The 55,926-nt window shown below is 70.2% G+C and carries 52 protein-coding genes and 1 tRNA gene (2 of these 53 cut by a window edge); 18 read left to right on the top strand and 35 right to left on the bottom strand.

Features of this window, described 5'->3' with window-relative positions; all coding sequences use genetic code 11:
• The 6 genes from cas3 to casA all read right to left on the bottom strand — a co-directional run.
• On the bottom strand, positions 1-613 hold the 5' portion of the coding sequence (gene cas3, locus ACZ45E_RS19730; protein WP_468222230.1) for a CRISPR-associated helicase Cas3'. 2,111 nt of this gene lie to the left of the window's left edge; only the first 613 of its 2,724 coding nucleotides appear in the window; the start codon lies at positions 611-613; its stop codon lies beyond the left edge, outside the window.
• 77 nt (positions 614-690) lie between these two features.
• On the bottom strand, positions 691-1,356 hold the full coding sequence (cas6e, locus tag ACZ45E_RS19725) for a type I-E CRISPR-associated protein Cas6/Cse3/CasE (protein WP_468222229.1): 666 nt from the start codon (positions 1,354-1,356) through the stop codon (positions 691-693).
• Positions 1,353-2,099: a type I-E CRISPR-associated protein Cas5/CasD gene (gene cas5e, locus ACZ45E_RS19720; protein WP_468222227.1), complete on the bottom strand. Its 747-nt coding sequence runs from the start codon at positions 2,097-2,099 to the stop codon at positions 1,353-1,355. Before cas5e ends, cas6e begins: the two co-directional genes overlap by 4 nt.
• The gene (gene cas7e, locus ACZ45E_RS19715; RefSeq protein WP_329410956.1) at positions 2,096-3,352 is read right to left on the bottom strand and encodes a type I-E CRISPR-associated protein Cas7/Cse4/CasC; all 1,257 of its coding nucleotides are present in this window, start codon (positions 3,350-3,352) and stop codon (positions 2,096-2,098) included. Before cas7e ends, cas5e begins: the two co-directional genes overlap by 4 nt.
• Positions 3,349-3,957, bottom strand: a complete 609-nt coding sequence (gene casB / locus ACZ45E_RS19710) for a type I-E CRISPR-associated protein Cse2/CasB (protein ID WP_329410955.1) — start codon at positions 3,955-3,957, stop codon at positions 3,349-3,351. Before casB ends, cas7e begins: the two co-directional genes overlap by 4 nt.
• Entirely contained in the window at positions 3,954-5,504 is a 1,551-nt protein-coding gene (casA, locus tag ACZ45E_RS19705; protein WP_468222226.1) for a type I-E CRISPR-associated protein Cse1/CasA, read from the bottom strand. Before casA ends, casB begins: the two co-directional genes overlap by 4 nt.
• Before the next feature lie 1,110 nt (positions 5,505-6,614).
• On the opposite strand from casA, the gene ACZ45E_RS19700 reads away from it, so the two are divergent.
• On the top strand, positions 6,615-6,779 hold the full coding sequence (locus tag ACZ45E_RS19700) for a hypothetical protein (protein ID WP_193381363.1): 165 nt from the start codon (positions 6,615-6,617) through the stop codon (positions 6,777-6,779).
• Between the two features lie 491 nt (positions 6,780-7,270).
• On the opposite strand, the gene ACZ45E_RS19695 is transcribed toward ACZ45E_RS19700, so the two are convergent.
• The 7 genes from ACZ45E_RS19695 to ACZ45E_RS19665 all read right to left on the bottom strand — a co-directional run bounded on the left by ACZ45E_RS19695 (position 7,271) and on the right by ACZ45E_RS19665 (position 13,582).
• Entirely contained in the window at positions 7,271-8,314 is a 1,044-nt protein-coding gene (locus ACZ45E_RS19695; RefSeq protein ID WP_468222224.1) for a serine hydrolase domain-containing protein, read from the bottom strand.
• A 100-nt stretch (positions 8,315-8,414) separates the two neighbouring features.
• The gene (locus ACZ45E_RS19690; protein WP_468222223.1) at positions 8,415-9,530 is read right to left on the bottom strand and encodes a glycosyltransferase family 4 protein; all 1,116 of its coding nucleotides are present in this window, start codon (positions 9,528-9,530) and stop codon (positions 8,415-8,417) included.
• Complete coding sequence (locus ACZ45E_RS19685) at positions 9,527-10,063, bottom strand: dCTP deaminase (RefSeq protein ID WP_329410948.1); 537 nt, start codon at positions 10,061-10,063, stop codon at positions 9,527-9,529. The genes ACZ45E_RS19690 and ACZ45E_RS19685 overlap by 4 nt, the downstream gene beginning before the upstream one ends.
• Positions 10,060-10,599 carry a dCTP deaminase gene (dcd, locus tag ACZ45E_RS19680; protein ID WP_329410946.1) on the bottom strand — a complete coding sequence of 180 codons (540 nt, stop codon included), beginning with the start codon at positions 10,597-10,599 and terminating at the stop codon, positions 10,060-10,062. Before dcd ends, ACZ45E_RS19685 begins: the two co-directional genes overlap by 4 nt.
• A complete protein-coding gene (locus ACZ45E_RS19675) occupies positions 10,596-11,831 on the bottom strand; it encodes a bifunctional UDP-sugar hydrolase/5'-nucleotidase (RefSeq protein ID WP_329410944.1) in 1,236 nt (411 codons plus the stop codon). Before ACZ45E_RS19675 ends, dcd begins: the two co-directional genes overlap by 4 nt.
• Positions 11,828-13,111 (bottom strand): UDP-N-acetylglucosamine 1-carboxyvinyltransferase, encoded by a 1,284-nt coding sequence (locus ACZ45E_RS19670; protein ID WP_468222345.1) that lies wholly within the window; start codon positions 13,109-13,111, stop codon positions 11,828-11,830. The genes ACZ45E_RS19675 and ACZ45E_RS19670 overlap by 4 nt, the downstream gene beginning before the upstream one ends.
• 39 nt (positions 13,112-13,150) lie before the next feature.
• On the bottom strand, positions 13,151-13,582 hold the full coding sequence (locus ACZ45E_RS19665) for an ATP-binding protein (RefSeq protein WP_329410941.1): 432 nt from the start codon (positions 13,580-13,582) through the stop codon (positions 13,151-13,153).
• Positions 13,583-13,758: 176 nt separating this feature from the next.
• On the opposite strand from ACZ45E_RS19665, the gene ACZ45E_RS19660 reads away from it, so the two are divergent.
• Both ACZ45E_RS19660 and ACZ45E_RS19655 read left to right on the top strand, forming a co-directional pair.
• Complete coding sequence (locus ACZ45E_RS19660) at positions 13,759-15,048, top strand: helix-turn-helix domain-containing protein (protein WP_329417071.1); 1,290 nt, start codon at positions 13,759-13,761, stop codon at positions 15,046-15,048.
• Complete coding sequence (locus ACZ45E_RS19655; protein ID WP_329410939.1) at positions 15,045-15,590, top strand: flavoprotein; 546 nt, start codon at positions 15,045-15,047, stop codon at positions 15,588-15,590. Before ACZ45E_RS19660 ends, ACZ45E_RS19655 begins: the two co-directional genes overlap by 4 nt.
• 205 nt (positions 15,591-15,795) lie before the next feature.
• Here ACZ45E_RS19655 and ACZ45E_RS19650 read toward each other — a convergent pair whose 3' ends face one another.
• From ACZ45E_RS19650 to ACZ45E_RS19625, 6 genes are all read right to left on the bottom strand, one after another.
• Positions 15,796-16,965 carry a helix-turn-helix domain-containing protein gene (locus ACZ45E_RS19650; protein ID WP_468222221.1) on the bottom strand — a complete coding sequence of 390 codons (1,170 nt, stop codon included), beginning with the start codon at positions 16,963-16,965 and terminating at the stop codon, positions 15,796-15,798.
• Complete coding sequence (locus ACZ45E_RS19645) at positions 16,952-17,761, bottom strand: hypothetical protein (protein WP_468222219.1); 810 nt, start codon at positions 17,759-17,761, stop codon at positions 16,952-16,954. Before ACZ45E_RS19645 ends, ACZ45E_RS19650 begins: the two co-directional genes overlap by 14 nt.
• 197 nt (positions 17,762-17,958) lie before the next feature.
• Entirely contained in the window at positions 17,959-19,647 is a 1,689-nt protein-coding gene (locus tag ACZ45E_RS19640; RefSeq protein ID WP_468222218.1) for a relaxase/mobilization nuclease domain-containing protein, read from the bottom strand.
• Positions 19,647-20,291, bottom strand: coding sequence for a MobC family plasmid mobilization relaxosome protein (locus ACZ45E_RS19635; protein WP_329410935.1), 645 nt, complete (start codon positions 20,289-20,291; stop codon positions 19,647-19,649). The genes ACZ45E_RS19640 and ACZ45E_RS19635 overlap by 1 nt, the downstream gene beginning before the upstream one ends.
• 188 nt (positions 20,292-20,479) lie before the next feature.
• Complete coding sequence (locus tag ACZ45E_RS19630) at positions 20,480-21,646, bottom strand: DUF3631 domain-containing protein (protein ID WP_468222217.1); 1,167 nt, start codon at positions 21,644-21,646, stop codon at positions 20,480-20,482.
• Between the two features lie 678 nt (positions 21,647-22,324).
• Complete coding sequence (locus ACZ45E_RS19625; protein ID WP_468222215.1) at positions 22,325-22,558, bottom strand: helix-turn-helix transcriptional regulator; 234 nt, start codon at positions 22,556-22,558, stop codon at positions 22,325-22,327.
• A 465-nt stretch (positions 22,559-23,023) separates the two neighbouring features.
• On the opposite strand from ACZ45E_RS19625, the gene ACZ45E_RS19620 reads away from it, so the two are divergent.
• Positions 23,024-23,305 carry a helix-turn-helix domain-containing protein gene (locus tag ACZ45E_RS19620; protein WP_329410930.1) on the top strand — a complete coding sequence of 94 codons (282 nt, stop codon included), beginning with the start codon at positions 23,024-23,026 and terminating at the stop codon, positions 23,303-23,305.
• A gap of 54 nt (positions 23,306-23,359) precedes the next feature.
• Positions 23,360-24,544 (top strand): tyrosine-type recombinase/integrase, encoded by a 1,185-nt coding sequence (locus ACZ45E_RS19615; protein ID WP_468222214.1) that lies wholly within the window; start codon positions 23,360-23,362, stop codon positions 24,542-24,544.
• Between the two features lie 90 nt (positions 24,545-24,634).
• Here the strand turns inward: ACZ45E_RS19615 and ACZ45E_RS19610 are convergent, their stop codons facing one another.
• Both ACZ45E_RS19610 and ACZ45E_RS19605 read right to left on the bottom strand, forming a co-directional pair.
• The gene (locus ACZ45E_RS19610) at positions 24,635-24,982 is read right to left on the bottom strand and encodes a hypothetical protein (RefSeq protein WP_468222212.1); all 348 of its coding nucleotides are present in this window, start codon (positions 24,980-24,982) and stop codon (positions 24,635-24,637) included.
• Positions 24,983-25,094: 112 nt separating this feature from the next.
• Positions 25,095-25,167, bottom strand: a tRNA-Arg gene (locus ACZ45E_RS19605).
• 287 nt (positions 25,168-25,454) lie between these two features.
• Between ACZ45E_RS19605 and ACZ45E_RS19600 the strand changes: the two genes are divergently transcribed.
• On the top strand, positions 25,455-27,281 hold the full coding sequence (locus ACZ45E_RS19600; RefSeq protein ID WP_468222211.1) for a class I adenylate-forming enzyme family protein: 1,827 nt from the start codon (positions 25,455-25,457) through the stop codon (positions 27,279-27,281).
• 36 nt (positions 27,282-27,317) lie between these two features.
• Here the strand turns inward: ACZ45E_RS19600 and ACZ45E_RS19595 are convergent, their stop codons facing one another.
• Positions 27,318-28,793, bottom strand: coding sequence for a M6 family metalloprotease domain-containing protein (locus ACZ45E_RS19595; protein ID WP_468222209.1), 1,476 nt, complete (start codon positions 28,791-28,793; stop codon positions 27,318-27,320).
• Between the two features lie 316 nt (positions 28,794-29,109).
• Here ACZ45E_RS19595 and ACZ45E_RS19590 point away from each other — a divergent pair, with 316 nt between their 5' ends.
• Together ACZ45E_RS19590 and ACZ45E_RS19585 are read left to right on the top strand one after the other, a co-directional pair.
• Positions 29,110-29,772, top strand: coding sequence for a TetR/AcrR family transcriptional regulator (locus ACZ45E_RS19590; RefSeq protein WP_468222208.1), 663 nt, complete (start codon positions 29,110-29,112; stop codon positions 29,770-29,772).
• A gap of 146 nt (positions 29,773-29,918) precedes the next feature.
• Positions 29,919-31,454 (top strand): MFS transporter, encoded by a 1,536-nt coding sequence (locus ACZ45E_RS19585; protein ID WP_468222207.1) that lies wholly within the window; start codon positions 29,919-29,921, stop codon positions 31,452-31,454.
• 57 nt (positions 31,455-31,511) lie between these two features.
• On the opposite strand, the gene ACZ45E_RS19580 is transcribed toward ACZ45E_RS19585, so the two are convergent.
• The gene (locus ACZ45E_RS19580; protein ID WP_468222205.1) at positions 31,512-32,015 is read right to left on the bottom strand and encodes a MarR family winged helix-turn-helix transcriptional regulator; all 504 of its coding nucleotides are present in this window, start codon (positions 32,013-32,015) and stop codon (positions 31,512-31,514) included.
• 110 nt (positions 32,016-32,125) lie between these two features.
• On the opposite strand from ACZ45E_RS19580, the gene ACZ45E_RS19575 reads away from it, so the two are divergent.
• Positions 32,126-32,887, top strand: coding sequence for a dioxygenase family protein (locus ACZ45E_RS19575; protein ID WP_468222344.1), 762 nt, complete (start codon positions 32,126-32,128; stop codon positions 32,885-32,887).
• 39 nt (positions 32,888-32,926) lie between these two features.
• Here the strand turns inward: ACZ45E_RS19575 and ACZ45E_RS19570 are convergent, their stop codons facing one another.
• Positions 32,927-33,481: a GNAT family N-acetyltransferase gene (locus ACZ45E_RS19570; RefSeq protein ID WP_468222342.1), complete on the bottom strand. Its 555-nt coding sequence runs from the start codon at positions 33,479-33,481 to the stop codon at positions 32,927-32,929.
• A 178-nt stretch (positions 33,482-33,659) separates the two neighbouring features.
• Here ACZ45E_RS19570 and ACZ45E_RS19565 point away from each other — a divergent pair, with 178 nt between their 5' ends.
• Positions 33,660-34,667, top strand: a complete 1,008-nt coding sequence (locus ACZ45E_RS19565) for a sigma-70 family RNA polymerase sigma factor (RefSeq protein ID WP_468222203.1) — start codon at positions 33,660-33,662, stop codon at positions 34,665-34,667.
• A 184-nt stretch (positions 34,668-34,851) separates the two neighbouring features.
• Here ACZ45E_RS19565 and ACZ45E_RS19560 read toward each other — a convergent pair whose 3' ends face one another.
• Positions 34,852-35,838: a helix-turn-helix transcriptional regulator gene (locus ACZ45E_RS19560; protein WP_468222201.1), complete on the bottom strand. Its 987-nt coding sequence runs from the start codon at positions 35,836-35,838 to the stop codon at positions 34,852-34,854.
• Between the two features lie 62 nt (positions 35,839-35,900).
• Between ACZ45E_RS19560 and ACZ45E_RS19555 the strand changes: the two genes are divergently transcribed.
• From ACZ45E_RS19555 to ACZ45E_RS19530, 6 genes are all read left to right on the top strand, one after another.
• The gene (locus ACZ45E_RS19555) at positions 35,901-37,427 is read left to right on the top strand and encodes an MFS transporter (protein WP_468222200.1); all 1,527 of its coding nucleotides are present in this window, start codon (positions 35,901-35,903) and stop codon (positions 37,425-37,427) included.
• 162 nt (positions 37,428-37,589) lie between these two features.
• Positions 37,590-38,351, top strand: a complete 762-nt coding sequence (locus tag ACZ45E_RS19550; protein ID WP_468222198.1) for a DeoR/GlpR family DNA-binding transcription regulator — start codon at positions 37,590-37,592, stop codon at positions 38,349-38,351.
• Between the two features lie 86 nt (positions 38,352-38,437).
• Positions 38,438-39,385, top strand: coding sequence for a 1-phosphofructokinase (gene pfkB, locus ACZ45E_RS19545; protein ID WP_468222341.1), 948 nt, complete (start codon positions 38,438-38,440; stop codon positions 39,383-39,385).
• A complete protein-coding gene (locus ACZ45E_RS19540; RefSeq protein WP_468222197.1) occupies positions 39,385-39,663 on the top strand; it encodes a hypothetical protein in 279 nt (92 codons plus the stop codon). Before pfkB ends, ACZ45E_RS19540 begins: the two co-directional genes overlap by 1 nt.
• Positions 39,660-41,831: a PTS fructose transporter subunit IIABC gene (locus ACZ45E_RS19535; protein WP_468222196.1), complete on the top strand. Its 2,172-nt coding sequence runs from the start codon at positions 39,660-39,662 to the stop codon at positions 41,829-41,831. Before ACZ45E_RS19540 ends, ACZ45E_RS19535 begins: the two co-directional genes overlap by 4 nt.
• Before the next feature lie 85 nt (positions 41,832-41,916).
• A complete protein-coding gene (locus ACZ45E_RS19530) occupies positions 41,917-42,162 on the top strand; it encodes a hypothetical protein (protein ID WP_468222194.1) in 246 nt (81 codons plus the stop codon).
• A gap of 12 nt (positions 42,163-42,174) precedes the next feature.
• Here ACZ45E_RS19530 and ACZ45E_RS19525 read toward each other — a convergent pair whose 3' ends face one another.
• The 3 genes from ACZ45E_RS19525 to ACZ45E_RS19515 all read right to left on the bottom strand — a co-directional run bounded on the left by ACZ45E_RS19525 (position 42,175) and on the right by ACZ45E_RS19515 (position 45,798).
• Positions 42,175-42,945: a DUF6227 family protein gene (locus ACZ45E_RS19525; protein WP_468222339.1), complete on the bottom strand. Its 771-nt coding sequence runs from the start codon at positions 42,943-42,945 to the stop codon at positions 42,175-42,177.
• Between the two features lie 320 nt (positions 42,946-43,265).
• Positions 43,266-44,441: a L,D-transpeptidase gene (locus ACZ45E_RS19520; RefSeq protein WP_468222337.1), complete on the bottom strand. Its 1,176-nt coding sequence runs from the start codon at positions 44,439-44,441 to the stop codon at positions 43,266-43,268.
• 214 nt (positions 44,442-44,655) lie between these two features.
• Positions 44,656-45,798, bottom strand: a complete 1,143-nt coding sequence (locus ACZ45E_RS19515) for a P1 family peptidase (RefSeq protein ID WP_468222193.1) — start codon at positions 45,796-45,798, stop codon at positions 44,656-44,658.
• Positions 45,799-46,104: 306 nt separating this feature from the next.
• Between ACZ45E_RS19515 and ACZ45E_RS19510 the strand changes: the two genes are divergently transcribed.
• Positions 46,105-46,287, top strand: a complete 183-nt coding sequence (locus ACZ45E_RS19510; protein WP_468222191.1) for a hypothetical protein — start codon at positions 46,105-46,107, stop codon at positions 46,285-46,287.
• 31 nt (positions 46,288-46,318) lie between these two features.
• On the opposite strand, the gene mscL is transcribed toward ACZ45E_RS19510, so the two are convergent.
• From mscL to ACZ45E_RS19480, 6 genes are all read right to left on the bottom strand, one after another.
• The gene (mscL, locus tag ACZ45E_RS19505) at positions 46,319-46,777 is read right to left on the bottom strand and encodes a large conductance mechanosensitive channel protein MscL (RefSeq protein WP_468222190.1); all 459 of its coding nucleotides are present in this window, start codon (positions 46,775-46,777) and stop codon (positions 46,319-46,321) included.
• A gap of 120 nt (positions 46,778-46,897) precedes the next feature.
• Positions 46,898-47,386 (bottom strand): RcpC/CpaB family pilus assembly protein, encoded by a 489-nt coding sequence (locus ACZ45E_RS19500; RefSeq protein ID WP_468222189.1) that lies wholly within the window; start codon positions 47,384-47,386, stop codon positions 46,898-46,900.
• A gap of 371 nt (positions 47,387-47,757) precedes the next feature.
• On the bottom strand, positions 47,758-48,612 hold the full coding sequence (locus tag ACZ45E_RS19495; protein WP_468222187.1) for an S-methyl-5'-thioadenosine phosphorylase: 855 nt from the start codon (positions 48,610-48,612) through the stop codon (positions 47,758-47,760).
• Between the two features lie 89 nt (positions 48,613-48,701).
• The gene (locus ACZ45E_RS19490) at positions 48,702-49,058 is read right to left on the bottom strand and encodes an FmdB family zinc ribbon protein (protein ID WP_468222186.1); all 357 of its coding nucleotides are present in this window, start codon (positions 49,056-49,058) and stop codon (positions 48,702-48,704) included.
• 69 nt (positions 49,059-49,127) lie between these two features.
• Positions 49,128-50,441 carry an MFS transporter gene (locus tag ACZ45E_RS19485; RefSeq protein WP_468222185.1) on the bottom strand — a complete coding sequence of 438 codons (1,314 nt, stop codon included), beginning with the start codon at positions 50,439-50,441 and terminating at the stop codon, positions 49,128-49,130.
• A 302-nt stretch (positions 50,442-50,743) separates the two neighbouring features.
• Positions 50,744-52,300 (bottom strand): potassium/proton antiporter, encoded by a 1,557-nt coding sequence (locus ACZ45E_RS19480; RefSeq protein WP_468222184.1) that lies wholly within the window; start codon positions 52,298-52,300, stop codon positions 50,744-50,746.
• A 301-nt stretch (positions 52,301-52,601) separates the two neighbouring features.
• On the opposite strand from ACZ45E_RS19480, the gene ACZ45E_RS19475 reads away from it, so the two are divergent.
• Entirely contained in the window at positions 52,602-55,361 is a 2,760-nt protein-coding gene (locus tag ACZ45E_RS19475; protein WP_468222182.1) for a penicillin acylase family protein, read from the top strand.
• Positions 55,362-55,439: 78 nt separating this feature from the next.
• Here ACZ45E_RS19475 and ACZ45E_RS19470 read toward each other — a convergent pair whose 3' ends face one another.
• Positions 55,440-55,926 carry the 3' portion of a 5-formyltetrahydrofolate cyclo-ligase gene (locus ACZ45E_RS19470; RefSeq protein WP_468222181.1) on the bottom strand. The gene runs 137 nt beyond the window's last position, so only the last 487 of its 624 coding nucleotides appear in the window; its start codon lies beyond the right edge, outside the window — the gene reads right to left on this strand; it ends in the stop codon at positions 55,440-55,442.

Below are 55,926 nucleotides of genomic sequence, written 5' to 3'. Positions count from 1 at the left end.
GGCCGGTGGCCGGGGGGGTGGGCCAGGTGGGGGTGCCGAAGAGGTCGTAAATGAGGTGCATGAGGTGTTCGCGCTGCTCGTCCCACGCCTTCTCCCCCAAGCCGGGTGCGGAGGCGAGCGGGCAGGTGAGTTCGCTGCCCTGATGGGAGAGGGCGATCGGGTAGGTGCCGTGGTGGCCGCCGAGGAGCTGGCCGATCTGGTGGGCCGCACCGCGGGTGGGACGGCCGTTGAGCGGCAGACGGTGCAGGCGGTGCAGGAGTTCCGGCAGGACAAGGTGGGTAGCCCGCTGGTGGCTCGGACTGCTGACGTTGGCGGGTGTGGGTTCGTATCCGGGTTCTCCGGTGAGCGGACCGGCGCCCGGCGCGCAGCCCTGGAAGCCGGGAGTGATCTTGCCGAGGTCGTGGAGGCCGGCGAGGCAGATGACGAAGGAGCGGGCCTCGGGCTCGGTCAGTCCCCAGCCGTCGGCGATGACCGTGCGCTGGCGGGGGGTGAGGTAGCGGTCCCACAGGGCTGCCGCCATCACGGCGGCGTCGATGGCGTGGCAGCCCAGCGGATACGGGTGGGTAAGACCGCGTTCCTTGCCCCACAGCCGGGGCTCGAACAGAGCGGACACGCACCCTGATTCCTTTCGTGCGGACGGGCTACCCGGCCCCGGCGTCGGCCGGGGCCGGGTAGCAAGGACGGTGGGGGTCAGGGGCGGTAGGGGGCGATGGACAGCAGGCCCAGGCCGTAGGCGCGGCCCTGGCCGATGCCGGTGGTGATCGCGGTACGCAGGGCCTCGGGGTCGGTGACGGTAGCGACGCCCTCGAAGCGCATCGCACGCAACCGGATCCCCTTGGCATCGATGCGAGAGCCGAGCACGTCGGGCTGCGGGAGGTCGAGGACGAGTTGGTTGGCCAGTCCCGCCCGGCCGGCTTGGCGCTCCCACCAGGCCAGGGCATCCTCGCCCGAGACGGGCACGCGCCTGCCGCGCCGGGCACCGGGCACCGGCACGCTCTTGATCGGGTTGGCGTCGATCCGGAACCGCACGACGCGGCCTTCGCCAACCCAGTTGAGCAGCGGGCCCAGGTCGCGGTATTCGACCTGGCTGGCGTAGCCGGAGGGCAGGGCGTTGCGGTTGATGGGCAGCGTGGACTGGATCAGCAGCAGCGCACCGGCCTGCTCGCGCTCGATGCGGTAAAGGGTGTTCGTGGCCGTCCTGGGGGCGGGTCCGAGGGCGTCGGGGAACAGGGCCTGGACGGTGGCGTGCAGGCGGGTGGCGTCCTTGAGGTCACGGTGGACGACACGACTGCGGGCTTCAAGGTGGAGCCGGGCCAGGTGCACCGTCTGGGTGACGGCCGTGGGGGCGGTGGTCATGCGGCGGCTGCCTCTCGATAGACGGTCAGTGCGGTGAGCCAGTCCGTGCCCCGGCCCGCATCGTCGGCATCGGGCAGCGGGCGTTGCCGCTCCCACACGGGGCGGCCCGCGAAGTGGCGGTGCGGGCCGGGCTGGTCGCGGACCTCCGTGTCCGGCAGGGCTCCGGGCTCGGGGGCGGCGTCGTAGAGGAACGTCACCGGCTCTCGGGCGCCGTACCGCGCTGGGGTGCGGTGCAGTGGCAGGCGGTCGAGTTCGGCCACCGGGTCGCTCACGTCGGACCGGATGAGGATCGGGGTGTCCGGGACGCAGGAACGGCGCCCCAGGTAGGGGGCGAACCGGGGACGTTGGAGGGCCTGGGTGCACCCGAGGAGGGTGGGCGCGGGCCCGGTGACGGCGACGGTGAAGGCGGCGTCCGTCAGGTACCAGCGCTGGGTGAGGATGGTGCCCTCCCCCAGCTTGCGGAACTTGCCGTCGGCGGTGGGCGGGGTGAGATGGCGGGGGTAGCCGCCGCCGATGGTGTGGAAGTCCATCTCCCGCTGACCCGGCCGGTCCACCCGGATGGTGTAGGACAGCTCGGTGAGGTCGGTGTTGTCGCTATCGCGGGGTCGGCCCAGGCAGCAGGCAAGCAGTCCAGTGAGGCCGGAGCGGGTGGGCCAGCGGTAAGTGCTGCGCACTTCGAAGTCCGCGTCCGAGCCCCAGGACTGCAAGGGCCCGGACAGGTGGAGCAGGAGCCCGCCGCTCACGCCAGCTCCTTGGTGACGGTGTCGCTCACGCGGGTGATCAGCTCGTCCAGGCCGTCGAGGCGGTCGCCCAGCGCGTCGAAGGCATCGTCAGTCAGGCCGCTGTGGGCGTGGGTGATCAGTCCCCCAGTGCCCAGGAAGCGGTGGTGTGCCCTGGCGTGGTCGTTCAGCCGCTGCATGGAGCGGGGCAGGTAGCCCTCGGCGCTGTCGGGCACCGGGGTCTCGTACGCGCCGACCAGGCTGACCGGGCGGTCCGACCGCAGTGCGGCGTAGGTCAGGTGCGGCACGGTGAACGGGGCGGTGCCGGAGGCTTTGGCCGGCAGGACCGTGGTGATGAAGGCGCGCATGAACTCCGCGAGTACGGCCTGGGCGGTCTGGGTGTCGCCGTCGAGGTTGCGAACGAGTTCGGTGAGGTTCAAGGAGGTGTAGCGGTAGAAGGTGGCCGAGGTGTAGCGCTGGTCCCCCATGTGCCCGGCGCCGCGCTCGGTGCCCTCCTCATCGAGGATGTCGTCGACCGCCGTGAAGTAGTCCAGCTGGGTGCTGGCCGCGTGGGTGCTCAGTCCGTGCGCCATCTGCACCGCGCCGTCCACGATGGAGCCCGCCTCGTTGGCGAGCATGCGGCCGAAGGCGGCGACCGAGGCGTTCCTCGACTGAAGGATCGTGAGCACCGCCGCCTTCGGCAGGATCTTGGCCGCGTACCTGGCCAGTGGGCTGCCCTCACCGACGGCGGGCTCTTCCTCGTCGTCCGCTGCCGGTTCCAGGTCGGCGTCCGCCTTCCTGCGGGTGGTCCTCTTCGCCGCCTTCACCGCCTCGGCCTCAATGTCGTAGACCGCCTGGGTGATGTCGCCGCGATGGCCGTCGGCGAGGTCTGCCAGTTCGTCCAGTGCGCTCTCCGGCAAGAACAGCAGGGCGTTGGTGCCACCGGAGTCAGCGATGCCCAGCCCCTTCACCCCGGCCGCCAGAATCAACATCTGCCCCGCAGCCAGGGCCAGTTCCGGCTGCCAGCCGCGGGCTCCCAGCCGCTTAGCGACGGCCTGTGGCACGCCGCGGGTTCGCAACGCCCGGATACCGACCGCCTTCTCCACAGCCGTACGGGTGTGCCGCTTGCCGTTCTGCGATGAATTGCGGGCGCGCATCACGCCGCCGTAGCGCGCGGACTTCGGGGCACCCTGCCGGTCGCGGTTCAGATTGGAGTACGGGTACGACTGAATCAGGTGGAGGTCGACGTGCAGGCTTCCGGGGCCGAAGTTGATCACTTGGTCTTCTCCTCAGCGGTGCGAACGGTGGGGATGTGGTAGGCGCGGGCCCATTCGACGCGGACGTCGTCCGCCCACTTCGGCCAGCGGGTCAGATCTCGCAGCAGCACCGGCCACTTGACGGGGATCTGCTGCGAGCGCAGCAGCGAGATCGCGCCGGGAAGCTCTCGGTACAGGTCCTCGCTGCCGAGTTCGGCCAGGTGCGACAGTGCATCGGCGGCGTTCTCCCGGCGCATCGAACCCGTGCGTGCGGCGCGGCCGTAGGACCAGCCCAGGTTCTGCCACACCTCCGCCGGTTTCGCCACAGGCGGCGGGTTCGACTTCGCCGTACGGGGGTTGGGGGCGTCGTGGACCGCGTACAGGCAGGCCACGAGCAAATACGGGAGTTCGGCCCCGCGGGTGGGCGCGTAGGCCGGGATCCCTCCGGCGGGCAGCAGATGCATGTACAGCCGCCATGGGGAGGTCAGTTCCTCGGCCAGGCCGTCACGCAAGGCGGCCCGGCCGCCCGGGGTGGCGCACGCGTTACGGACGGTGCGCATGAACCGCTCGAACGACTCCAGCGGGTTCTTCTTGGCCGACGGGGCGGGCGGGGACTCGGTGGTCACGCGGCCTTCGCCCTCCTTCCAGGAGTGCGGGGATGGGTGAGCTGGGTGCGGGCCTGGGCCACCGGGTGCAATCCCTGCGGGGTGGTCGCAGCCGACCGGGTGATGGCGTCGTAGATCTCCAGGGCCAGGCCGCGAAACCGGGGCACCTCGGCGCTGTCGTGGCTGATCGCCGGCCAGAACAGCACCTCGGCGCGGTCCCAGTACGCCCCAGTCGCCTCATCCGCCCACGGGCAGGACTTCTCACCGGGCGCCAATTGCTTCCACGCCGTACGCAGCGCCCTGGCCAGATCGGCCGCCGCGCCCTCCGCCGCTCTGCGGGTGTCGGCCACGCGGGCGGCGCGTTGCGGATGCCGGGAAGGAAGAAACGCGGCGATGCTCGCCGGGGTCGTCACGGCGTACCAGTGTTCGTCCTTCTCCTGTTTCTCCTGGTGGCAGCCCAGCGCTCGCACGCGCACCGGCCCCAGCCCGTCAAGGACTTCCTCAGGAAGGTCGGCGAACGCGGACAGCCATGCCGGAAGAATCTGCCCCTTGACGCCCGCCGCGGCGGGGTTCTTCGCGTGGATGAAGGCGTCGAAATCCCTCAGTAGGGCACGGCGCCAACTCGCCCGCACCGGACCGCCCTTGGCGCGGTCGATGACGAACGGATCCCGGGCCGCGGGCAGATCCGTCCGCGTGGCCCAGGCCACCCAGCAGCCTGTCGTCTCTGCTCCCGTCTCGTCCGCAGACAGCAGGACATGGTGGGCACTCCGGCCGGTCAGCAGCGAGACGGGTCCGCACACGGGGGATGGCAGCAGGGGGTCTTCGAGTTCCTCACGCTCCCACGGCGCGAGATCCTGTGCCGGATCTTCTCCTCCAGTCGGCGGGGGGCACGACAGGACGAGTGAGGTGAACAGACTCCCGCCCAGCGGGTGGAAGGACACCAGCGCCCGCAATGGCGCGGCCTTCATGTTCTTGGAGTTCACGCCGCCGTGCCGGCGCTGGGCCCCCGTGCCCGACGGGCCGTAGCCGCGCCAGGCGAGCAGCCAGCCCAGTGCCTCGCCCGACGGTACGGGCACCTCCTGCGGCGTCCGGTCCAGCCACGGCTGGTTCGATCCCGACGGCCTCGGCATCACCAGTTTCCCGGGCGGCGCCTGGCGCGAACACTCCGCCGCAAGACGCGGATCCTGGAGGAACGGCCGGTGCGGATCATAGAGATCGAACCGGTGCCGCCACCGGTCGAAGTACGTGTTCACGGCCCCCGCATCGAACCGGCCCGCCGACAGCAGCCCGTCGAAGCGCTCCTCCCACACATCCCGGTCGGACACATCAAGGCCGCCGGCGCGGACCGCGAGCGCGGTCAGAAGGCGCCGCAGCATCGACTCCACCGCCGGGTTCGCCACCTCAAGGTCCGCCACAGCATGAGCGGCCAGAAATGCCGTGCGCAGACCGACTCCTCGGCGACCACCAGGCTCAGCCTTCGGCACCAAGGCCGCCAACTCCTCGGGATCCGCGTCCCGACGGAACACCAGCGTGACGCACGGCTGGTCAGCCGCGATGAAAGCACGCAAGATCCCCCCTCCTCCCAATCTCGGAAACGCCAACAGCGCCCGAACACCGATGAGTTCACGAATAGTCACCGACATCAAGCAGGGAGTGACGCTAAGGGGACGTATGGAACAGGCGCAACCGGAACCTCCGAACTCACCCCAACTGTCAGAGCCGCCCGATAAAGTCCCGGTGGACACGCTCTGCACACACAGAGGTAACCCAGGGACGTATGGGGCAAATCTCCGCAATATCTCCCAGCTCCGCATCAGCGGAGACTCACACCCCCGCCCACCCGATCGAGTGACTTAAATGCATGTCCCACGACTGCGATAGGTCACGATCGAAAGAACGGGCTTGTCGTAACGCATAACAAAATGGCAAAGCACCCCTAACCATGCAGGTCAGCAAGGGTTGGCCCCGCGTCCGCGGAGGTGCCCCGAACTGGGAGTTCAGGTACAGGACGCGGTGCCGGTTGGCTCCGCGTCGCGGAGGTGCCCCGCCAATGGCCCAACTCTGGTGGGCGAGCGCATGGTTGGCTCCGCGTCCGCAGAGGTTCCCCGAGGGGCCGGTGCGCGGCGTAGAGAGTGCGTCCGTTGGCTCCGCGTCCGCGGAGGTCACCCGTCCTTGGAGTCCTGGCCAGAACATGAGGTTGGTTCCGGACGCTTTCCCCACGTCCGGAACCGCCTGGTCAGGAGCACCTCCCCGCACATCGGGCTTCGGTGCCTGACGGCTTCCTGCCGGACCGTCCGCTCATGCAGAGCACCCCGCATGAACTGCACCGGAACACTCTGGACAGGCCGCACTTGCTGATCCATCCAAGATCACAAAAAGTAGGCCCAACCCTACAGACACCGGCCCGTTCGACGGTCAGCCTGGGCGCATCGACTCAGCCTCGTTTCTGTGGCGCGGATCTTCAAGATCAGCAAATGCATCAACTGTGATGCGGACACGCGCCCTCACGGCGGCGAGTCTTGTACGCGGCGCCTCAAGGAGGCTCGGCTCGTTGAGTTCAGCTGCATGTCTGCCTGATCGCGTGGGCGAAGCCGAGGGTGATCACGAAATGTACCTAGCGTGGTACAGACTTCGCGGCGCGAGGCGGAGAGGCTGGTGCCCGAGTTGAGGAGCAGCCAATGAGCGGGCTCGCGGTGGAATTCGAAGTCATTGCTGCCATTTGTGCCGCGAGGGTTCTGATTCGCCAACTCCGAGGGCTGTTGGTGGACATCGGTAACGCAATCCGCGCTTGGCGCTCCGTGCGCGACGCCTTGCAGAACGAGCAGGAGGAACACCACGGCTGACCTCTGCGCTCGCTCCGACTGGGAGGCGGGCGGTCGGCACCAAGCCAGGGCGTTCGGCAGTCGCGCCGCTGCCACCACTGGGTTGGATCTCTGCGGCTGGCCTGGTGACAAAAGGGTGCGGCGTTCCGTTCGGAACGGAGTGGTGGTAGGGGCTTTCCTGGCCTGATCGCGCTTCTGAAGCGGTATACGCCGGTCGTACAGCGGGGTCCCTCGTGGCGGCGGGCCAGTTGCTACGGGAGCGAACGGCGCACTCTGGTGCGGTGGATGCCCATTGCGCTCGTTACAGTGAGTTCGCGATCGCCCACGGTTGACTACTCCGGCCGTTTGCGCAACGAGAGCGGGCCACGCAAGGGAGGGGAATACGCGCATGATTCAACGCCTGGCCATGGCCTTCGGCACGCTCTCCGCCGTGACACTGGCGTTGACGCGTCTCCCTCTGGAACTTGGCAAGTCGTGGGCTTCTGTGGCCCACTCCGCTCAAAGTAGCCGCCTCAGTTGAAAGCGAGCGCTCGGTAGACATTGCGGACATCCGTCAGGGGTTGGCGGTCGCGGGTGTAGTAGAGCTTATTCGTCAACAGAATTGCCCACCGTCGGCGCCGGGGTGAGATCCACATGCCGGTTCCCGTGAAGCCGTAGTGCACCCAGATGTCGTCGGCTGGATCAGCACCGGGGGCGGGGTGCCAGAACAGCCCACGTGCAGGGGCAAGTGAGCCGGTCTGGACACTGAGCGACGCCTCGGACCAGGCAGACCCGAAGCCCGCTCGCTCGGGGACAGCGTTGTCGTTCAACATGTAGCGCAGGAAGCGGGCCAGGTCGTCGAGGACGGTGAAGGCGCCGGCGATGCCGCACACGCCGCCGAGGAGGCGGGCGGAGAAGTCGTGGGCGGTGCCCTTGAGGTGGGTGTTGGTGTCCGGGTCGAGTTCGGTGGGCGCGCACCGGGCGACCGTCGCGGCGGGTAGGGGGCCGAAGCGAGTGGCTTTCATGCCCAGGGGCTGCCAGGTCCGTTCCGTGGCGAGTTGGTCGAGGGGCTGGCCGGAGATGTGTTCGGCGAGGTAGCCGAGGATGAGTGCGGCTCGGTCGGTGTATTCGACGGCCTCGCCCGGTGGGCGGTGGAGGGCTTCGTGCAGTACGCCGTCGCGGATGTCCTGGGGGTCGGTGCCGTACAGGCTCTTCAGTTGGGCCCGTAGCGGGACCCCTGCGGTGTGAGTGAGGAGTTGGCGGGCCGTCACGGCCGCGAGCGAGTGGCCGTCGACCTCCGACCAGAACTCCCCGAGGGGAGAGTCGAGGTCGAGTTTGCCTTCTTCCCACAGTGCGCCGATGGAGGACCAGACGGCGAGGATCTTGGTGAGGCTCGCGGCGTCGAAGACGGTGTCGGGACGCATCGGAGCGTGCGGTACGTCGGGGTCGAGGACGCCGGTGGTGCCGTGGGCGTGGATGCCAGAGGCGTCGCCGACGGCCCAGACGGCGCCGGGGTAGACCTTATCGCGGACGCCTTCGTCGAGCAGGGCTTCGATGCGGTCGGTGCGGTACGTCATGGTCTCCCTGTTCGCCGTGGGCATCCCGCCGGTCAGCGTAGTGACCGGGGTGGGTGGGGCCGGGCAATGGCGTGCCGGACGTCAGCTGGCCATGGTCGTTCTAGGTGAGCTGGCGGCCCAGATCGGTCAGGGCCTGCGCGGTGGCAGAGAGCGGGTAGCGGGCGGCGTTCGCGTGGCCCGCCCGGCGCAGAGCCGGAAGTAGGCCAGGTGTCGTGCGTAGCCGGTCCAGGTCGCGTGCGAGGGCTGCGGGGCTGGTGAAGTCGGTTGCCATGCCGGAGGCGGCGAGGGTTTCGCTGAGGCCGGGTACGGGTTGGTAGAGGACGGGGAGGCCGCAGGCTTGGGCCTCCAGTGCGACCAGGCCCATGGCCTCCAGGGTGGTGGAGGGCATGACCAGTAGGTCGTGCTCGGTGAAGGTTTTCCACAGCTGTGGGCGGCGGAGCCAGCCTAGGTAGCGGGTTCGTACGCCGGCTCGTTGCAGCAGTGGGGCCAGCGTGTGGAACTGGGCTGGGGGTGCGGCGACGCTCAGTTCGACGCCCGGCACCGAGGCCAGGCTCTTCACCAGGGCCTCGACGCCCTTCTCGGTTGTGAGTCGGCCCGCGTACAGCAGCCGTAGGTGGCTCGTTGGAGAGCGGGCAGGCCGGGCCGGTGGATCGGTGATCAGGTGGTCGGGGATGCCCCAGGGGATGTGGGTGATCTTGCGGCGGTTGACCAGTGGAATGAGTTTGCGGAGTTGATCGGCCATCGCGCTGGTGGGGACAACGATCGCGTCTGCAACCTTCGTCGTCTCGTGCAGCACCTGGAGTTGCTCGCGGTGGATCTCGGCGAAGAGCAGGTCTGTGCCGTGGACCAGGACGATGCGGGGGTGTGAGGGGAGCGCGCGGATCAGGGCGGGGGTGGCCCCAAAGGTGAGGTGCTGCAGGTGCAGCACGTCGATCCGGGTCGGGTCGATCGCGGCCGCCAGTGCCGAGCGCAGCTCGGCTACGTATCGGCTGAAGGCTGGGCCCTCCAGGCACTTTCCGGGGACTTGGAGGAGGTCGAGGCCGGCCGGGAGGTGAGGTCGCGGGCCGGTAGGGGCGAGCATGAACGCCCGTGCTGGGATGAGTGGTTGCTCGCCCGTGTAGAGGTCGAGGAAGAGTTCGACGCTGCCTCCCGGGCTTCCGGCGGGCAGGTCCAGCAGGGTGGCGGCCAGTGGCGCGGTGGTCGGTTGCGGGGTCACCGGACTCCTCCGGGGATCTCTTCGTAGAGGCGGGAGATGTCGATGCCGTCCGTCGCCGCGTACTTGGCGTCCTGCTGCTGGTAGCTGGCCGGTGTGCCGAAGGCGCTGAGGAAGACGAGCTTGCCGAAGGTCATGCCCGCGTAGATGCGAACCGGCCGGGCGGCACGGATCTCCAGGGTCCAGCGAATGGCGTGACCTTGGTGGCCGAGCGGGGCGGAGACGTGGACCCAGATGCCGAGCGCGCCGATGGTGCGGTCGCCGTTGAGCAGTTGTGCGTACGTCTCGGAGCCGGTCCTCTCCAGCGTGACGCCGAGATAGAACGCGTCCGGCGTCAGCACCAGGCCCGCGGCCGGGATGGTCTGCTCGGCGAACGCAGTTGGGACGGCTGCGTCCAGCTCTCCGTCGCAGATACGGATGGTGTCGCCGAGTCGCCAGTCGTAGGCGTTCGGGGAGAGACGGGCGGGGTCGTACGGGTCGATCGTGATCTCGCCTGCCTGGATGGCGGCGCTGATCGCGGGGCCGGTGAGGATCACGAGGCGACCACCTTGAGCCGGGCCGCGTCGCGCCAGTAGGCGGAGGGCTGCGGGCCGATGGCGGCCTGGTACTTGCCTTGGTAGGGGGCGATGGAGCCGGTGGAGACGAAGAACATGATCTGCCCGATGCGCATGCCCGCGTACACCCGTAGCGGGCGGATCGGGGAGAGCATCAGCGTCCACTGGCCGTGGAAGCCGATGTCGCCGATCGGGGCGGTGATCTCGACGAAAAGGCCAAGCCTGCCGACGGAGGAGCGGCCGAAGAGCAGCGGTACGTAGGTGTCGGAGCCGACCTGTTCGACGGTGTGTCCGAGGTACAGCTCACCGGGCCGGAGTACGTATCCGCTCTTCCCGATCGTGACCTCGTGGGTGGGGTTGGGGCGGTGGGCGTCGATCACGGTGTCGGTGTAGGTCAGCAGGGTGGGGCCGAGGCGGACGTTGTAGCTGTTGGGGTTGACCTGTTCCGGTTCGAAGGGCGCGATGGTCAGGCGTCCGTCGTGGGCAGCGGCGGTGATCTCGGGCCCGGTAAGGATCATTGCTCGCCTCCTGTAGCGGTGTCGTCAGCGCCAGCCAGGGGTGTGAGCAGGACGCTTCGTACGGCTTGGCCGAGCCGTAGTCCGGCTTGATGTGTTCGTCCGCCGAGGTGGCTGTCGGCGAGGTAGTCGGTCGTCAGCACGCTGCTCGTCGCCGGGGGCAGAGGGGCGGGAGCGATGGCCAGAGGACCGACACGGTCGGTGAGGTGGCCGAGCAGCTTCTCGTGGTCCTGGGCGTGGTCGTTGGGGAGGCGGGCGTGGACGAGTTGGTTGTCGAAGGGCTCGATGGTCAGCAGGTCGCCGAGGGTGAGCACTTCTCGGAGCGGCGTGGAGCGCAGGGCGGTCTCGTTGAGGACGACCGCGTCCGCGCCGAGGCCCGAGTGCAGTCGGCCGGCGACCTCTGCCAGCAACTGGCGTCGGTCGAACGAGGCATTGCGGTAGGGCTCGTTCACGATGCCGAGCGGGCTGGCGAGTGTCCGGCCGACGAGTGCGATCTTGTCCTGCACCGTGGCGAGGTTCTTGGGCAGCCCGTGCGAGCTGGGGAAGGTGCCCGTGCGGGCGGCCCAGCCGGTTCCGATGGGCTCTGCGGTGGCGTATCCGATGCCGAGTTCGCGTCCCTTGACCACGAGGGTGTCGCCGACGGGTACGGGGCCGTACGTGTCGCTGTGGCAATGCCCGGCGAAGATGATGTCCGCGAAGGGGCAGGCGGCGGCCATCTTCAGGTCCTCGTCGAAGCCGGAGTGGGACAGCACGATCCAGTCATCGGTGCGGTGGTGATGTTCGAGCATCACCTCGCGCAGGGCCTGAGCAGGGTCGGTGACGTGGTGACCGATGCGGTCGCCGGTGGGGATCGCGTTGAACGCCTGGGTGCCGATCACTGCGGTGACGGCGACGCGTCGGCCGGCGATACGCTCGATGCGTACGCGGTCGAAGAGTGGATTGCCGTCGTCGTCGGTCGTGTTGGCGCACACGGTCATCTCGCGCAGCCCCGGCTCGAAATGGTGCCGCCAACCGTGATTCCCCGGGGCCAGCAGGTCGTAGAGGCTGGTGAGGATCTCGTGCTCGATCTGGCCTTGGCCGAGGCGGTAGAAGCCGCTGCCTTCGAAGAAGTCGCCGCAGTCCACGATCAGGCTCTCGGCCCTGGCTGCGTGGAGATGGGCGAGCATCGGTGCGGGGGAGGCGAAGGCGGAGTGGACGTCCGTCGTGGCGATGATCCGCCGTAACTGCCGGTTCATGGTGTGACCTCGCAGATGTCGGCGCCGAGGGCATACAGCTTGGTGGGAAGGTCGGCGTGGCCGCGTCGGAGCTGCTCCAGGCCGCCCAGGGTGGTGACGCCTTGCGCTGTCAGGCCGGCGATGAGCAGGGCGGACCCGGTGCGGATGTCGGTGGCCTCGACACCGGCTCCGATCAACTGCTGCGGACCGGTGAGACGGCACTTGGTCGGGGACAGTTCGTGGATCTCGGCACCGAGACGGGCCAGCTGTGGCAGCAGGTTGCTGTGGCGGCCGGGGTTGATCGTGTCGGAGAAGAGATGCGTACCGGGGCGAGTGAGGGCCAAGGCCATCAAGGACGGCTCGAAATCGGCATCCAAGCCCCTGGGGGCGAGGGAAGCGATGGCCCGCAGAGACCGGCTGGTGGGTCGGGTTTCTCGCGCTCGGACGGTGATCACGTCGTTCTCGGTGTCGGAGGGAACCCCGAGCCACCGCAGGGCCCTGACCAGGGGGACGACATCGTCACCGCGTACACCGCAGAGGCGTGCGTCGCCGCCTGTGACCGCGACCGCGCAGGCCAGAGTCCCGGCCTCGCTCTTGTCGCCGGGCACGCGCCAGAAAATGGTCTCCGGTGGCGCGGCCAAAGGAGGCGCGAGGGCGAGGAGTGCCTCACTGACTCGGCACTGCCAGCCAGCCGTCCGCACCGCCTCAACAACAGCCAGCACTTCCGGCGAAAGGTTGGGCAACCCCAGCCGCAGTGGCCGTCCGGCCACGACCGCACGGAGAAGAGCGGCGATGGTCGCGCCTCGGGAGCGGAAGGGAAGCGTGATCGAGACCGTTTCCGGTCGGGCACTGGCTGCTTCTACGACGTAGCCGTGGTCGTCGACGGTCGTGCGGTCGCCGAAGCGTTCGTAGACCTTGAAGTGCTGTTCCATGCCGCGTTCCCCGATCCGGCAGCCGCCCGGCCAAGGGAGGCACGCCCGGCCGTATGTGCCCAGCAGGGCGGGGACGAGGTAGTACGAGGCCCGGATGCGGGCGGCGATGTCGAGGTCGGACCCGGCTTGGGGCTTGTCGTCCGGCAGGATCACCGCGGTGTGCAGGTCGCCGACGGGTCGGGCTGTGTGCCAGCCGGCCTGCTGGAGCAGGGCGAGCATCGTCTCGACGTCGGCGTTCGCCGGGACGTTGCCCACGTGCACGGGGCGGTGCAGAGCCGCCGCGGCTGCCAGGAGCGGCAGTGCTGCGTTCTTGGACCCGTCGACCGTCACGGAGCCGGTGAGAGGGCTCCCGGGGCGGATGGCCACCACTTCGGCGGCGACTGGAGGGATCCGTACGGCTGTCAACCGTCAACTCCTTTGCAGAGGTACGTGTCGTGAGGGCTGGGCTGGGGCGCCGACCTTGAACTCGGCCCAGCAGCGTTTGCCGGACGGCAGCGGATCGACTCCATGGCGATCGGCCAGGGCGGCGACGAGGAACAGGCCGCGCCCGCCCTCTGCCTCCATGTCCGGCAGTCCGGCTCGTGGGACCTTGCGGTCGGCATCGGTGACCTCGATCAGCAGACGCTCGCCGTCGAGGCGGGCGCCGGCCGAGATCGGGCCGTCGCCCGCGTGCCGCACCGCGTTCGTCAGCAGTTCGGCGGCGACCAGTTCTGCCGTGCTCAGCAGGTCCTGGTCGAGGGAGGCGTCCCAGCGCCGTATCCCGTTCGCGAGCTGCTGCCGCGCGGAGCGGGCGGCGGCAGGTGTGCCGTGAACGGAGAATCGGATCTGGTGCGCTTCCATGAGCTGCCTCCTGGATCGGTGCGGCTGCTCCAAGCAACCGCTCCGGAGGCAAGCTGGACTACGCCGTGTGCTGGGGTTGCATCACTTATGCAGGAGCCGCATCGCGGTGAATCGCCGCTCGGTTACGCTCGGTTGAGCAGGCAGGATCGGCGACGGCAGGAGGGGCCGTGGCACAGATGGCCGAAGAACAGAGCGAGGCGAGACGGATCGGCGAAGTGATCCGTCAGGCACGTGTTTTACAGCGGCGCTCGCAGAAGGACGTGGCCGCCGCACTGGGGTATCACCAGTCGAAGGTGAGCCGCCTGGAAAGCGGCAGGGGCACGGAGGACGTGCGTACGCTGCGCGAGGTCGCGCAGGTGCTGGACATTCCACCGCACCGTCTGGGCCTCGCCGCCGCATCTGACACCGGCCCCGCCCCTGAGCCCGGAGCAGAGGACATGCACCGCCGTACCTTCCTCGCCGCGAGCGTGGCCGCGCTCGCGGCTCCGTCGCCGCCATCGTCGTCGTCGACCACCGCGCATCACGACCTGATCCGCGTCCTGCTGCCGGGTACGAGCCCCGTCGCCACCGGGCAAGCCCTGGGCATCGACGAGCTGCGGGACCGGCTGCGGGCAGTACGCCGGATGTTCTACGTGTGCGACTACGCGGAACTGGAGCAGACCCTGCCGGGACTGATCGCCGACCTGCGCCAGGCCGCTGGCGGTGGCTCCTCCGGCTCGGCGGAGGCGTCCGGGCTGCTCGCGACCGCGTACCAGACATCGGTGAGCCTGCTGCTGAAACGAGCCGACCAGGGCAACGCCTGGCTCGCGGCCGGTCGGGCCATGGCCGAGGCGGAACGATCCGGAGACCCGGTCGTCCTCGCTGCCAGCGTCCGCGTGCACGCCCACGTCCTCGTACGAGACAAGCACACCGCCCAGGCCGTGAACATGGTCCGCCACACCGCCGACCAGCTCACCGGCTCCTACGACCAGCGCTCCCCCCGCTACCTGGCGGCGGTCGGACTGCTCCTGCTGCGCGGGGCGACCGCCGCCAGCAGAAACGGTGACCGCGACACCACCCAGGACTTCCTCACCGAGGCCAAGGAAGTGGCCCGCTACGTCGCCTTCGACCAGCCGGACGCCTGGGCGAACTTCAGTCCCACCAACGTCGCCCTGCACGAGGTCAGCGCGGCCGTCTCCTTCGGCGACGCCGGCATCGCCCTGCAGACCGCCCGGCCCCTCATGCGCCGCCACATTCCCGTCCCCGAACGCCGGGCCGCGCTGTGGGTGGAGACCGCCCGCGCCTACAGTCAGCAGGGCAGACTCGCCGACGGCTACCAGGCCCTGCGCATCGCCGAGAGCTGCGCGGCACAGGACATCCGCCGCCCGGCCGTACGCGAACTGGTCGCCGACATGGCAGCCCGCGACCGCCGCCGAGCCTTGCCCGAACTGCACCACTTCAGCCGCCAACTGGGAGTGCCCGCGTGAGTGACCAGCCCGACAAGCCGTTCCTCCAGATCGTGGTCTGCGCGGCCGGAGTCGCTGGTGACGTCGGCAAGCTGATCACCGCGGCCCACGAGCGGCAGTGGGACGTGGGCATCGTCGCCACACCACAAGGGCTCGGCTTCCTCGACGTGGAGGCGTTGGAGAGCCAGATCGGACGCCCCATCCGCTCGGCCTGGCGCTCGGTGGGCGAGCCGCGCCCGACCCGGCCCGCCGATGCGATCGCGGTCGCCCCGGCCAGCTTCAACACCGTCAACAAATGGGCCGCCGGAATCTCCGACAACCTCGCGCTCGGCATCCTGTGTGAAGCACCCGCCATGGACGTCCCCATCGCCGTACTGCCGTATCTGAACTCCGCGCAGGCCGCCCACCCCGCGTACCGCCGGAGTCTGGAGCAGCTGCGTGAGATGGGCGTCCTGATCGGCTCGTACGAGCCTCACCGGCCGAAGGCCGGCGGAGGGGCCGACCGCTACCGCTGGGAAGAAGTGCTGGAGCTGCTCGCCCCCAGGCTGTCCGCGCGGTCGTGATCAGGGCTGCGCCGTGCGCGGTCACGCCTACGGGCCAGCGCTGGTATCCGGGCCCGTTCATGGCGTTCAGCCGGAGCGCTTGTAGCCAACCCAGAACCGGCCGCCGACCTGCCCGAGTACCTCGTCCACCACATCGATGAGGGTGGCTCGACGGCGCCACCCGGGACTGAACTACGGATGGAACGGCGCCGCAGGGATTGAGTCGTTATTGCACAAGGCGGAGAACGGGTCGCTGTTCCTGGACGTCGAGCAGTTCACGAACCCGCTTGGGCGTCCAGGCCAGTTCATGGGCCAGTGTGGCCACCGAGAGGTCCGCTTCTTTGCAGGCCAGTTCGAAGGCTTGGCGCAGCAGTGACGGCTGTTCACCGGTGTAGTTCGATACCGACTCGGGGATGAAGCCTGGCTGGCCATCCAGCGCGCGAAGGCGTTGATATGCGCGGCTGGTCGTGGCGTCGGAGATCAGGCCGAGTTCACGGCATCGGTAGACGAGCGAGTGGATGGAGACACCCCAGACCTGCCTCAGCTCGGCCAGGCGCGCGAGATCCATCCGCTTGGGTAGGTGGGGCAGGATGCTGTCCTGGGGGGTGAGGAACTCGGCGGCGAAGGCGTCGGCCTCCTTTTCCTGCCGGCTGTCACCGGTGGCGTCGCCGTGAAGTACGAGGTGCCCGAGTTCATGGGCGGCCGTGAAGCGGTGACGGTAGATGTCGTCCGCCCGATTCGCTGTGAGGACCACGAGGGGGCGCGCCGCCCTGGTGGAGAACGCGTCCACGGTCGCCGCCGAAGGATCGGACGCGGGCGGCAGCACGACAACGATGCCGTGGGATTCCATACGTCGGACGAGGTGGGTGACCGGCCCATCCCCCATCCCCCAACGCCGCCGAAGCTCTCGTGCTGCCGCTGCAGGGTCGGTGGGCAGTTCCGCTCCGGGATGGACCTCGCCGCCGGCGAAGCCGGGCAGGTTCACCAGGGGAAGCTGAATCCGCCGTTCGAGGGCGTAGGTGAGTTCCCACACCTGTTCGGCGAAGGCCAGGGCGCGTTCCCTCTGCGACTTCGGTGTGCTGCGCAAGCTGCGGAAATGGGCCATGGAGGAGTCGAGCCGGTTTGCCGGACGGCCGACCAAGAAGAAAGTGGCAGGCACACCGAGCACTTCGGCAAGACGGGGGATAAGGTCCGGACGAGGACGGGACACCCCGGTCTCGTACTGGCCCACGGCCGCCGGAGTCACCCCAAGAGCCTGCGCGACGTCCTTCTTCGTCATCTCAGCCAGCCGACGCGCCTGCGTCAGACGGGTGGGATCGAAGCCGTCGGAAATGGCGCGGGGCGTGGTGCCCCGCTCCTCCAAGCCCGGGATGAGGTCTTGCTTAATCGTTCGCATCGTCTTCGCTGGTCTGGTCGTCGGCCGGCTCTGCTTCGGTCAGCGGCGGAACGTCACGCTGTTGATCAACGCTCGCACGCGACGACAGCGTAAACGTCGGCTGTGCCCCGCCGTCGAAGCTTGTCAGTTCCCGCTCGGACGAAGTTGCCTGCTTGGGGATCGTCCCCAGACGTTGGCCGTGGAAGGTGACGGTTTCCGGCAGTGGAAGCGGCTCCGGGAGGGTCGCCCACTCCAGGCGTCGCTCCGCCCCCAGCGCGGCCCTGCCCCAATGAGCCTCCAGCAGCTCGGAAGCGTTGCACGCGAAGGGAACCAGGATCAGTTGCGTCCCGGGCGGCACAGCCGCGAGACCCCCTCTGGGCTTCACCACCTCAGCGCTCTCGTCAAAGCCGTCCAGCTCGAACGCACCCTGCTCATGGGTGGGGGGCGGCGCGAAGTTGAACAACTCCTTCACCAAGCGGGACTCGCGAGGAATGCGAGCTGTACGTACGTCCGACTTGGTCTTCGAGTACAGGAACGGATAGAGCAGACCGTTCCCCACGATTATCAGCTCGAACGGGAACCCGAACGGCTTGACGGGAGTGGCGCCCGGCAGATCCTTCAACTCCTCCCACACCCGCTCGAACTGGCCTTGCCACCGGGCCGAGCCGTAGGTGTGGTTGGTACGCGAATCAGTCTGTTCCTGTGCGGCCTGGGCGTTCGCCTGCATGTTTCGCAGCGCCTGCCCGAGGCCCACACGGACCGCGGGTGCTTGCTCGCCGAACACATCGGTCGTCCAGGAGGGAAGATGCACACTCATGCGACGACTCCTCTGATCGGACTTCGCATTGGAGCAGTTAACCGGCAGATGCACTTTAGTTGATGTCATAGATTTTGCACAAGTGCTTCTCCGTGGCGCGCGATTCGCACGGATGCCGCCTGTCTCGGAGCCGGTCAACCCCAAGCCGCACCGAGGTTGACCAGCCCTGAAGCGGCGGTCCAGCTGGCAGTTGAGAATCAGCGACGGCGCTGTACTCCCGCTACCAAGGGGAGAGGCGCAGGCTGCGGTGTCGTCGCGTACGAAGTGTGCGGGGTGGAAGCAAGGCCGGTTCGCGTGCTGGGCGACGGCGTTGCGGTGAGACGTTGGATGCGCCAGACCAGGACGCGTGCGGGCGAGTCCGCGTCGCCCAAGGCGCGCTGGTCGACTGCCCCTTGGAGGAGTTGTGCCGGATCGTGGCCAGCAACCTCGGCTTCGGTGAGGGTTACCGCGAGGGCATCGAAGGCCGGGTCTTCTACGACTTGCTGAGCGTGGTCGGGCACGGCCTGGCGTAGGTGACGGATGTGCCGGTCCACGGTCTGCTGGGGCGGTCGGCGCTGGGCGAGGGCGGCCAGCGGCGCGGCTGCGGCTTGGTCATAGGCAGCCTGGAGGTGGAGCAGGCTCTGGTGGGCGGCTGCGACTTGTTGGTCGTGGTGGCGGAGCTGGTGCCAGCGGGCGGCGGCGATAACGGTGAGGATCGCGGCGTCGAGGAACATCGCCAGGGCTGTGCGGTCCTTGGGGGTGGGCTCGCGGAGTATCGCTCGTACGGCGCCGCGCAGGGCTCGGGCGTGGTGGTGTTCAGCCTGGATGCGGGAGCGGGTGGCGCGCTCGAAGGCGGTGGCTGCTTCTCGGAGTTGAGGACGCAGGTCCTGGGGCGCGATGAGAGGGAGGGAGTCGAGGGCTTCACCGAAGGCGGCTATGTGGGCTTGGGAGGCTTCGTCGTCGCTCTGGTCGAGGTGGTGGGAGATGCGTTCGGTGGCGGCGGTGGCCTGGTGCCAGGGGTCGGGCCTGCGTCGGCCTAGCTCGTCGGTGGGCTGTGCTTCGGTGTTCTCCAGGCGCTTTCGAATCTGGGGGAGGGACAGGTCGGGGGCGAGGTCGTAGCCGGAGAACCAGACGGGTTGTTTGTCGGCGGTGGTGGTGTCTTCGCTGGCGACCTTGTAGCCGCGTACGTCGCCGGAGGGGAAGTACACCATCTCGACGAGGACTCCGTCGGTGTGGCTGAGCAGGTGGACGAACTCCTCGACGCTTGAAGCAGCGGCCACGGCGGTCCGGATGGTGACGCGCAGGCGGTCGCGGGCGGGCTTGTCGTGGCCGGCGCGGCGGGCCTTCTCCTGTTCGGCGCGGGTGGGCCGCTTGGCGGCGGTACGGTCGCCGCGTGCGACGCGGAAGAGGCCGTACTCCTTCTCGACGGCGGCGAGTTCACGGTTGGCGTTGATGTAGTCGTTCCAGTGGCGTGCGGTGCTCAGGTCGCCGCGCACCTTGGTGGCGGCGATGTGGATGTGGTCGGGGGCGTGGCGGACGGCCACCCACCGGCAGCCGTCCGGGTCACCGTCCGGCGCGATCCCCGTGGCCGCCACGACGCGGCGGGCGATGTCGGCCCACTCCTCATCGCTGAGGTGGCGGTCGGACTTGGCGGCCCGGATCGAGCAGTGCCACACGTGCTGCTCGGGGGCACGGTTGAGCCGCCGGGCTTGCTTGACGTGCAGGTCGAGGTCGGCCACAAGGAGTTTCTTGGTGGCGGCGAAGTCGTCGGCGCGGCCGGGGTCGGGGGCGAAGCCGTCCCAGGAGGCGACCAGGTGCGGATCGGTGTGGTCCTTGGCCCTCTTCGTGTCGAACAGGTACCGGATCAGGCCCGCGGTGCTCTTGCCGCTGCTGATCTTCGGGACCATCAGGCTGCCTTCACGGTGACGGCCTGGTTCGCGGCGGACGCGATGTGGCGGACGGCGGCGCCCACCGCACTCACGGTCTGCTCGGCCTGGGCCAGGACGGCTGTATCCCCAGGGTGTGGATGACCGCCGGAGTTGACCTTCTTGGCGATCTGGTTGACGTTGTGGCCGATCTTGGCGACCTCTCGGCGCAGGGCGGTCAGCTCGTCGATGTAGTCGTCGAGCTCGGTGCGCTGGCCGGGCAGGCCGAGGTCACCGTGGACGTGGGCCATGACGACCGCGCCGACGTAGTGGGCGGCTGCGATGTTCAGCGACCGGGCCTCGGCGAGGATGTCGGCCTTCTCGTCGACGCTGTAGCGGACGTCGACGCGCTCTTTGCGCTGGACGGATTCACGCTGGCGGCGTCGGGCGACACGGTGCAGCGCGGCGGTGTCGGCGGCTCGCGGTAGTGGCACGGCGGCGGTGTCGGGCTGTTTCTCCTCGGGTGCCCCCTGGTGCCCGAGTGTCTCCGCCACCCCCGGGGCGGAGGCATCCCCGTTGCGGCCGTCCTTGGACGGTCCAACGGCATACCTTGCTGCGCTGTCTGGGGCTGAGGTGGTGTGCATCCGCTGCTGAGCCGTGGGCAGTTCGTAGTGTTGTTCGTGCATGGTGGTGCTCCGGCGGTGAGGGGGCGGGGGGCGTGTCACGTGCGTCGCATCCGTCCCATGCCTGGTCAGGGCAGGTACGGACACTCGGGCAGGTACGGAGAAGTCCGTCCCGGTGAGGACATCCGTCCCCGCGCTGACCTGCGCGGGGACGGATGCGACGCAGTGATACGGACCCAGGGGGAGGCGGGTCAGCGGGCGCGGTTGGGGCCGGCGGGTCCGCCGGGTGGGCCGATGGGCAGCTGAACCGCCGGGGCGGCGGGCGGCTTGCCCTGAGCCTGGCGTGCGGGCGTGGCGTCGTGCGTGGGGGCGGGCGCCGTCTCGGTGAGGTCGGGGCAGTGTCGGGCCCAGCTGTCGAGGAACCGGTTGCGGGTGTACCCCTTGGCCTGCCTGCCCTTGTCGAAGCGGTAGTTGGCCGGGCGGATGTCGAAGTCCCGGAGCATTCTGCCCAGGTGGTAGGCGTTGAGCCCGTTGGTGCTGTGTTCCGCCCAGGGGGCGTCGGGGTCCTGGAGCAGGGCGGTGACCAGATCCAGGGAAGGCAGGGCCTCGGGGTTGCCGTGTGCCTCGAAGACGCGGTGGATGTCGCGCAGCAAGCGCGTCTTCAGGTTGGTTTGCTCGTCCTGGACGGCCTCGAACCGGGTCATCGCCAGACAGGCCGCACGGGCGCTGGCGGGCCAGTGGCCGCCGGCCAGGTCGGCGATGATGACCAGCGGCTCCCAGGTGTCCGCCGCCCGGTCCTCCACCGGCATCGTTGGCGCCATGCGGCCGGCCGTGCCGCGCAGCGGTCCCAGCCAGGCGGCCAGCTTGTCCCGCAGTGCGTTCAGTTCCGGTGTGGCGTGGCGCGAGCGGAATGGGGTCACCTTCTCGCCCGGCTTGCGCTTTTGCATGCGGAGCACGACTGCCCGGTCCGTGATCGTGTCGGGTAGGTCGCCGATCGAGGCCAGTGCGGCCATGGCGAAGGTCGGATACGGGGTCGGCTTGTGCTCCGGGCCGGAGATGCGCCAGGCGGGCCGGTTGCGCTGGTGTCCGGCGTTCAGCAGGCCGCGAAGTTCCTCGTTGTCGCCCGCCTTGCTGAAGATGGTGTCGGCCTCGTCCACCAGGATCGTGCGCGGGTTCTTGCCGATGATGCGGAAGAGCACCGCCGTGGACATGTTCACCGTCATGATCGGCTGGTGGACGGTCTCGTGGAGCACGTCCAGCACCCGGGACTTGCCGCAGCCCTTCGTCGGGCCTACGACCGCCAGGCGCGGCGCGTGCTGCAGAGCGGTCTGGATGTGTGTGGCCGCCACCCAGAGGGTGACGGCTGTCAGCGCCTCGTCACTGGGAAGTACGACGTACTTGCCGATCGCCGCCCGCAACTCATCCAGCAGTTCCGCACCCTCACCGGAACCCTGTTCCTCAGAGTCTGCCGGTCCCCGAGGGGGCCGGGAGCCGGTCCCGTGATCCGGTCCCCGTGCGTCGACGGGACCGGTCCCCTTCTGCTGGGCAGTTCCCGCCACGGGGCTGTCGGCCCCCAGCGACTGGCGGGGACCGTGATCACGGTCCCCATTGCGGTCCCCTGGTGCAACTGCAGCCTCTTGGGGAGCGACCCCCACTTTGGCGCCGCTGACCTGCGGGTTTGCTCCGGATGCCGATACGGGGACCGGGACGTGCGGGGACCGAGCAGCGGGTACTTCGTGGGGACGGTCCCCAACAGCGGCGTCTGTAGACGGCTGGGGACGGTCCCCGTGTGCTTCCACATCCGCCGAGTGCTCTACGGTCCCCGACGCCGGGGATTGTATGTCCGCCTGATCCCTGCGGCGCCAGGGGACGCCCTCGCCGGGGATCGCGGGAGTGGGCCAGCCGGTCGGGGAGGTGTTCGTGGAGTTGCGGGACGTAGGGTCGTCCAAGACGTTCCTCTCCGGTGAGGGGCAGGACGGGCAAGGTCCCGCCCCTCACCAGCTCATTCGTTCAGGGATGGGCGATCAGTTGGGAAGTCTTCGGCCCTCGGCGTTGGCGCGCCGGGGGCCGCTTCGTTGTCCGCGTCAGATGCGGGGTCAGGCCGTGAGGTCGTACGACGTCTGGGCGTCCAGCCACGCGTCCACCTCCCGCCAGCGGTAGCGCAGGTGACGGCCGACCTTGTGGACGCTGGGGCCGATGCCCCGGTACTTCCACTGGTAGAGGGTCTTCACCGGCACCCCGAGGTACGCGGCCACGTCGGCGGGAGTGGCGAGCTGGTCACGTTCGGCGCCGGCAAGGCGCGGGGAGAGGTTCGGCAATGAGGTCTCCATATCGGAATCAGGGTTTTGGATGGCAGGCGTGGGCAACACGGCCACACCGCCTGGGAAGCGTCCAGAGTGAATTCTGAAACCCCCGGTTACTTCCCTCAGCATCGCCGGGGAAGACCAAAACAGTAAGGGCGGATCCCCGGTTGCCGAAATCGCTCCCGCGGAAGCCGAAATTTTCTGCGGCGAAGCAACCGGCCGAGGTGCCGGAATCCGGTACCTCAGCAGCTCAGAGGCGGCGTCCAGCGCTGAGAAGTGACGTGGCCAGTCCAGTGGACATCGCATCCGATAGCTGCTCAAATCGCCCACTTCTTTGACGCGGAGGGAAGATAGCACAACCTCCCCGCCGAAACGGCTCGTGATGTACCGGAATTCGACGAGACGAACACCACTTCGCCCCCGAATGACTTTTGGAGAGTTTAAGAACTAACTCTTGCCATGACGACCGACTGCGAGTTACAGCTATTTGTTATGCCCAACCGACCTGTCGAAATAGGCCCTGTCGGCCTCCACACCGCCCGCGCCATCGAGCACCTACGTCTCGTGCGCGGCCTGACCCAACACCAGCTCGCCGCCCGCTGCACCGCGCTGGGCCGTCCGATGGCCAACACCGCTCTCAGCCGCACTGAACGCGCCCGCCGCCGATGCGACGTAGACGACCTCGTCGCCCTCGCCACCGCGCTCGGCGTTTCCCCCACGACCCTGCTCCTGCCGCTCCCGTCGGTGTCCGGTGATGACTGGTGGGGGTGCTAGTTGGCGCGGGTCTGGATTGAGGACCGCATAGGGCACGCGGCGTATGTACAGGCCGTGGCGGACGCCAAGCGGGCAGGGCGCACGCCACCGGGGCGCTACCGCGTGCGCTGGTACGACCCCGATGGCAAGCCGAAGATGAAGACCTTCGCCCGCAAGGTCGACGCCGAGGCGGAGCGGACAAGGATGGAGTCGCGTCTCAACGACGGCTCCTATCGCGATCCCGCAGCCGCGCGGGTGAAGTTCGCAGAGGTGGCGGAGTCCTGGCTGGCGGCGCAGCTCCACCTCAAGCGCTCAACCCGGGCTCGCTACCGCGGTGTTCTCGACGTCCACGTGATCCCCAAGTGGGGCACCACCCCGCTGGACCGCATCCACTTCGAGGACATCGCCGAGTGGCTCGCGGATCTGCTGTCCGGCGAGGCGACCGGCGGCAGGAAGCTCAGCCCCCGGTCGGTCCGCAAGGCGTACGTCGTCCTCAGTCGCGTTCTCGGCTACGCAGTCAAGGCCCGTCGTCTGGCGGCCAACCCGGCTGTCGGTGTGCCTCTGCCGAAGGCGATGCCCGCTGATCACGTGTACCTCGACGATATGCAGGTCGACGCGCTGGCTAACACGTCAGGCACCTACCGGGTGTTCATCCTGCTGCTGGCCTACACCGGACTGCGCTGGGGGGAGGCATCCGCGCTCAAGGTGGGCCGCGTCGACCTGGACGCCTGTCGGGCCCACATCGTGGAGGCGTACGCCGAGGACAACGGCAAGCTCTACCTCGACACCCCCAAGAACCACGAGCGCCGGTCCGTACCGATCCCGCGGTTCCTGGCCGACGAGCTGAAGCCCCACGTCACGGGGAGAGGAGATGACGACTTGCTCTTCACCGCCCCGCAGGGCGGGCCGCTCCGGGCCCGGAACTTCCGTCAGCGGTTCTTTGCGCCGGCGGTCGTAAAGGCCGGGCTGGGGCATCTCAAGGTCACCCCGCACAAGCTGCGCCACACGGCGGCCTCGCTCGCCATCGCCAGCGGCGCGGACGTCAACGTCGTACAGACGATGCTGGGCCACAAGTCCGCGACGCTGACCCTGGACACCTACGGGCACCTCTTTCCCGACCGCCTGGACGAGGTCTCGAAGAAGATGCACAAGCGCCGCTCCAAGCAACTGGCCAAGGCGAAGGCCAAGCTGGAGAAAGCGGAGCGGAAAGCCCGTGAGGCCGCCGAGACCGTGGCCGCCCTGGAGGAAGACGCCGCGTGATGTGTGCCTAACCCGTGCCGGGGCGCCGTAACCGAAGGGGGCACCCCACCGCGCTGATGCGGTGGGGTGCCCCCTTGCGTCTTCCTCGGATCAGGTCAGTCGCGGCCGACGGCTCTCGTCCCAGAACCGGTCCATCGCAGCAGCGGCCGCATCCCCAGCCAACCGCTCGATCCTCTCGGGCACCTCGCGCTCGTCGAGGACGAAGAGCCTTCCACCGACGAGACGGGTGGTCGTCTTCCAGCTGAGACGCTGTCCCGCCTCCCTGGCGGCACGCCGGACATCCTTGATCTCGCCCATCTCCGCAAGATCGTCCGCGCTGAGGATCAGCTGACCGTAGTAGCCCTCGTACTCCGGCTTCAGCGCGGCCCGCATCAGCGACTCAAGCCGGTCGACCAGCTTGTCGTAGCGTCGCCGGGCCAGCTTATCCTTCGCGGGCATCGCACCAGCTCCCCACCTCTGCCCGCAGCGACATGTGTGCCATATGTGTGCTGCGAGTACGAAGGCCCTCCCGTCCGATGGACGGAAGGGCCCTTGACCAGGTGTTTCTCTGTGCCCCCGGCAGGATTCGAACCTGCGACACCCGCTTTAGGAGAGCGGTGCTCTATCCCCTGAGCTACGAAGGCTGGGTGGGTGGTGTCAGATGTTGAGGTCTGAGCCGCCGCGGACAGTGTAGCGGGTCGCCATTTGGTGACCTGCCCGGTTCGGGCGTCCGGTGATAGCGGGGTCCCGTGCCGGCGCCCCGGGCGACGAGCCCCGTGGGCGCCGGGATGCCGGGTGCCGGGCTACCAGAACGCCAGAACGCCAGAGCTCCAGAACCCAGAGCGCCACGCCCCCTACACCCCCACCCCCCGGCGCAGGCGGAGCGCAAGTGTCTTGACTCGGGACCCGGCCCAGGACGTAGCGTCCGGGGATGGAATCCCTGGAAGCGTTGTTGACTGCCCCGGGTGCTCCCTTCGCTGTGGTGCGGGGGGAGGACGGGCGGCTCGCGTACGCCGAGGGGCCGCGGACCTTGCGGGAGTTCGTCGAGACGACCTGGGCGTTCGGGGAGAGCACGTTTCTGGTCTCCGAGGGCGGGCGGATGTCGTACGGGGAGTTCTTCGCCGCCGCGAGCGGGCTCGCCCGGCGGTTCCTTGACCCCGTGGAGGGGTACGGGCTGCGGCCCGGGGATCGTGCCGTCATCGCCATGCGCAACCACCCCGAGTGGCAAGTGGCATTCTGGGCCGCCCAGTTGGCGGGGCTGGTGGCAGTCCCGCTCAATTCCTGGTGGACCGCCGACGAGTTCGCGTACGCCCTGGACGACTGTCGCCCCGGCGTGCTCCTGGTGGACGGGGAACGGCTCGAGCGGGTCGCCGCGTGGCGGGAGGGCGTGCGCGGCGAACCCTGGACCGTCGTCTTCCATGCCGACGGGCGGGAGGCACGTGGCGAGCGCGTCGAGCTGTACGCGGATCTGCCCGCCGCCGATCCGCTGCTCGGGCCGCCCGACATCGACGTAGCCCCGGACTCGGACGCCACCATCCTGTACACGTCCGGGACCACCGGGCGGCCCAAGGGTGCCGTCGCCACCCATCACGCCCATATGGCCGCCATCGCCAACCCCCGCTATTTCGCCGCCCTTTCGGCGCTGGCGCGCGGCATCGTGCCGGGGCAGGGGCCCGCGCCGGTCGGGCTGCTCACCTTCCCCTTCTTCCACGTGGCCGCGTTCACCGGGTTCTACGGGGCGATGGCATCGGGCGGCACCCTGGTGCTGCTGCGGAAGTGGGACGCGGACAAGGCGCTCGCGATGATCCGTGAGCACGGCGTCACCGCGTTCGGCGGGGTTCCGTCCACCGCGTTGCAGTTGTTGGAGCGGGCCCAGGAAGTGGGGGACGCGTTGCCCACCCTGACCATGTTCAATACCGGGGGAGCGGCCGCGCCGCCGCACCTGGTGGGCAGTCTCACGGCCCGGCACGGCGAGCGCATCGAGCCCCGCAACGGTTACGGACTCACCGAGACGCTGGGAGGCGTCACCGCCAACTTCGGCGATGAGTACCGGAGTTGGCCGGGGAGCGTCGGAAGGACCGCTCCCGCTGTCGAGGCGCGGATCGCCGCGCCCGGTGGCGAGCCGCTGCCCGAGGGCGAGGTCGGCGAGCTGTGGCTGCGCGGGCAGTGCCTGATCCGTGGCTACTGGGAGGATCCCGCGGCGACCGAGGCAGCCTTCACGGCGGACGGCTGGTTCCGTACGGGGGATCTCGCGCTGCTGTCCGAAGGGCGGATCAGTGTCGTCGACCGGATCAAGGACATGGTGATCCGGGGCGGCGAGAACGTGTACTGCGTCGAGGTCGAGGCCTGCCTGCACGGGCACCCGGATGTGCTGGAGGCGGCCGTCGTCGGAGTGCCGCACCCCGTGCTGGGGGAGGAGGTCGCCGCCGTGGTCCGGGCCCGCCCCGGCTCCCGCCTCGACGAGCGGGCGCTGAGGGAGTTCGCCGCCACGTCCCTCGCGGCGTTCAAGGTGCCCGCGCACGTTCTCGTACAGGAAGCGGAGCTGCCGCGCAACGCCACCGGGAAGGTGCTCAAACGGGAGGTTCGGCTGCGGTTCGGTGATCGCGGGCGGATGACGCCGACCCCATCCACCCCGCTGACATCGACGCCGACGCCGACGCCGACCCCGTCCACCCCGCTGACATCGACATCGACATCGACGCCGACGCCGACAACACCGCCGACGCCGCCCACCCGTGCGGCCCCTACCGCCGAGTGACGGTAAGGCCCCCCACCACCGGGTGACGGCCGGGCCTCACCGCCGCGTCACGTACACCCGGTAGTTGCCGGACGCGTCCGCCGAAGCCACGGAGATCCGCACGCCCGTCCTGCGGTCCCTGAACACCTCGCCGGGGCGATAGGCCGCGTCGGACAGTTCCGCGTGGACGTTCGGGCGGCGCGTGCAGCCGCCGCTGTTAGGGGTGGAGTCCTCCACCGTGATGGGGCCGCGGCCGGTGTCCACGTCCGCGTCGACCTTGTAGATCAGGACGCCGGGGCGGCAGACCGCCTCGTCATTGCCGCCCTGGGTCCGGACCTCGATCGCGTACCCCGTCCGGGCCGTCAGCGGGACGAACACCATCCTCGTGCCGCCGGGCTCGCCGCCATCACCCTCACCATCGCGATCACCGTCGCCATCGCCATCGTCACTGCCTCCAGTGCCACCACCGGTTCCACCGTCGCCATCGCCGCCGTCGCCGCCACTCTCGTCGTCCCCGCGGCCGCGGCCGCGACCCCCGTCCCCCTCGCGGCCGTCATCGCTCCCGCCCGCGTCGCCGTTCCCCGCGGCCCGGCTGTCCTGGGAGAGCGGGGTCAGCAGGTGCTCCGTCGTACCGGTCCTGGCCGCGCAGCCGATCTGTGCGTCGTCGAGCCAGCCCAGCTTCCACTTGTGCCAGCCGAGCAGGTCGTTCCCGACGCCCCAGTCCTCGCTCATGATGTCCCAGTGCCCTACGGCGCCGCCGCCGTTCTGGGTGTAGAGGTCGGGCAGGCCGAAGACATGGCCGTTCTCGTGCGGCAGGACGCGATAACCGGTCTCCCCGTACGAACCGGAGCCGTCGTCCTGGCGCGAGTAGACGAACGAGGCGTTCGCGAGCGGGACCCCGTCGGCGACGGGCGCCTCGTGGTTGCCCGCGAACGTCACCGAGAGGACCGTGTCCAGGGCCGACGGGCCGGCGTTCGGTGTGACCAGGATGTTCGCCAGGTCGTACTTGCGGAAGTCCACCTCCGGGTCGGCGGCCGCCACGATGTCGTCGACCAGTTCGCGGTAGCCGGGTTCGAAGGGGGCGCCGCGCTCTATCTCGTACGCGGAGAACGGCTTCGGCATCCGCAGCCAGTGCTTGACGGGGGCCTCGGGGAGGTAGGTGAGGCGGCCGTACGAGCCGGTGCGGAACCAGTTCTGCGTCTTGGGGAAGAACTCCCCGAACCGTTCCATCGCGGTGCCCTCGCCGGGCGCGTCCGAGAAGTCGATCATCAGGCTGAGGGCCCGTACGGTGCCGGTGGACCGGGCGTAGCCGGGGGCCGTCGGCAGGCCCTCCGACATCTGGACGCCCAGCGCGCCGCGGATCATGCAGGGTCCGAGTGAGACCGCTCTGACCGGCGCCACCGGGCCCGCCGCGGTCGGGGACCTGCCGACCAGCCGGCCGGTGCTGGCGGTCGTGGTCAGGGCGAGGGCCACCGCGGCGGCGCCGGCGAGCATCGCACCGTGGCGGCCCCCGCGTATCCGCTGCGGCGCCATCCGATCCCCCTCACCCTCGGGTCCCTTTCGATCACCCTGTGTCGAGGTGGTGCGGGTCGCGCGCTGGGGTGCGCCGATCGAGGGGTTCTTCGGGCGGAGAGGTGTGAGTCAGGTCACACGCGGAGTGGGAAATAACCGGGGACGCTCTCCCCGTTTAGCTGGGTGTCCGCATGAAGCGGGGACTCGCTCCCCGGTTCGCGGCGGGGCTACCCGGAAGCTGCACCCGTACAGCCCCGCACCCAAAGACCTGCACCCAAAGTTCCGCCCCCAAGGTTCCGCACCCAAAGACCTGCACAGACGACCGAAGGAGATCGCCGTGGCCACCGCCGCCCCCGCCGAGACGCAGCGTCGCGCTCCGCGTCCGCGGGCCGATGCCCTGCGCAATCGGGAGCGGATCGTCGCCGCCGCACGGGAACTGCTCGTCGAGTACGGGACCGACCTCCCGCTCGACGAGGTCGCCCGCCGCGCCGGTGTCGGCAACGCCACGCTCTACCGGAACTTCAAGGACCGCGGCGAGCTGATGCACCACGTGGTCCTGACCGTCACGGACCACGTGGCCGAGCACGCCGAGAAGGGCCTCGCCGCCGAGGAAGCCGGCGAGAGCAGCGCCTTCGACGCGCTGCGGACCTTCGTGCACGCCGCCGCCGACGAGCGCATCGGGGCGCTGTGCCCGATGCTCCAGACCACCTTCGACAAGGACCATCCGGATGTACTCGCCGCCCTCGACCGGCTGACCGCCTGCATCGAGGACCTCATCGGGCGGGCCCGCGCGGCCGGGGAGCTGCGCACCGACGTCGGCGTCGGGGATCTGATGGTCGCCCTCTCCCAGCTCACCCGGCCGTTGCCCGGCAAGGCCTGCCTGGACTTCGACGGGTTCGTCCACCGCCATCTGCAACTGTTCCTCGACGGGCTTATGGCACCCGCACGCTCGGAACTCCCGGGCGCGGCCGCGACCTTGGAGGACCTCCGCAAGGACTGACCCTCCGGCCGGCCTCCCGAGGACACGACTCCGGGGGATCTCCGAGGCCGGGTTCTCGTCCGCGCTCTCCGCACACCTGGGCCGGCTCTCTCTACGACTTCACGACTTTCACGCCTCTCACGACTTTCACGACTTGGAGTCCCGCTGTGGGTACCCCCTTGCCGAAAACGGCACCTCTCGAAGGCGACTCGCGCCGCTGGAAGGCGCTCGTCTTCATCGCGCTAGCCCAGCTGATGGTGGTCCTCGACGCCACCATCGTGAACATCGCCCTGCCCTCCGCCCAGACGGACCTCGGCATATCCGACGGCAACCGGCAGTGGGTCATCACGGCCTACGCGCTCGCCTTCGGCGGCCTGCTGCTCTTCGGCGGACGCATCGCGGACCTGTGGGGCCGCAAGCAGACCTTCGTGACCGGTCTGATCGGCTTCGCGCTCGCCTCGGCGATCGGCGGCGCCGCGCAGAACGAGGCGATGATGCTGGGCGCCCGCGCCCTGCAGGGTCTGTTCGGCGCACTGCTCGCCCCGGCAGCCCTCTCCCTCCTCGCCGTGATGTTCACGGACGCCAAGGAGCGCGCGAAGGCGTTCGGCATCTACGGTGCGATCGCCGGTGGCGGTGGCGCCGTCGGCCTCATCCTCGGCGGGTTCCTCACCGAGTACCTGAACTGGCGCTGGACGTTCTTCGTCAACATCCCGTTCGCCGCCGTCGCCGCGCTCGGCGCCGTCTTCGTCATCCGTGAGCCGGCCGGTGGCCGCAACCGCTCGCCGCTGGACATCCCGGGCGTCATCCTGTCGACGCTGGGCCTCGTCTCCCTCGTCTACGGCTTCACGCGCGCCGAGTCCAACGGCTGGTCCGACGCGAGCACCATCGGCCTGTTCGTCGCCGCCGCGGTGCTGCTGATCGCCTTCGTCGCCACCGAGGCCCGGGTCAAGCACCCGCTGCTGCCGCTGCGCGTCGTCGCCGACCGCAACCGCGGCGGTGTCTACGCCTCCCTCGGCCTCGCCGTGATCGCGATGTTCGGCCTGTTCCTCTTCCTGACCTACTACCTCCAGGTCGTGAAGGGCTACTCGCCGGTCAAGACCGGCTTCGCGTTCCTGCCGATGATCGCGGGCATGATCACGGGCTCCACGCAGATCGGCGCCCGTCTGATGACCCGCGTCAGCCCCCGCCTGCTGATGGGTCCGGGCTTCCTGCTCGCGGCGGTCGGCATGCTGCTGCTCACGCAGCTGGAGGTCGGCACGTCGTACGCCGGTGTGATCCTGCCCGGCCAGCTGCTGCTCGGCCTCGGCATGGGTACGGCGTTCATGCCCGCCATGTCGCTCGCCACGATCGGCGTCGAGGCGCGGGACGCCGGTGTCGCCTCCGCGATGGTCAACACCTCGCAGCAGGTCGGCGGCGCCATCGGCACCGCCCTGCTGAACACGATCGCGGCCTCGGCCACGACCGCGTACCTCGCGGACCACGCGGCCGGCGCGCGCAACGCGCAGCTGCTCCAGGCCCAGGCCCAGGTCAGCGGCTACACGCACGCCATCTGGTGGGCCGTCGGCATCCTGGCCGTCTCGGCGACGATCGCCTTCGCGCTCATCAACACCCGCGCCCCGGGCTCCGGTCCGGCCGCGGCGTCCGGTGACGGTGCCGCGGAGGGTGTCGAGGACGAGTTCCGGATTCCGGTGGTCGCGCACTGACCCCGGAGACCGCCCCGGCCCCGGCCCCGGCTCAGGCCGGGGCCGCGGGGCTCGTACTCACCTGAGCCAGGGGAGGTCCGCCCCGGTCCCCTCCGGCTGAAGTCCCTCGGCGACGATCCGCATGATCTCGCCGAGGGACTTCTGCTGTTCGGGGGAGAGCCGGTCGAAGAACGCCTGGCGGACCGCCGCGACATGGCCGGGGGCCGTCTCCTTCAAGGTCTCCAGGCCCTCGTCCGTCAGGACGGCGAACTGGCCGCGCTTGTCCGAGGGGCAGTCCTCGCGCCGCACCCACCCGTTCTTCTCCAGGCGCGCGATCGCGTGCGAGAGCCGGGAGCGGGTGATCTTGGCGCTCATCGCCAGCTCGGTCATCCGCAGCCGCCTCCTGGGCGCCTCGCTGAGCTGGACCAGCAGACCGAAGTAGACGTGCGGCATCTTCGCGTCGCGCTGCAACTGCCGGTCGAGGTGGTCTTCCAGGAGGGTGGTGGCATGGAGGTACGCACGCCAGGTGCGCTGCTCGTCCTCGGTCAGCCACTGGGGCTCGGCGCTGTTCATGGATCCCATCGTAAAGACCTCCTCCTTGAATCTTAAACAAACAGCGGTTACTTTTGACGGTACCCAGAGCTTGAAAGTTCAAGGAGGTCGCCGTGTCCCTCGCCCCCGCGCCCGAGCGCATGCCCGCGCTCTACCTCAGCCACGGCGCCCCGCCGCTCGCCGACGACGCCCTGTGGCCGGGGCAGCTCGCCGCCTGGTCCGCGCAGCTGCCGCGCCCCAAGGCGATCCTGATGGTCTCCGCGCACTGGGAAGAGGCCCCGCTCGCTCTCGGCGCCGTCGAGACCGTGCCGCTCGTCTACGACTTCTGGGGCTTCCCCGAGCACTACTACCAGGTGCGCTACGCCGCCCCCGGCGCCCCCGCCCTCGCCGATTCCGTACGCAAGCTGCTGCGCGCCCCGGGCACCCCGGTGCAGGACGTGCCGGACCGCGGGCTCGACCACGGCGCGTACGTCCCGCTGGTGGAGATGTACCCGGACGCCGACATCCCGGTCCTCCAGGTCTCCATGCCGACGCTCGACCCCCAGAGGCTCATGGACATCGGGCGGCGGCTCGCCCCGCTGCGGGACGAGGGCGTGCTGATCGTCGGCTCCGGGTTCTTCACGCACAACCTCGCCGCGCTGCGACAGGGCGGCATCCCCGCGTGGTCGGCCGAGTTCGACGACTGGGGGCAGCGGGCGCTGGACGCGGGGGACGTGGACGGGCTGCTCGACTTCGCCCGCAAGTCGCCGGCCGGGGCCCTCGCCCACCCGCGTACGGAGCACTTCGCCCCGCTGTTCGTGACGATGGGGGCGGCGGACGCCTCCGGCGAGCTGGACGCGCAGCGCTCGGTGATCGACGGGTTCTGGTTGGGGCTGGCGAAGCGGTCCGTGCAGTTCGGGTAGTCCGCCGCGCCCAGGGCGACACACGCCCTAGAGCTGGGCCTACGCGGGGGCGGGGCGCTGTGGGCCGGGGCCGAGCGGCTTCTCGTACCAGGCGACGTCCCAGTACGCGTCGAACTTCCGTCCGACCTCCCGGTACGTGCCCACAAGGCTGAAGCCGAAGCGGGCGTGGAGCCGGGCCGAGGCTTCGTTGGGCTGGGCGATGCCCGCGTACGCGCGGTGCAGGTCCTCGCCCGCGAGCGCCTCGAAGAGCGCCTTGTAGAGGAGAGTGCCGATCCCGCGGCCGCCCGCGCCCGGGGCGCAGTACACGGTGACCTCCACCGAGGTGTCGTACGCGGCCTTCGCGCGGAAGGGGCTCGACGTGGCGTAGCCGAGGAGCGGGCCGGCGGAGCCCTCTCGTCGCTCCTGGGCAACCAAGAGGCGGTACGGGCCGTCTTCAGGGTGGGAGAGCAGCCAAGGGCGTCGCTCCTCCGGAGTGAATACGGCCGTGTCAAAGGTGATCGGCGTCTCACGTACATAGTGGTTGTAGAGGTGGGTGAGGGCTTCGAGGTCTGCCTCGACTCCCGGCCTGACCTGCACCTCTGTAGGTCCCGACAGCAACTTGTCCCCCTTCTGGTGCCGCGTGGCGGCACAGGGTACTGCATGATCACAAAAATGATGGGGCTGCTTGGGAATTCTGTCCGGATTCCAGTCGTTGTTTCCTTCGGAAGCAGGGCACCCGGGAGGGTGTGTGAGCCGTCCGGCCCAGCCGACCTACCATCGCAAGGGAGTACGCATGGCAACCCGTGCCGTAGCCCGTCGTAAGTCCGCCGCCTCCGGCGAGACTGATGCGGCACGCAGTGTTCGCGCCGTAGGCGGGGAGATCGCCGACCGCGACCTGGTCGGCATGTACCTCGACGAGATCGCGCGAACACCGCTGCTCGACGCCGCAAAGGAAGTCGATCTCTCCCAGACCATCGAGGCGGGCGTGTACGCCCAGCAGATCCTCGACGGGGAGGTCTCCGACAGCGAGGCCGCGGGCAAGGCGTCCCGCGAGGAGCTGGAGGCGCTGGTCGCCGAGTCGGAGAAGGCCAAGGACATCTTCATCCGGTCGAACCTGCGTCTGGTGGTGGCGGTCGCCCGCCGTTACCCGCGCAGCGGCCTTCCCCTGCTCGACCTGATCCAGGAAGGGAACGCGGGCCTGGTGCGCGCGGTCGAGAAGTTCGACTACCGCAAGGGCTTCAAGTTCTCCACGTACGCGACCTGGTGGATCCGCCAGGCCATCACCCGCTCGATAGCCGACCAGTCCCGCACGATCCGTCTCCCCGTCCACCTGGTCGAGGAGCTGGGCCGCATCCGCCGCGTCCAGCGCGAGTTCAACCGGAAGAACGGGCGGGACCCCGAGCCCACCGAGATAGCCGCCGAGCTCGACACCAAGCCCGAGCGCGTCGTCGACGTACTGGACTGGGCGCGCGACCCGGTCTCGCTGAACATGGCGGTGGACGACCAGGGCGAGACGCAGTTCGGCGACCTCCTGGAGGACACGTCGGCCGTCTCCCCCGAGCAGTCCGTGCTGACGCTGCTGCGCTCCGAGGAGCTGGACGATCTGATCGGCCGGCTCGATCAGCGCACCGCGTCCATCATCAAGATGCGCTACGGCATCGACGACGGACGCGAGCGGACGCTGACCGAGGTCGGCAAGGAGCACGGGCTGACCCGTGAGCGCATCCGGCAGATCGAGAAGCACGCCCTTCTCGAACTGAAGAAGCTGGCGCGGGACACCGGGTTCGACGCGGCGGCGTAGCCCACGGGGAAGCTGGTCATCGGGCGGCCCGCACAGCGTGCGCGGACCGCCCGACCGGTGTCCGCCGGTGGGCGCGGGCCGCGCCCCGGGCCCGGCCCCCAGCAGTCATGCCGCCCCGCAGCCCGGAGCCGCCCCGCCGCCCGAGAAGTCACGCCGCCCGGAGCCGCCCCGCCCCCCGGAGTCGTCAGGCCGCCCCGCCCGCGCCGCCCCGTGTCATCCGGGCCCCCAGGTCCCGTACGGCCGTCACCAGTTCCTCCGGGCCCCGGACGTGGAACTCGAAGCCGGTCATCGCCAGCCGTACCGCCGTCCACTCCACCGGCCCCGACGCGGTCGCCCGGAGCCGGCAGCCCCCGCCCGGCAGGGGCTCGGGCCGCCCCACCGTCGGCGGCACCCGCGCGGCGACCTCATCGGCCGGCGCCGCGAACTCGACGTCCAGCTCGTAGGCGCCGCCGCCCCGCGTCTCCATCGACCGGCGCAGATACTCCGCCGCGTCCCCCTCCGGCACCTCCCGCGGGGCGAACCGCGCCCCGGTGGCGAACGGCTCGGTCACCCGGTCGACCCGGAACGTACGCCAGGCGTCGCGGTCGATGTCGTACGCCACCAGGTACCAGCGGCGCCCCGTCGACACCAGCCGGATCGGCTCGACCAGACGGCGCGTCTCCGTGCCGTCGGCCGCGCGGTAATGGAACCGGAGCCGTTCGGTGCCGGCCGTGGCCGACGCGATCACGGTCAGGGTCTCGGGCGCGATGGTGGCGCCGTCCCCCGAGGTCAGCGGGATCGTCGCGGCCTGGAGTGTGCTGACGCGGTGCCGGAGGCGGGACGGCAGCACCTGTTCCAGCTTGGCCAGCGCCCGCACCGACGCCTCCTCGATGCCCTCCACCGCGTGCCCGGCCCCGGCCCGCAGGCCCACCGCGATCGCCACCGCCTCCTCGTCGTCGAGGACGAGCGGTGGCAGCGCCTTGCCCGCGATCAGCCGGTAGCCGCCGTCGGCGCCCATCGAGGCCTGCACGGGATAGCCGAGATCGCGCAGCCGGTCGATGTCCCTGCGCACGGTGCGACGGGAGACCCGCAGCCGCTCGGCGAGCTCGCCGCCGGGCCATTCGCGCGGGGTCTGGAGGAGGGAGAGGAGTTGGAGCAACCGGGCCGGGGTGTCCGTACTGGTCGTCGTCATGCCTCTCATCATGGCGTCCATCTAGGACACGAACCGACCTACATGGTCTCTACGCTTCCGTCATGACCTCACCGACAGCAACGCCCGCACCGGCCGCAGGCCCCGCGCAGACATCACCGGCAGGGCCGGTAGCCGCGGTGGACGCGGGCCCGAGCGCCGGCCCCGACGACCGGCGGCGCTGGTTCGCGCTCGCCATCGTGATGGTGGCGGCCTTCATGGACCTCGTCGACGTCACGATCGTCAACGTCGCCCTGCCCACCATCCAGCGCGACGAGGGCGCCACCACCGGGCAGATCCAGTGGATCACGGCAGGCTACGCACTGGCCTTCGCGGCGCTGCTCATCACGGGCGGCAGGCTCGGCGACATCTTCGGCCGCAAGCGCCTCTTCCTCCTCGGTATCGCCGGGTTCACCGTGGCCTCCGCGCTGTGCGGTCTCGCCGCGAACCCGGAGATGCTCGTCGCCTCCCGCCTCCTCCAGGGCGCCATGGCGGCGCTGATGGTGCCGCAGGTCCTGTCGATCGTGCACGCGACGTTCCCGGCGCACGAGCGCGGCAAGGTCTTCGGCCTGTTCGGCGCGATCGTCGGCCTCGGCGCGGTGACCGGGCCGCTGCTCGGCGCGCTGCTCACCGAGTGGAACATCGCGGGTCTCGAATGGCGCCCGATCTTCCTGATCAACCTGCCCGTCGGCATCGCGGCCCTTATCCTCGGCGCGCGCGTCATCAGCGAGTCGAAGGCCCCGAAGGCGCTGAAGCTGGACCTGGTGGGCGTCGTGCTCGTCACCCTCGCGATGCTGGCCCTCGTCTACCCGCTGACCCAGGGCCGCGAGAACGGCTGGCCGGTGTGGGGCTTCGTGATGATGGCCGCGTCGGTCGTGATCGTCGTCGCGCTGATCGCGTACGAGAAGGCGAAGATCCGGCGCGACGGTTCCCCGCTGATCGAGCTCTCCCTGTTCAAGGTCAAGAGCTTCGCGGCGGGCATAGCCGTGCAGACCGTCTTCGGCGTCACCCTGGGCATCTTCTTCCTGACGTGGACGCTCTACATGCAGCTCGGCCTCGGCTGGAGCGCGCTGCGGGCGGGCCTGACCGGGGTGCCGTTCTCCATCGCCGTCTCGGTCGCCGCCGGTCTCTCCGTGCAGAAGCTGGTGCCGCGCTTCGGCCGCAAGGTGCTCCAGGCGGGCGCGCTCACCATGGCCGCGGGCGTCCTCATCTATGTCTGGGAGTCCGGCCACTACGGCCTGGGGATCGCCTCCTGGCAGATGGCGCTGCCGCTCGTCGTGATGGGCCTCGGCATGGGACTGATCGTCGCCCCGCTGACCGACGCGGTGCTCTCCGAGGTGCCGCGCGAGCACGCGGGTTCGGCGTCCGGGCTCATCAACACCGTCATGCAGATGGGTAACGCGCTCGGCCTGAGCCTGGTCTCGGTGATCTTCTTCAACGTCGTGGAGGACCACGCGAAGCGGGGTGCCGGCAGCGCCGCCTTCATCGACGGCTTCCACAGCTCGCTGCTGTGGGCCGCGGCCATCCTGGTCGGCATCTTCCTGCTGATGTTCGCCCTGCCCCGGAAGGCCGCCGCCGTGGAGGCTCCGTGATGGTGACGCCCTCCCGCTGATGTCTGTTTGTGTCTGTGCGATGCCCGAACCTGTTTACTTTCTGGATATGTGACCGTAGCCTCAAGGCGAAGCCACAGATTCGGGCACAGGTTCGGGCATCTTCGCGGAGCCCCTCACGGACGAAAGCACGGGTGGACGGGCATGTACGCACCGGAGCGCCAGCAGGAGATCCTTCGCCTCGCCCGCGACGGCGGCCGGGTCGACGTACTGTCGCTGGCCGAGGTGTTCCAGGTCACCGCCGAGACCGTCCGGCGCGATCTGAAGGCCCTGGACCGGGCCGGTCTCGTACGCCGGGTGCACGGCGGCGCGATCCCGGCCGGGCGGCTCGATTTCGAGCCCGACCTCGCCGAGCGCGAGAGCACCGCCGCCGACCAGAAGGACCGCATCGCCCGCGCCGCGCTCGCCGAGCTGCCGGCCGAGGGCAGCGTCATCCTGGACGCCGGTTCGACGGTGGCGCGGCTCGCCGCGGCCCTGCCGCTGGAGTCCGAACTCACCGCCGTCACCCACTCCTTGCCCACCGCCGCCCGCCTCGCCGACCACCCCGGCATCCAGCTCCACCTCATCGGCGGCCGGGTCCGCCACCGCACCCGCGCCGCCGTCGACGCCTGGGCGCTGCGCGCGTACGGCGAGATCCGCGCGGACGTCGCCTTCGTCGCGGCCAACGGGTTCTCCACCGCCGCCGGACTGACCACCCCCGACCTCGCCGAGGCCGCCGTGAAACGCGCCGCCGTCGCCGCGGCCCGCCGGGTCGTGCTCCTCGCCGACTCCGGCAAGCACGGCCAGGAGCACTTCGCCCGGTTCGGCGCCCTCGCCGACGTCGACCTGCTCATCACGGACACGGGCCTCACGCCGGAGGACGCCGCGGCGATCGAGGCGGGCGGCACGGAGGTGATCCGGGCGTGAACGCCGATATCCCCGGTCTCCCTGGCCCCACCGGCACCACTGGCGCCACGCGTACGGACGACCCCGAGAAGGCAGCGACCCGCGGCATGATCCTCACCGTCACCCCCAACCCCTCCCTCGACCGCACCTACGAGGTTCCCGGCCTCGACCGCGGCGAGGTCGTACGCGCCACCCGCGAACGCGTGGACCCGGGCGGCAAGGGCGTCAACGTCTCGCGGGCCGTCGCCGCCGCCGGCGCCCCCACCCTGGCCGTGCTGCCCCTGGGCGGCGCTCCCGGCGCCCTGGTCGCCGAGCTCCTCGCCGACCAGGGCATCAAGGTCGCCCCCGTCCCCGTCGCGGGCCAGACCCGGTCGAACATCGCGCTCGCCGAACCCGAAGGCACCCTCACGAAGATCAATGCCCCGGGACCCGAACTCTCCGCGGACGAGGCCGAAGCGCTGCTCCGCACCGTCGGCGAACAGTCGGCGGGCGCCGACTGGATCGCCTGCTGCGGCAGCCTCCCGCGCGGCCTCGCGCCTTCCTGGTACGCCGAGTTGGTGGCCCGCGCCCACGAGGCGGGCGCCCGTATCGCCCTCGACACGTCCGGGCCCGCGCTCCTGGCGGCCCTGCGTGAGCGCCCCGACGTCGTGAAGCCGAACGCCGAGGAGCTCGCCGAGGCCGTCGGCCGCCCGCTCGCCACGGTCGGCGACGCGGTCAAGGCGGCCGAGGAGCTACGGGAGCTGGGCGCGGCCGCCGTCCTCGCCTCGCTCGGCGCGGACGGGCAGCTCCTCGTCGACGCCGCGGGCGCCTGGTTCGCGAGCGCCCCGGTCGAAGCGGTACGGAGCAACGTGGGCGCGGGCGACTCCTCCCTGGCCGGCTTCCTGATCGCGGGCGGCGAAGGCCCCGCGGCCCTGGCGTCGGCGGTCGCCCACGGCGCGGCGGCGGTACAGCTGCCGGGCAGCGCGATGCCGGCCCCGGCCGACCTGGACCCGGACGCGGTGACGCTCACACGGCGGGTCCCGACGGACCTGGCCCTGACGGAGCCGGTGACGTGATGCCGGGTGACGTGAAGTCCGGTGACGTGGCGCCGGGTGACGTGGCCTCCGGCGGAGTACCGCACGGTGACGTGGCCTCCGGTGTCGTGCCGCACGGTGACGTGGCTTCCGGTGTCGTGCCGCATGGCGACGTGGCACCCGGTGACGTATCGACCGGCGAAGTGGCGTCCGGTGTCGCGCCGCCCGGTGACGTAACGACCGGTGTCCTGCCGCCCGGTGACGTGAAGAACAGCCTCCCGACGATCCAGCAGACGCGTACGCGAAGGAGCCCGCGATGAGCGCCGCCGAGATGATCACCGCGGACCTGGTCGACCTCGACCTCGACCTGTCCGCCGACACCAAAGAGGCGGCGGCCCGTTCGCTCGCCGTACGCATGGGGGCCCGGGGCCGGGTCACCGACCTCGACGGTTTCCTCGCCGACGTCGCCGCGCGGGAGGCCCAGATGCCGACGGGCCTCGACGGCGGCATCGGCATCCCGCACTGCCGCAGCGAGCACGTCACCGAGCCGACTCTGGCGTTCGGGCGCTCGGCGCACGGCATCGACTTCGGGGCGCCGGACGGGCCCGCGGACCTGATCTTCCTGATCGCGGCCCCGGCCGGGGCGGACGACGCCCACCTCACGATCCTGTCCTCGCTCGCCCGCCAGCTGATGGACGAGGACTTCAAGGCGGCACTGCGCTCGGCGACCGACGCGGACCGGGTGGCGGCACTGATCCGCGGCGAGACGCCGGTACGGGACGCGGCGCCGGTCGAGACGCCGGTCGAGACGCCGGTCGAGACGCCGGTCGAGACGCCGAACAAGACCGCCGACCCGGCACAGCCGGAGCACCCGGAGCACTCGGAGCACTCGGAACCGCCCGAGCGTGCGGACCAGCCGGGCCAGCCGGGTCACCCGGCACCACCAGGACCGCCGGAGCAGCCCGCGGTGACGGCCACGTTCAAGATCGTGGCCGTCACCTCCTGCCCCACCGGCATCGCCCACACCTACATGGCGGCCGAGGCCCTGGAGAACGCGGCCCGCGCCACCGACGGTGTGGAGCTGGTGGTGGAGACGCAGGGCTCCGCGGGCTTCACCCGCCTCGCACCGGAGGTGATCGCCGCGGCGGACGGCGTGATCTTCGCCCACGACGTCCCGGTCCGCGAGAAGGAACGCTTCGCCGGGAAGCCCACGGTCGATGTCGGCGTGAAGGCCGGGGTGAACCGGCCCGCCGCGCTCATCACCGAAGTACGGGAGAAGGCGACCCGAGGCGAGGCGACCACCGCCACGGATGGCGCCGAGTCCGCGTCATCCACAGCTGTGGACAACTCCGGCTCCCCTGAGGACGGTTACGGGACAAAGCTGCGTAAGTGGCTGATGTCGGGCGTCAGTTACATGGTGCCGTTCGTCGCCGCGGGCGGTCTGCTCATCGCGCTCGGCTTCGCCATCGGCGGCTACGAAGTCGCGGACGTCAAGGTCGAGACCCTGCTCAACAGTTTCGACTGGACCTCCACGACCAGCTGGGCGGCGCTGCTCTTCTACACCGGCCAGGCGGCGTTCGCCTTCCTCGTCCCCGTCCTCGCCGGCTATATCGCATACGGGATGGCGGACCGGCCGGGCCTCGTGCCGGGCTTCGTCGGCGGCTCGATCGCGCTGACCGTCGACGCGGGCTTCCTCGGCGGTCTCGCCGCGGGTCTCATCGCGGGCGGCGTGGTCATGGCGATCCAGCGGGTGAACGTACCGGCTGTGCTGCGCGGCATCATGCCGGTCGTCGTGATCCCGCTGCTCTCCTCGATCGCCGTCGGGTTCCTGATGTTCGTGGTGATCGGCAAGCCGATCGCCTCCCTCCAGAGCGCCCTGACGGACTGGCTCAACTCCCTCTCCGGCGCCAACGCGATCGTCCTCGGCGTGGTCCTCGGCCTGATGATGTCCTTCGACCTGGGCGGCCCGCTCAACAAGGTGGCCTACGCCTTCGCCGTCGGCGGCCTCGCCAACCCGACGGACGGTTCCCTGAAGGTCATGGCCGCCGCGATGGCCGCGGGCATGGTGCCGCCGCTGGCCATGGCGCTCGCCACCACGGTGCGGGGCAGGCTGTTCACGAAGGCCGAGCGGGAGAACGGCAAGGCGGCCTGGGTGCTCGGGGCCTCCTTCATCACCGAGGGTGCGATCCCGTTCGCCGCGGCCGACCCGCTGCGCGTCATCCCCGCCTCCATGGCGGGCGGCGCGGTCACCGGTGCGCTGTCGATGGCGTTCGGCTGCACCCTGCGGGCCCCGCACGGCGGCATCTTCGTGGTCCCGCTGATCGGCAACCCGTTCCTCTACCTGGTCGCGGTCGCCGCCGGTGTCTGCGTCGCGGCCGCCCTGGTCGTCGTACTCAAGGGCATGCGCAAGGCGTCGGAGACGGCGGCAGGCGCCGGGGGCGCGGAGGCGGCGGCGGGCGCCGGGTCGAAGATCCCGGCCGCCGTGTGAGGGCCGGAAGCCGGAACTGTCCGTTCCTGCGAGATACGTCACGGTCCGGGACCAAAGGCCCGGTCCGTGGTGTTCACTGGAACGCATGCCTGAGCACGTGTCGATCCTTCAGCAGACGGGCCTGGTGATCCTCGCGGTCGCCACGGTGGCATGGGTGGTCGGTGTGATCCGGCTGGTGCGCGTCGTCGCCTTCGCCCCGCCCCGGCCGCGGACCCTGCCGATGGGCGCGCTGCCGGGCCAGTCCAAGGCGCCCGCCCTGGAGTCGGTCCCGCTCACCGCCGACGAGCAGGATGCTTTCGCCGGTCTGGTACGCCAGTTCGGCCGAGGCTGAACGAAGCACTCGTCAGGCGCTCGTCCTGCGCGTCGCCGCCCGGTGCTCGATCGCCGCGCGGGCGGCCTCCTGCGTCGGATACACCTCGCACATGTGCCGGCCGTCCGGCGTCGCCGTGTGCTCGACCTCCCACAGGCTGATCTCGCTGCCGTCCCGGAGCAGGAACGCGTGCTCGTACAGGGCGAATCCCTGGCTGACGCGGCGGCCGAACGCCTGCGTGATCTGGTGGGCGCACGCCTCCCGCAGCAGCCCCGCCGTGCCGGGGCCCGGCCGGGTCGCCGGGTCCGGGTTCTCCGCGCGGCGCAGCAGCCGGCGGGCGTGGTCCACGGAGCTGTCCGGGTCGGTGGGGTCGAACCGGCGCCGCTCCGGCGGGACCGCCGACAGCTGCGCGGGGACGAGGGGCACGTGGATGTCGAAGTCCGGTGCGGCCTCCGGGGGTAACGGCAGGCGGGCCGTGGCCAGTTGCAGCTCGTCCTCGGTGACGTAGACCTCGTGCTGCTCCCTGCCGTCCCGGCCCGTGTTGTGGACCAGCTCCCACAGGGTGAGGGCGCTGCCGTCGGCGAGGAGCCAGGTGTGCCGGTACGTCTCCCGGTGCCGTCCCGCGCTGTGGTGGGCCGAGTGCAGGGAACCGGCGTACGCGAGCGCGCTGTCGAGCAGGTGCAGGGTCTCGTCGGGCAGCTCGAAGGAGTTGAGCGCGCGGCCGAGGAGCTGCGCCAGATGCTCGTCGGGTGACGAGGGGGCCGGCGGGGTCGCCGACGCGGACGCCGACGTGGACGGAGGCACCGACGCGGACGGGGTCACCGATATGGGCGGGGACACCGGCGCGGACTCGGACACCGGTGCGGACGGGGAGACCGGTGCGGACGACGTGGCGTCGAACTCGTAGTCGTGCGGAACGCTCAAGGCACCTCCCGGCATTGCTGCATGTCACCTTGTGGGTGCATACCGTAGCCCCTGCATCGGACATCATGTCCCTGAAATTGCAAACGGGGAACGGGAATTGGGAAACCTGCCCGCAGAACGCGTGGGCCGCGCGGAAGGTTCCCGCGCGGCCCTGCTGTTCTGCCCTGTTTTTCCGGTCCTGGCCTCCGCCCCGGCGGGGGTCAGACGGCGCTGTCCGCCGTCCACTGGCTCCAGCTGAGGTTCCAGCCGTTGAGGCCGTTGTCGGGGGCGATCGTCTTGTCCGGGGAGTTCTTCATGGTCACGACATCGCCGACGAGCGAGTTGTCGAAGAACCACTTGGCGGTCGTGTCACCGCCCGCTCCCTTGACGTCACGCATGCCGACGCAGCCGTGGCTGGTGCCCTGGGCGCCGAAGATGCCGGGCGAGCTCCAGTAGTTGCCGTGGATGAACGTCCCGGACTGCGACAGGCGCATCGCGTGCGGCACGTCCGCGATGTCGTACTCGCCGCCGAAGCCGACCGTCGAGCCGTTCATCCGCGTCTGCACGAACTTCTCGGAGATCACCATCTGCCCGTTGTACGTGGGGTGCGCGGCGCTGCCCGTGGAGACCGGGACGGTCTTGATGGTCTGTCCGTCGCGCACCACCGTCATCTGCTGGGTGTGCGCGTCGACCGTGGAGACCTGCTTGCGGCCGACGGTGAAGGTGACCGTCTTGTCCTGCACGCCGTGGATGCCGTTCGCCCCCTCGACACCGTCGAGGGCGATCTTCATGGTGACCTTGGAACCGGCCTTCCAGTAGTCCTCCGGCCGGAAGTCCAGGCGCTGGGCGCCGAACCAGTGACCGACGACCCGCTGCCCGCTGCTGGAGGTGACCGTGATGTGCGACTGCACGGCCTTCTTCTCCGAGATCGCCTTGTCGAACGTGAACGACACCGGCATGCCGACACCGACCGTCGAACCGTTGTCCGGCGTGTACGTGCCGATGAAGCTGTTCGTGTTCGAAACGGTCGTGAAGATCGAGTTGGCGGCGGCCGTGTGACCGTCCCCGTCCTTGGCGGTGGCGGAGAGGCGGTACTTGGTGCCGCGCTCCAACTGCTCCTTCGGCTTCCAGGTCGCGCCGCTCGCGGCGATCGTGCCCGGGACCTGCTTGCCGGACGCCGATTCGGTCATCTTCACGTCGGTGAGCTTGCCGTCGCTGACCTTGACGCCGGTCGCGTTGATCGACGCGCCGGTGGAACCGTCCTTCGCCGAAATGGTGATCTGCGGGGCGTCCTGCGCGCCGTTGCGGCCGTCCTTGTCCGCGTCGGCGTTGGCGCTGCCGCCGCAGGCCGTGAGGGTGAGGGCGCCGAGGGCGAGGGTGGCGCACGCGACGGCCATGTTCTGCCTTCTCACGGTCTGCTCCTGTTCATACGTCTTTGCGCAATTCTGCGCATATCCGGGTGTCTTTATGGCTATCTGCGGAGTCTGCTGTTCTTCGCGGGTTTCCAGGTGGTTACCCGATGTGTGGAGAGAGCCCGAGACGGCTGGAGAGGTTCCTTCCGTTTGTTGTGAAGGCAGACACAGGGACAGTTCTGTTACGCAACGGGACCTGTCAGGCCGTCGGGGCGCCGTAGAGATCGCTGTAGGACACGTACGTGCCGCCGGGGCCGCGCACCGACTCCGCCGCGCGCACGGCCCGCACGATCGCGCGCGTGACCAGGTCCGCGCCGGCGGCCAGGATCTCGTTGAGCGCGAGCGGATTCGCGGCGTCGAGCGGGCGTGCGCCCGTGGCGAGAGCGAAGACCGTGTCGCCGTCGTTGAGCAGATGCACCGGCCGCACGGCGCGCGCGATCCCGTCGTGCGCGGTACCCGCGACCTTCTGCGCCTGCGCGCGACTGAGATCGGCGTCGGTGGCGACGACGGCGAGGGTGGTGTTGAGTGGCGGCACCGCGGCGGGGCCCGAGGGCGGGGTCGGGTCCGAGGGTGGGGGGCCCGAGGGCGTGGCGGGGTCCGAGAGCAGGGCCGGGTCCGAGAGTGGCGCGGGGTTGTTGGCGGCGGCGGTCTCGGCCAGCCGTTCGATCGCCGCGTCGTGGACGGCGCGGGAGGGGTACGGCACGGGGCCGCGGTCCGCGAAGAACTCCCCGTACAGCGCCCCGGTCGCCGGGTCCAGCGCCGAGCCCGCCGCGTTGGCGACCACCAGCGCGCTCACCGTGATCCCCGAACCGAGCACGGTGGACGCGGTGCCGACGCCGCCGCGCACCTCCCCGACGAGCGCCCCGGTGCCCGCGCCCACATTGCCTTCCTGAACCGGGGAGCGCGGCTCCGTCGCCGCGGCGGCCGTCACCGCGGCGCGGCCCGTGGCGGCGTCGGGGCGGGCGCCCCAGTCGCCGCCACGGCCGAGGTCGAAGACGCAGGCCGCCGGCACCACCGGGACGACGCGCCCCGGCCCGCCCGCGGGGACGCCCCGGCCGTGCTCCTCCAGCCAGGCCATCACCCCGGACGCCGAGTCGAGCCCGTACGCGCTGCCGCCCGTGAGGACGATCGCCTCGATGCGCTGCACCAGGTTGCGCGGGTCGAGCGCGTCGGTCTCCCGGGTGCCGGGGCCGCCGCCGCGCACGTCCACGGCGGTGACCGCGCCGCCCTCGGGGGCCAGCACGACGGTGGTACCGGTCAGAAAGCCGTCACCGGCGCGGGTGGCGTGCCCGACCCGCACCCCCGTCACGTCGGTGAGGGCATCGTTGTAGGTCGTCGTCATATGGCATGCGTACCACGGGAGTTGCGGGCCGGCGGCGCGCGGACGAGCCCCGGGACCATGTTTTTGTGAATGCGTTCACAAGCGGGTCTGGGGCGAAAATCCCGAGGAAAACCCCAGTTCGGAGCGGTGCTTCCCGTATCCACAAGCTGGGCGAGGCGAAGTGGCAGGCGCTCGGCAAGCCCTGCACGCTGCACGACACGCCCTCGCCCACCGCCGAGCGGATCAACACCGCCAAGTCGATCTTCGAGGCCCAGGGCCTCACCGCGGTCCGAGCCCCGGTCCGCCCCCGCGACGTACCCTGGCACCATGAGCACCGCCGACCAGCCCGAACCGCGCGACCCGAAGACCGCGCTGATCTTCGACGACCCGCTGACGGCCCAGTCGTCCGACGACACGGACCGCGGCTGGGGCGAGCGGCCCGCGGCCGGCGACAGCAGCGCCGCCGACCTGGCCCGCTTCCTCGACGAGAAGCCGCCCCACCACCTGTGAAGCGCCGCCGAGGCCGAGGCCGCGGCCGCGGCTAGGACTCGGTGTGCCCCGAGCCGCGCTGCGCCACGAGCGAGTCGCGGATCTCCTTGAGGACCTCCAGCTCGGAGACCTCGACCGTCTCCTGCGCCCCTTCCCTCGCCGCCCTGCGCTCGGCCTGCCTGGCCAGGTACTTGGCCATCGGCAGCACCATCAGGAAGTAGACGACCGCGGCCGTGATGAGGAAGCCGAGCGCCGCGCTGAGGACCGAACCCCACAGGATCTCGATGCCCTCGTCGCCGGTGCACGGGCCCTTCAGGCAGGACTTGTAGCCCTCCAGGTCCTGGGTGCCGAAGGCGCCGACGATCGGGTTGATGACGCCCTTCACCACCGCGTTCACGACGTTGGTGAACGCGGCGCCGATGACGACCGCGACCGCCAGATCGATCACGTTGCCGCGCATCAGGAAGGCTTTGAAGCCCTCCCACAGACTCGGCTTGTTCTTCTCGCTCACCAAGAGGCCTTTCTTCACGTGCGCCGGATGCGGAGCAAACGACTTCGCAACCTACGACAGCGCGGGTCAGACCTGTCCATTCCGGTAACTCGATCGGGGGACCGGCCTTTGCCGCGGCCCTCACCACAGCGTCACCGCCAGGCGGGAGTTGGCACCGGCGCCCGCGAGCCGCACGGCCGTGGCGCGGTCCACCGACAGCACCACCAGCGACCCGCCCCCGGCCATCGGCCCGCCCGCCTGCCCGGGCGCTGTCTCCCCCGACATCTGCGACGCCTCCGGTACGGACGTCACCCGGGCCCGCGACGCGAGGACCCGCACCCCGGGCCCGCCGTCCGCTCGCGCCGCCACCACGTCCACCCGGTCGCCGGGCCGCAACAGCCGCACCGCGCCCGCGTCCGCGATCCGCACCGGCGCCGACACCGACACGGCGGGGCCCCGCGCCCGCTCGCCGGGCGGCGCCTGCGCCCCTTCGTGCCCTCGGCCCGGGCTGGACGACGGCACTGCGGCCGCCAGCGCCGCAGCGGCCAGGGCGAGGCCCGCGGCGACGGCCGGCCCGCGCCGACGGCGCCCCGCGCGTCCGGGCCGCCACCGCGGACCACGTACGCGCACGGGAGGGAAGGAAGGCACCTCGGACGTCGGGGGAGTGCTGAGCTGGGCCGGGGGAGTCGTCGCGGACATAGCCGTCACCGCCTGCGGGTCGGGGCCCACGGAGCCCACGGGCCGGACCGGTCAGAACCGGTCGGAACCGGTGAGGCCGGGTGGCGCCGAAGGGCCCTGTCGGGACCTGATGGGACCTGATGGGACCTGAGAGGAGTGCATGGGACTGGGGAGGACTGGATGGGACCGGGTGGGAACGGACGGGCATCACGCCCGTCGCACCCACCACGATCCGCCTCTCCGCCGGATCCCGCTGAACCCCGTGCACTACCGCCCGGTTGTGGACAACTCCCTCACCCGAAGGGGTACTTCACGCCGTCACATCACGGCAGCCGGAACCCCGGGTCCATCCCCCCGAGCGCCCCGGCGCACAGACAGTCCCGCTCCTCGGTGGCCGGCAGCCCCGCGACCGCGTCGAACAGCACGGTTCGCAGCCGGCCCACATTCGCCGCGAACACCTTGAGCACCTCGTCGTGCGAGACGCCCTCCCCACTCTCGGCGCCCGCGTCGAGGTCCGTGACGAGCGTCAACGACGTGTAGCAGAGCTCCAGTTCACGGGCGAGCATCGCCTCCGGGTGCCCGGTCATGCCCACCACCGACCAGCCCATCGCGGCGTGCCACCGCGATTCGGCGCGCGTCGAGAAGCGCGGGCCCTCGACCACGACGAGCGTGCCGCCGTCCACCGGCTCCCAGTCCTTGCCGCGCGCTGCCTTCACCGCGGCCTTGCGGCCCGTCGGGCAGTACGGGTCGGCGGGCGAGACGTGCACGACGTTCGGCACGGTGCCGTCGGGCAGCGGCAGCCCGTCGAAGTAGGTCTGCGCCCGTGACTTCGTGCGGTCCACGAACTGGTCCGGCACCAGCAGCGTCCCCGGCCCGTACTCCGGCCGCAGCCCCCCGACCGCGCACGGCCCGAGTACCTGGTGTACGCCCACCGAGCGCAGCGCCCACAGATTGGCGCGGTAGTTGATGCGGTGCGGCGGCAGATGGTGGCCGCGCCCGTGCCGGGGCAGGAAGGCGACCTGGCGTCCGGCGACCTCGCCCAGGAAGAGCGAGTCGCTCGGAGGTCCGTAGGGGGTGTCCACCTGGACCTCGGTCACGTCGTCGAGGAACGAGTAGAAGCCGGAGCCGCCGATCACACCGATCTCGGCGTCGGCACGGGTGTTCGCATTGGTCGCCATGGTCAGCACAGTAACCAAAGGCGGGAACACCGAAGACCCCGCCGTCGGGGACGGCAGGGTCTGGTGGGACGGCTCTTGGAAGGTCGCGCCTAGGCGGCGGACGACGAGCTGGAGGAGCTGCTGGAGCTGCTGGACGCCGAGGAGCCGGACGAGCTCGACGACGACTTCGTGTCCGAGGACGAGGACGAGGTCGAGGCCGTGGACGACGACGTCGACGACTCGGAGCCCGACTTCGCGGGCGACGACGCCGGGCTGCTGCTCGACGAGGAGCCTCGGCTGTCGTTGCGGTAGAAGCCCGAGCCCTTGAAGACGATGCCGACAGCCGAGAAAACCTTCTTCAGGCGGCCACCGCAGTTGGGGCACTCGGTGAGGGCGTTGTCGGTGAACTTCTGCACCGCCTCGAGGCCTTCGCCGCACTCGGTGCACTGGTACTGGTAAGTCGGCACTGTGTCTTCCTCCTGGCACTCTCACTCGATGAGTGCTAACGACGGTCCATAGTGACGTATTCCGCGAGATCAGTCCACTGTCACCGGCTGTCGGTGACCCACGCCACGTGCGACGGTGCGACCCGGCGGCGGCGGAACGAGCCGTGAGCGCAGCAGGTACATGACCCCGAGGGCCAGCAGGGTGCCGCCCATCGGGACGAGGAACCCCGCGCCGTCCCAGAAGCGGTCCTCCAGCTGGCCCGCGACCGTCACGGCCACCGCCTGGCCGAGCGCGACGGCGCCGGTCAGCCAGGTGAAGGCCTCGGTGCGGGAGCTCGCGGGGACGATCGACTCGACGAGCGTGTAGCCGGTGATCAGGGCGGGCGCGATGCACACGCCGACGAGCAGCCCGAGCCCGGCGAGCAGCAGTACTGACTGCGCCGCCCACAGGCCGGACGCGGTCAGCGCCAGGGCCGTGTAGCCGACGAGCAGACGGCGCTGCGGCGCGATCTTCCAGGCGATGGCACCGCAGACGATGCCGGAGAGCATGTTGCCCGCGGCGAAGGTGCCGTAGAGGACGCCATTGAGGCCGGGTTCGCCGATCGCCTCGGTGTAGGCGGCGAGCGAGACCTGCATGCCGCCGAAGACGGAGCCGATGCCGAGGAACGTCACGATCAGCACCCGCACGCCGGGGACGCGGAGCGCGGAGACGTGCTCCACGCGCGCGTGCCCGTCCAGGGCGCTGTCCGCGTGCCCCTTGCGGGTGTGCGCCGACGGGGTGGGCTGCGTGCCCTTCTGGGCGGCGAACAGCAGCCCGCCGACAAGGGTGAGCGCGGCTTCGGTGACGAGCCCGGCGGCCGGGTTGATGCCGGTGCACAACGCGGTGGCGAACAGCGGGCCGAGGACGAAGGTGAACTCGTCGGTGACCGACTCGAAGGCCGCCGCGGTCTGCATCAGGGGCGAGCCCTGGAGCCTGACGCCCCACCGGGCGCGCACCATGGGGCCGACCTGGGGCGTGGAGGCGCCCGTCGGCACGGCCGCGAGGAACAGCGCCCACGTGGGCGCCCCGGACAGGGCGAGGACGGTCAGGGTGAGCCCCGAGGCGCAGTGCACGAGGACGCCGGGGAGCAGGACGGCCCGCTGGCCGAAGCGGTCGGCCAGTTTGCCGGTGTAGGGCGCGAAAAGCGCCATGGAGACGCCGGTCGTCGCCGAGACCGCGCCGGCGGTCCCGTACGAGCCGGAGGTGTGCTGGACGAGCAGCACGATGGAGATGGTCAGCATCGCGAACGGCTGGCGTGCCGCGAAGCCGGGGAGCAGGAACGTCCAGGCTCCGCGGGTGCGCAGCAGCTGTCCGTAACCCGGGCGTACATCGGAGGTGCCGGGAACCGTGGCCTTCTGTGGCACGGCCCTCGCCTTTCTGCCGCCTGGTGGCCCGGTGCCTCCTGGTCGAAGGGCGCCGGGCCGAGAGCCGTCCTCATATGCGCCGGGAACCGAGTGATACCTGCGGTCCGCGCCAGGAGAGGCCCTGGGCCAGGCAGTGCGGCCACGTCGAGGGGCGGCGCTGCAAGGGGACCGCGGCCGCTTTGCGGTCGCGCCGGCTCTACGTCAGGCAGAGTCGGTGATTCGTGATTCGTGATTCGTGGATCTGGGTTCTGGGTTCGTGGATCTTTGGTCCACCCGACCATGTTAACGGCCGGTCGACCATGTTAACGGTCGGTTTCGCCCCCTGTGCCCAGCCAGCCGGCGAGCTTGCCGCCGTGCGCGACGGCCCGCAGGCGCGCCTCCGCGGCGTCACGCACCGGGTCGGTGGCCACGACCAGGAGTTCGTCGCCCCGGCGCAGCACGGTGGTGGGGGACGGCACGAAGGACGTCCCGTCACGCACGACCAGGGTCACGGCGGCGCCCTTGGGCATCCGCAGCTCGCCGACCTCCACGCCGTGCATCCGGGAGCCCTCCGGGACGGAGACGGACAGCAGGTGTCCGCGCAGCCGCTCCAGGGGTGCGGAGTCGATGCCGAGGTCGGCGGCCTCGGACGAACCCAGGCCCAGCTTTCGGGCGAGCCAGGGCAGGGTGGGCCCCTGGATGAGGGTGTAGACGACGACCAGCACGAAGACGATGTTGAAGATTCGCCGGCTGCCCGCGACGCCGGTCACCATCGGAATGGTCGCCAGGATGATGGGCACGGCCCCGCGCAGTCCCGCCCATGACATGAGGGCCTGCTCCCGCCACGGTATGCGGAAGGGCGCCAGGCTGAGGACCACTTCCAGGGGGCGCGCCACCACCGTCAGTACGAGTCCGATGACGAGCGCGGGCACGATGTCGTCGGCCAGTTCGTGCGGTGTGACGAGCAGTCCGAGCAGTACGAACATGCCGATCTGCGCGATCCAGCCGAGCCCCTCGGCGAAGCCCCTCGTGGCCGCCCAGTGCGGCAGTTTGGCGTTGCCCATGACCATGGCGGCCAGGTAGACGGCGAGGAAGCCACTGCCGTGGGCCATGGCGCCCGCGGCGTACGCGACGGTGGCGATGGCCATCACGGCGATGGGGTAGAGGCCGGAGGCGGGCAGGGCGACGTGCCGCAGCCCGTAGGAGCCGAGCCACCCGACGGCGAGCCCGAGCGCGGCGCCGATGGCGAGCTCCAGGGCGATCTCGCCGACGAGGACGTACCAGTGCTCCACGGGGCCGGCGGCCGAGAAGGCGACGACAAGGATGACGACCGGGGCGTCGTTGAAGCCGGACTCCGCCTCCAGGACGCCGGTGATGCGCGAGGGCAGTGGCACCTTGCGCAGGACGGAGAAGACGGCCGCGGCGTCCGTGGAGGAGACCACCGCGCCGATGATGAGGGCCTGGTGCCATTCAAGGCCGACCAGGTAGTGCGCGCCCGCCGCCGTCACACCCACACTCACCGCGACGCCCACGAGCGACAGGGCGACGGCCGCAGGGAGCGCCGGTTTGATCTCCTTCCACTTCGTGCCCAGGCCGCCTTCGGCCAGGATCACGACGAGGGCCGCGTAGCCGATGACCTGGGTCAACTCGGCATCGCTGAAGGAGACGTCGCCGATCCCGTCCTGGCCCATGGCGATGCCGATGCCCAGGTAGAGGAGCAGGCTGGGCAGCCCGCTGCGCGAGGAGATGCGTACCGCGGCGACCGCGATGAGCAGCACGAGCGCGCTCACGAGCAGGAGCTGGTTGAGGTGGTGGACAGTCAGGGGCTGGTCCTTCCGCGAGAGGTCGTCGCAGGGGGCGGGCGCGGGGTGCCGCGCCATGGTCAACGAGCGAGGTACTTCGTTACCTTACCTAATCGTTAACGCTTTCTTGATGCTCGGGCCATTGCTCGGGCCATTGCTCACGCCATTGCTCGGGCCCTTGCGCCGAGCCGTGCTCAAGCCCTCGGCGGACCCCGCCCGGACCCTCGCACCGACCCCGCCCGGGCCCTCGCCGAGGCCGTCGCGCAGACTCTCCGCAACCTCCGGACGGGTCCGCTTCCTGACTCCGCGTCCGGGCGCGCACCGCACTGCTCGTATGGTTGCTCCAGCCAGCCGCTAGCGAAGGACAGCAAGGATCGCGATGCCCTCCACTACGAACGCCTCTTCCGGTCGCCAGTCCGGCAAGAAGAAGGGGCGCCGAGCCCGACTGCTCGTGATCGTCCTCGTGTTGGCCGTCGTCGCGGGCATCGGGTACGGGGCCTACTGGGGCGTCGACAGCGTGCGCGCGTCCTTGCCGCAGACCACGGGCTCGGTCCGGCTCGACGGGCTCGACGGGCCCGTGCAGGTCAAACGGGACGGTTACGGGATCCCGCAGATCTACGCGTCCTCGGACGAGGACCTGTTCATGGCGCAGGGCTTCGTGCAGGCGCAGGACCGGTTCTACGAGATGGACGTGCGCCGTCATACGACCTCCGGGCGGCTCTCCGAGATGTTCGGCAAGGGGCAGGTCAAGACCGATGAGTTCCTGCGCACCCTGGGCTGGCACCGGGTGGCGCAGCGGGAGTACGACTCCAAGTTGTCGCCCTCGACGAAGAAGTACCTCCAGGCGTACTCCAAGGGGGTCAACTCCTACCTGGCCGGCAAGAGCGGCAAGGCGATCTCCGCCGAGTACGTGGCGCTCGGCTTCGAGAACGACTACAAGCCGCAGAAGTGGTCGCCGGTCGACTCCGTCGCGTGGCTGAAGGCGATGGCCTGGGACCTGCGCGGCAACATGCAGGACGAGATCGACCGCTCCCTGATGACGAGCCGCCTCAGCGCGAAGCAGATCAAGGACCTCTACCCCGAGTACCCGTACGGCCGGAACAAGCCGATCGTGCAGGAGGGCGCCTACAACAGCGCCACGGGCACGTACGACACCGCGGCGTCGGGCACGCAGACGCAGAGCGGCACCGGCGGGGCGGCGGGCACCGGCCTGGCGGGCGGCGCGGCGGCCCCCAGCGGCCTCCAGAGCCAGCTGGGCGGTCTGGCCGACGTCCTGGACCAGATCCCCGACTCCGCGGGCCTGGGGCCCAACGGGAACGGCATCGGCTCCAACTCGTGGGTGGTCTCCGGTGACCACACCATCACCGGTGAGCCGCTGCTCGCCAACGACCCGCACCTGGCGCCGCAACTGCCGTCCGTCTGGTACCAGATGGGGCTGCACTGCACGAGCGTCTCGGCGAAGTGCCAGTACGACGTGACGGGTTACACCTTCGCGGGCATGCCGGGCGTGGTCATCGGCCACAACCAGAACATCTCCTGGGGCCTGACCAACTCGGGCGCCGACGTGACCGACCTCTACCTGGAGCGGTTCAACGGCGACGGCTACCTGTACGACGACAAGACGGTGCGCTTCAAGACGCGCGAGGAAGTCATCAAGGTCGCCGGCGGCAAGTCCAAGACGATCACCGTCCGCGAGACCAACAACGGCCCGCTGCTGTCGGACCGCAACGACGAGCTCGTCAAGGTCGGCAAGAAGGCTCCGGTGGGCACCACGGCGCCGGACCGCGGCGACGGCTACGGCATCGCGCTGCGCTGGACCGCGCTCGACCCCGGCAACACCATGGACGCCGTCTTCGAGATCGACAGGGCGAAGAACTGGACCGAGTTCCGCGAGGCGGCCGCCGACTTCCAGGTGCCCTCGCAGAACCTGACGTACGCGGATGTCGAGGGCCACATCGGCTACCAGATGCCCGGGCGCATCCCGATCCGCAGCAAGGGCGACGACGGCTCACTGCCGTCGCCGGGCTGGGACTCCGACTACGAGTGGACCGGCTACATCGACCAGGACGAACTGCCCTACGAGTTCGACCCCGAGCGCGGCTACATCGTGACCGCCAACCAGGCCGTGGTCGGCAAGGACTACCCCTACACGCTCACCACGGACTGGGGATACGGCACCCGCAGCCAGCGGATCACCGATCTCATCAAGTCGAAGATCGACGGTGGCGGGAAGATCTCCACCGACGACATGCGCACCATGCAGATGGACAACAGCAGCGAGATCGCCAAGCTGCTCGTGCCGAGGCTGCTGAAGATCGACGTCAAGGACAGTTACGTCCGTGAGGCGCAGCAGCTCCTGGAGAACTGGGACTACACCCAGAACCCGGACTCGGCCGCGGCCGCGTACTTCAACTCCGTGTGGCGCAACATCCTGAAGCTCGCCTTCGGCAACAAGCTGCCCAAGGAGCTGCGGGTCGAGGGCCAGTGCCTGAGCGTCACGCCGGTCGACAACACCGGCCCGGCCGACGAGGACCGCAAGGTCCGCGAGTGCGGCCAGCGGGACGCGCACACGGCCCAGCCGGACGGCGGCGACCGCTGGTTCGAGGTCGTGCGCAAGATCATCAACGATGAGAAGAACGACTGGTGGAAGACGCCGGGCAACCGCAACAACGACCCCACCACCACCCGTGACCAGCTCCTCAAGCGCGCCATGAAGGACGCGCGCTGGGACCTCACGGCCAAGCTCGGCAAGGACATCGACACCTGGAGCTGGGGCCGGCTGCACAAGCTGGAGCTGAAGAACCAGACCCTCGGCACCGAGGGCCCGGGCTGGCTCCAGTACGTACTGAACCGTGGCCCCTGGAAGCTCGGCGGCGGCGAGGCGGCCGTCAACGCGACCGGCTGGAACGCGGCGGGCGGCTACGGCGTCGACTGGGTTCCGTCGATGCGCATGGTGGTCAACCTGAAGGACCTCGACAAGTCCAGGTGGATCAACCTCACGGGCGCCTCGGGCCACACCTACAGCGCCCACTACACGGACCAGACCGACAAGTGGGTCAAGGGCGAGCTGCTCCCGTGGAACTTCACGGAGAAGGCCGTCGGGGCCGACACCTCGGACACGCTGGTCCTGAAGCCGTAGGGCAGTAGGTAGACAGAAGCAGCGATACCGGATGGGGCCTCACGCGCGCGTGAGGCCCCATCCGCTTGTCGGCGTCTCCTAGGTGAAGCGACGCGCCCCGGACGGCGTCACCACGGCGTGCACCGCCTTGTCGTGCGCCTCCTCCGGGACGTGCGGGACGACTTCGGCGTCGTAGAGCAGCACGACGAGGGCGGGGTGCGCACCGGCCGCTTCGAGACGCGCGAGGACCCGGTCGTACGAGCCGCCGCCCCGGCCGAGCCGCATCCCGCGCGCGTCCACGGCGAGCCCGGGCAGCAGGACGACGTCGGCGGCCGTCACGGCGTCGGGGCCGAGCCGCTCGCCGCCCGGCTCCAACAGGGCCATCTTTCCCGGGTGCTGGACGCGGACGAGCGAGGAGGCTCCCTCGTAGGCCCCCCAGTCCAGGTCGTTGTCGGGCAGCAGCACCGGCAGCAGGACCCGCGTCCCGCGCGCGCGGAGGGCGTCCAGGAGGGCCGCGGTCCCCGGCTCGCCGCCGACGGAGACGTACGCCGCGACGGTGCGGGCGCTCGCCAGCTCCGCGAGCTCG

The organism is Streptomyces sp. NPDC030991 (genome assembly GCF_055571235.1).
Note: the sequence above shows the minus strand (reverse complement) of the source record. Positions and strands in the feature narration are given on the sequence as shown.

Bases quoted from the DNA above. Each gene is read 5' to 3' on its own strand.
- cas6e (WP_468222229.1), bottom strand. From the start codon at position 1,356: ATGACCACCGCCCCCACGGCCGTCACCCAGACGGTGCACCTGGCCCGG.
- ACZ45E_RS19700 (WP_193381363.1), top strand. From the start codon at position 6,615: ATGAGCGGGCTCGCGGTGGAATTCGAAGTCATTGCTGCCATTTGTGCC.
- ACZ45E_RS19695 (WP_468222224.1), bottom strand. From the start codon at position 8,314: ATGACGTACCGCACCGACCGCATCGAAGCCCTGCTCGACGAAGGCGTC.
- dcd (WP_329410946.1), bottom strand. From the start codon at position 10,599: ATGATCCTTACCGGGCCCGAGATCACCGCCGCTGCCCACGACGGACGC.
- ACZ45E_RS19675 (WP_329410944.1), bottom strand. From the start codon at position 11,831: ATGAACCGGCAGTTACGGCGGATCATCGCCACGACGGACGTCCACTCC.
- ACZ45E_RS19665 (WP_329410941.1), bottom strand. From the start codon at position 13,582: ATGGAAGCGCACCAGATCCGATTCTCCGTTCACGGCACACCTGCCGCC.
- ACZ45E_RS19660 (WP_329417071.1), top strand. From the start codon at position 13,759: ATGGCCGAAGAACAGAGCGAGGCGAGACGGATCGGCGAAGTGATCCGT.
- ACZ45E_RS19650 (WP_468222221.1), bottom strand. From the start codon at position 16,965: ATGCGAACGATTAAGCAAGACCTCATCCCGGGCTTGGAGGAGCGGGGC.
- ACZ45E_RS19645 (WP_468222219.1), bottom strand. From the start codon at position 17,761: ATGAGTGTGCATCTTCCCTCCTGGACGACCGATGTGTTCGGCGAGCAA.
- ACZ45E_RS19640 (WP_468222218.1), bottom strand. From the start codon at position 19,647: ATGGTCCCGAAGATCAGCAGCGGCAAGAGCACCGCGGGCCTGATCCGG.
- ACZ45E_RS19635 (WP_329410935.1), bottom strand. From the start codon at position 20,291: ATGCACGAACAACACTACGAACTGCCCACGGCTCAGCAGCGGATGCAC.
- ACZ45E_RS19625 (WP_468222215.1), bottom strand. From the start codon at position 22,558: ATGGAGACCTCATTGCCGAACCTCTCCCCGCGCCTTGCCGGCGCCGAA.
- ACZ45E_RS19620 (WP_329410930.1), top strand. From the start codon at position 23,024: ATGCCCAACCGACCTGTCGAAATAGGCCCTGTCGGCCTCCACACCGCC.
- ACZ45E_RS19610 (WP_468222212.1), bottom strand. From the start codon at position 24,982: ATGCCCGCGAAGGATAAGCTGGCCCGGCGACGCTACGACAAGCTGGTC.
- ACZ45E_RS19600 (WP_468222211.1), top strand. From the start codon at position 25,455: ATGGAATCCCTGGAAGCGTTGTTGACTGCCCCGGGTGCTCCCTTCGCT.
- ACZ45E_RS19595 (WP_468222209.1), bottom strand. From the start codon at position 28,793: ATGGCGCCGCAGCGGATACGCGGGGGCCGCCACGGTGCGATGCTCGCC.
- ACZ45E_RS19580 (WP_468222205.1), bottom strand. From the start codon at position 32,015: ATGGGATCCATGAACAGCGCCGAGCCCCAGTGGCTGACCGAGGACGAG.
- ACZ45E_RS19575 (WP_468222344.1), top strand. From the start codon at position 32,126: ATGCCCGCGCTCTACCTCAGCCACGGCGCCCCGCCGCTCGCCGACGAC.
- ACZ45E_RS19565 (WP_468222203.1), top strand. From the start codon at position 33,660: ATGGCAACCCGTGCCGTAGCCCGTCGTAAGTCCGCCGCCTCCGGCGAG.
- ACZ45E_RS19560 (WP_468222201.1), bottom strand. From the start codon at position 35,838: ATGACGACGACCAGTACGGACACCCCGGCCCGGTTGCTCCAACTCCTC.
- ACZ45E_RS19555 (WP_468222200.1), top strand. From the start codon at position 35,901: ATGACCTCACCGACAGCAACGCCCGCACCGGCCGCAGGCCCCGCGCAG.
- ACZ45E_RS19550 (WP_468222198.1), top strand. From the start codon at position 37,590: ATGTACGCACCGGAGCGCCAGCAGGAGATCCTTCGCCTCGCCCGCGAC.
- pfkB (WP_468222341.1), top strand. From the start codon at position 38,438: ATGATCCTCACCGTCACCCCCAACCCCTCCCTCGACCGCACCTACGAG.
- ACZ45E_RS19540 (WP_468222197.1), top strand. From the start codon at position 39,385: ATGCCGGGTGACGTGAAGTCCGGTGACGTGGCGCCGGGTGACGTGGCC.
- ACZ45E_RS19535 (WP_468222196.1), top strand. From the start codon at position 39,660: ATGAGCGCCGCCGAGATGATCACCGCGGACCTGGTCGACCTCGACCTC.
- ACZ45E_RS19530 (WP_468222194.1), top strand. From the start codon at position 41,917: ATGCCTGAGCACGTGTCGATCCTTCAGCAGACGGGCCTGGTGATCCTC.
- ACZ45E_RS19520 (WP_468222337.1), bottom strand. From the start codon at position 44,441: ATGGCCGTCGCGTGCGCCACCCTCGCCCTCGGCGCCCTCACCCTCACG.
- ACZ45E_RS19515 (WP_468222193.1), bottom strand. From the start codon at position 45,798: ATGACGACGACCTACAACGATGCCCTCACCGACGTGACGGGGGTGCGG.
- ACZ45E_RS19510 (WP_468222191.1), top strand. From the start codon at position 46,105: ATGAGCACCGCCGACCAGCCCGAACCGCGCGACCCGAAGACCGCGCTG.
- ACZ45E_RS19495 (WP_468222187.1), bottom strand. From the start codon at position 48,612: ATGGCGACCAATGCGAACACCCGTGCCGACGCCGAGATCGGTGTGATC.
- ACZ45E_RS19480 (WP_468222184.1), bottom strand. From the start codon at position 52,300: ATGGCGCGGCACCCCGCGCCCGCCCCCTGCGACGACCTCTCGCGGAAG.
- ACZ45E_RS19475 (WP_468222182.1), top strand. From the start codon at position 52,602: ATGCCCTCCACTACGAACGCCTCTTCCGGTCGCCAGTCCGGCAAGAAG.